The sequence below is a fragment of the Parabacteroides sp. AM17-47 genome (assembly GCF_003434625.1).
Lineage (GTDB): Bacteria > Bacteroidota > Bacteroidia > Bacteroidales > Tannerellaceae > Parabacteroides > Parabacteroides distasonis.
In genome coordinates, this window is sequence record NZ_QTLI01000014.1 from 1 (window position 1) to 57,671 (window position 57,671).

Genomic DNA, 57,671 nt, shown 5'->3' on the forward strand with positions numbered 1-57,671 from the left:
TTTGCAAGTTTTTTACGGCAACGGATATCGGGTACATTATAATATAGGATACGCAAAAATACCGACTGCTCACGGAAACGATATAGCCGGTACCCTTGCCATCATAGCGGCAATACTGTGCCACTACGATGGCACGGCCCTGCCACACGGATGGCACAGCGTTGCCACTGTGATGGCACGACCGTGCCAAAGGCGATAAATAAACTGGCACTGCAAACAATTGATAAACAAACATATGCTAGCATGAAAATTTCCCCAGAGGAGACATCTAAAAGACAGGGGACTTTATCTTTTATCTAGATATCTAAAAACAGAATAAAAATCTGCCGTTTTTTTTCATATATTTGAGGTCTCATCTAAATATAAACAAATAATGAAGCACTTGAGTTCCTCTATTTTATTGGGGCTTGGGTTGTTTTCCTTCTTCTCCTGTAAAGAAGCGACAGCGCCCGCCCCTATCCTGCCCGTTCCCACGCCGGCACAAGTTGAATGGCATAAGATGGAAACATACGCCTTTGTCCATTTCGGATTAAATACGTTCAATGATCTGGAATGGGGTTACGGAAATACTCCCGCCTCCACATTCAATCCAACGGATCTGGATTGCGATCAATGGGCGCAAACAATCAAAGCCGCCGGATTGAAAGGCGTAATCTTAACCACCAAGCATCACGACGGTTTCTGTCTATGGCCTACCGCCACAACCGAATATAGCGTAAAGAATTCTCCTTGGAAAGATGGCAAAGGGGATATGGTAAAAGAACTATCCGACGCTTGTAAGAAACACGGGCTGAAATTCGGTGTCTATCTCTCCCCTTGGGACAGAAACAGTGAGAATTACGGACAACCGGGATATGTAGAGAAATTCCATGCCCAATTACATGAATTAGTCTCCAACTATGGCCCGTTGTTCGAATACTGGTTTGATGGGGCAAACGGTGGCAATGGCTGGTATGGCGGCACGAATGAAACCCGTGCTATAGACGCCAAGACCTATTATCAATATGAGCGGGCACGAGACACGATCAAGGCGCACCACCCGGACATCATGGTTTTCGGAGGGACAGTACCCGATATCCGCTGGATCGGTAACGAGGAAGGTTGGGCCGGTGATACCCAATGGAGCATCTTCGCCCCGGAACCCTCCATGCCTACTTTCCAACAGAGTGTATGGGGAGATGAGAACGGACCGATGTGGCTAGGTGGAGAATGCGATGTATCTATCCGTCCGGGATGGTTCTATCACTCCCGGGAAGATCACCAAGTCAAATCTCTGGCAAAATTAGTCGATCTTTATTACCGAAGCGTCGGGCATAACGCCAATTTTCTATTGAACTTCCCCGTAGCGTTGAACGGAAAAATAAGTCCGGTAGACTCCGCCCGTGCCGTACAATGGTATCAAACCATCCAAAATGACTTTAAGGAGAATCTTTTGAAAGGATGTTACGTACAAGCGAGCAATAAAAGAGGACGTAATTTTAGTCCCAATAAGGCAGTAGATGGGGATTGGGATACCTATTGGGCTACGGACGATGGAGTAACCAGTGGTTCATTGACTTTCACGTTAACCCATCCTACCGATGTAAACCGCTTGGTAATACAAGAATATATCCCATTAGGACAACGAGTACGCTCGTTCAATATCGAACTCGAGCAAGGGGGTAAATGGATTCCGGCACAGACTGTGGATTCTACGACAACTGTCGGCTATAAACGAATTGTCCGTTTCCAGACCGAGAAAGCGGAGAAGATACGCATCAACTTCACGGACGCCCGCGGGCCGCTTTGTATCAATAACGTGGAGGCATACCTTGCCCCCGCCTTGGTGACCGAGCCAACGATTGCCCGTAATATCAATGACGAGGTAACCATACAGGCCGGGGATAAAGGCTCCGAGGTTCATTATACCACCGACGGTTCAGATCCAACCAAGGACTCACCGCTTTATCAGGCGCCATTCGCTTTCGCTCAAAAAGGAACTGTCAAGGCGATTGCCTATGATCCGACTTTCGATACAGTCAGTCCGGTTTCCGCGCAAACGTTCGATATTCCTGCTTGTGATTACACGATCGTATCACCGAAAGATGAGAAAACCAGCCTGATCCTAGACGGAAACGGCTACACAACCTACTATTTGCCACAAGGGAAACAAGAGTTAGTCGTACAATTAGCGAAAGAAATGCCTATATCCGGATTCCGCTACACCCCGAACCAAGGACGTGACGCAAGCGGTCATATCTCCAACTATCAATTATATATTAATGGAAAGAAGGTGGCCGAAGGCGAATTCTCCAATATCAAGGCTAACCCGATCGAGCAAGTCGTACATTTCCCGATAACGAAAGGTAACCAAATCCGTTTGGTCGCAACCCGTATCGTAGATAATAAAAAGCAAGCGGGTATCGGTGAATTCTCGGTAATTACGGAAAAATAAAGAATATCTAATAAAAGCAGAAGGGACCGCCTCGAAAGTTTAATTTCCAGAGGCGGCCCCTTTTAATTATTTATCAATCTTTTATTTATCCTTGAAGGTACCGGTTCATTTGCTTATACACGGCACGTATATTTAATGGTTTAGATATATGAGCGTTCATACCGGCCTCCCTACTTTTCTGCACATCCTCAGCGAAGGCGTTGGCTGTCATAGCGAAGATAGGAACCTTTTGAGCATCAGAACGCCCTAATGCCCGGATACATCGGGTAGCCTCATAGCCATCCATATGAGGCATCTGCACATCCATCAATATCAAATCATAATATCCTTCGGCAGATTCCTTAAACATCTCTACGGCCTGTACCCCGTCCTCAGCACTCTCCACCGACGCACCGGTAACTCCGATCAATTCCTCCGCTATCTCCCGGTTAAGCTCATTGTCCTCAACCAATAAGATCCGTTTACCTTTGAAGTCATAATCAACAGCATAACAATCCTTCGCAAGGTCATTCCTCCCATTAATATCGGAAAAACGAGTGGGCTTACCCGATTCCTTTATTTTGCCGAAAGGCAGATCAACGGTGAATGTACTGCCACTCCCCTGCACGCTCGTCACATGTATGCCACCACCCATCAACCCTGTGAAACGCTTAACGATAGAAAGCCCTAATCCTGTACCTCCATATTTATAAGTAACATCCACATTTTCCTGTTCGAACGATTCGAAGATTTTATCATAGTTCTCCTCGGCTATACCACATCCCGTATCGATTACCTCGAAACGAAGGTAAACATTCTCTTGATCCTCACCTGTTTTAGATACCCGAAGTTTAATCATTCCCTTGGCCGGCGTAAATTTCAGCGCATTCGATAACAGGTTGGAGAGAACTTGATTCAAGCGCAAGGAGTCTCCTATAATCTGTACTTCCAGATCACTAGCCAATATCGTCTCATAGCTGATCCCTTTACTCTTGGCCTGCTCGCCATACAGATTTTCAAAGTCCTGCAAGAATGCCCGGAAATTAAAGCTCTCATGTCGAAGTTCCACTTTTCCGCTTTCTATCTTCGACATATCCAGCACGTCGTTAATGAGAGCGAGAAGATGCTTGGAAGACATGATTACTTTCTCAAGACAATCCTTTATCTTATCGGTATTATCTATGTTTTGCATAGCGATAGTACTCATACCTACAATTCCGTTCATCGGCGTACGGATCTCATGACTCATCCGGGAAAGAAACTCGCTCTTCGCCAAGTTAGCCGCCTCAGCCCGTTTCAGGTTGCCCTGTATCACGGTCGCTTTCATCCGGGCCCCTATAGCCAGCAGTAATGCCGTAAATAGCACCGACAGGACAAACATCACGATAAACATAAATTGTAAGGGATTCGCATATATAAAGTCCGTAAGAGAGAATTCATTCACGCCGATAGATTCCAGATTCCGATTGCGTATAACAGTCCTCTCGGACTCAGAAAGATTATTGATCGCCTTGTTGAGTACGGTTAATAAATCCGGGTCAACCGGGGTAGGTAACGCAAAACTTATCGCACTCTGATCATTGACCAATGTCACAGGAGCAAGATTGGTGAAATGATAACGCAAAATATCCTGTTCCATTTTAGAGGACAATCCATAGATAAAATCAACCTCTCCGCTATTGACAGCGGCTAATGCCTCCTTAATGCCCGGATAGGACCGAATCTTCTCCGCAGATATGCCACTTGGAAATCGCTGACTTTCCACCAAAGCACCAACCAAACCCGGAGCGGGATAACTACAGGCTTTATTGCGTACTATGATATTGTTCGCACTCACATAAGAGGCTGAAAGCGCAAGCCCTAGCTGGGCCGCATCGTTCTCATCTCCCAAGAAAAAGCCTAAGATATCAGCTTTCCCTCGTTGTACCAGATGGACCGCATCACTATAATTCTTCGCATACACATACGAAAAATCCAAACCGGTAAAGTCCTTGATCTTATCCAATACATCCACCATGATACCGACATGGTTCTTCTGGGAGGTTTCTTTACAATAAAAGGGATACCAATTCTCCGGAACGGCTACCGTGATCGTTTTCCTTTTCTTGACATATTCCAAGTCCCGGTCACTAAATTGGACATTTACAAGTCGGGCAGGGAAGTTAGCGGCATAACGCTCTGCCGCGAAATTTGGATTGGCATCCAAGATCCGTTCCAAAGCCATATTCAAACCATCCAATACTTCCTTATTACTCGGATTGGTTACGATATAATAGGGTTGAGAATTATATGTAGCGATCACCCGTACAGAATCGTGATTGTAAATAATGCCACTCAACAGCAAGTCTATCTCTCCATTCATTAAATAAAAATATAATCCCTCGTCGTTCTTCTGCATATCTTTCAAGCTGTAATATTGGAACTTACAGTCTAATCCGTTGATAGCCAAAAACTCCTTGAGGCGGCGAATATTTTCTTTCGCATTCTCATATACACCGATGGTTTTCCCGTTCATACTCTCCAAATTATAGCTATGGATAGTACGATCGTCAGAACGAGCAAGCAACAAAGAACGGCTATATCCCATATTGTAATCCGGATAAGCATAATATTCCTCTAAACCGGGTATATAATAGTTTCCACCCATCAATTCATACTGACCTGCGATAAATTCATTCAACACGGTTTGCCTATTCGTATCAATGTACTCGTATTCCCAACCGGTATATTTGGCAATCTCATTGAGATAGTCCACGAGCATACCATGATGACTACCGTCCTCCGCCGTCCAACTCATGCCTACCACCTGCGGAAAGGCAACCCGGAGCACACGTTTTTCACTTGTCCGTGCTAACGCAGACAAATGAAACGCCAGCATTATAAATACTAACAAACTTATAGTTATACCATGACCCACATATCTCAGAAGTAAGTTCATTATAATGTATATCTTTTATTATCGGCTTTCCCGATGATAACAACCCCTAGACCTCTCCGCAAAACAACGGTTTATTTAGGATAATGCCTATTCATTCTGGTGAACAAAGCTTTTGCGTACCCCAAAACAGAGTACGCAAATATACTACATTTTATATCACAGCGGATTATAAAATAATTGATTTTTAAGAGAAGATACTATAAAAACAGAAGGGACCGCCTCGAAGGTAAAACACCTCGAGGCAGTCCCTTTCCTAAATCCCAACAAACTTTTATCCCATCGAACTATTGATTACCTGTGTGGTTTTCTCAAAACTCTTCCTTAAGACCTCCTTTACATCCATGGTTTCCCAATATCCCTTATTAAAAAGCTCTACGGATAACCCACCCCGGAAACCGGAGTCGTATAGCAAAGGAAGTACCTTATTAAACGGGCAAATACCATCTCCCGGAAACACCCGATCCGAATCTCTCAACTCCGTACGAGGAGGCAACTCCGGATAATCGTTGATATGAAAAACCGGAAGGATCTTCCCATTTATCAAGCGTAAACTATCAAAACTATTTCCTCCTCTGTACAAATGGTAGAAATCCAATAAGACGGAAGCCAGCGAATGCCCGGAGGCGATCGCTATCGCCATGGTATCCGATAATTGATTCAGAACCCCGGCCCCCCATAGTTCCAATATCGGAGTGACACCCATCTCATCCCCTAAATCCAGTATCGCCCGATAGCGTTCGGAATACTCCGGCAACCGTGTACGATCCAATTGAGTAACTCCTTGAGCAGGAGCGGCGATAAATTTACCGCCCAATCCCGCTACCATCTCCATATCATGCCGCATTTGGTTTAGCCCTTCCTTCCGTTTCGAAGGATCATCGGCAAACCACGAGGCAAAACCGATCATATTCTCCAATAAAAGTCCGGAGCCTTCCAGCTGACGCCTGAGTGTCTCATAAGTTCCCCCTTGCTTTACGAACGCATCCACATCACGGGTCCATAACTCAATTCCCTCAAAACCAGCCTCGGCACATAAATCAATCTGTTTTTGAACAGGAAGTTTATAACCCGCTATCGTAGAGACATTGAGACAGACACGGAAAGGACGTTTCGAAGAGGATGCTTCGGGTGATGGCTCCTCCTTTTTCTTCGGAGCACAAGAAGCCAAGCCTGCGAACGTACTGCCCAAAACCGCCAGACCGGTGGCCCGAAGCATATTACGTCTTGAAATCTTTTTCTCAAGCATAACACTCTCGTTTTAAATTAAACCTCCAAAGATTTACGGGCCTCCCGGTCCGGATCATTCCGAGCCCCACACGTATTATTCAAGATCATCACCTCTCCATTTTCTTCCGTGTATTTCGGCCAAACGGGTAACTCTCCTCCGTTCGGATCTCCTGTCCGCATGAAATTCAACAAAGCGCCAGACATCTTATCTGACAACGCACGAGGTACCTTACCTCCACCCGTATGAGTAAACATCCGATCCGTATTTTTAAACCAGAAACAGATATCCGAGCAATGGAACGCACGCATACGGTTATTAAACAAGGGCGGACACCAGCCAAACCAAGCTACATACACAGGCTGGCCTTGCTTTAATTTTGCGTTAGCCGCCTCAACCACTCGTTGACGGGAAGACAAAATCATCGCCCAAAGCTCCATCGGAGTCTTATCCGGGAAATTCTTGGCGAAAGCCTTCACGATCGATTCCGCTTTATCACCATATTGACTTCTCAGTTTCTCGATCACACCGTCTTGAGTGATTTTTTCCAAGGCCGCATCCGCCCTGTTCGGGTTCCATTCATGGAAAGTCGTACAGAATATCATCGGGACGACAGGAGACTCCAAATGGCTCTCACCGGAGTAGAATACACCGGCCGGAATATTCCGGTCATCAGCAACAGGGCCAAAAGTCCGTCTCATGCTAATCCCTTGATCTTCCCAGCACTTTTTACAAGCCCTATCCGCTATATCCAAATATTCCCGCCAAGGTATTCTTTGCAATTTATCCAGTTGGGAAGCGGTCAGCCCCGCTTCTCTCAAAATATATTCTCCCACCTTCCGGGTCATCACCTGATCGGAAGCTCCTACCGTAGATCCACTTAAAGCCACGGCTCTATGGATCAAACCTTTTGCCGCCGGCATAGCGGCTACCGTACAGACCTTAGAACCTCCTCCGGATTGTCCCATAACCGTTACGTTCCCGGGATCTCCACCGAAATTGGCGATATTATCATGTACCCATCGCAAGGCGGCAATAATATCTAACATCCCCACGTTTCCGGAATCCTTATACGCTTCTCCACCAACACCAGATAAGTCAGAGAAGCCAATCGGCCCCAACCGATGATTAATGGAACAGAATACGATATCTCCTTCCCGGCTTATATTCTCTCCATGATATCCATCCTGCTCGATCCCACTACCATTTGTAAAACCGCCGCCATGCAGCCACACCAATACGGGACGTCTCTTTCCATCTGCGATACCCGGTGTCCATACATTTAAATATAAGCAATCCTCACTCACATCCCAGTAGTTCCAATGATCAGCAAAAGTTCCGTAATTATTGGGCCACCGGTTCTCCATACGTTGCGGCGCCGTATTCCCATAAAAAACCGCCGGTCTCACATCTGTCCACGGCTCTGGTTTTTGGGGAGGCATAAAACGATTTTTTCCCGACGTATCAGCCCCATAAGGAACTCCCAAGAACGTATATACATGATTCAGCAGATATCCCTGCACCTTCCCATACTCTGTCTGGGCGATGGCGATATCGTCACCGATAAATAGGAATTGATCGTCATCACTCACTTTCCCTCTTTTATCACGGGAATCCCCAGAAGGGGCACAAGAAGAAGTCGATATCAAACTTCCCATACTCAACGAGGCTGTGCCCAATCCTAAGTTTCTTACGAATTGTCGTCTGTTTATTTTCATAATCTCTTAATTCATCTCAACGACCAATACCTCTTTAGATGCCAGCTTCAAGCTGTCCTTAAATAAGATCGTTCGTTTCGTTATTATATCCTTTCCTTCTATTCCCTCTTTTAAAGATTCCTTATAACGGGCAAGTGGAAGATCAACTTCATGATTAGCTCCATTAATAATGACCATGACACTTTTACCCTCTAGATAACGCTCATATACATACACTCCTAATTGTGGCATATAATGTTTCATATTACCTTCGGAAATGATCTTATTGCCCTTCCTCCACTTCAATAAAGTCTGTAAATAATCCCAAGCCTTATTCTGTAGGTCGGAACGTCCTTCCCTCGTAAACCAATTCTGAGAATCTCCAGGCCACCCTCCTGGAACATCTAAACGTATATTCCCATCCCCACCCGGGCGACTTTTCGTCCCAGACATTAACAATTCATGTCCATAATATAATTGAGGAGTGCCAGGGATTGTTAATAAAAAGGCAACCCCTTGTTTATAACCATCTAAGTCTTTAGGCTCCGAACGTAAAAACCTATCAGTATCGTGATTATCTAAAAAACGCAAAACATTTTTAATATCTGGATACACGAAATCATAACACAAATGATCATAGATTTTATCTAATCGCCCTTCCGGTGAAGACTTGTCATTAAAGATATCACTTGCAATACTCATCAGAGTAAAATCCATCACAGACTTCAGTTCCGTATCTTTTCCAAAATTAAGTTTACACCCTTTTTGCCACCAAGCCGTACCAATCGTATAATTAGTCCAAATCTCACCAACTATATTAAACTGAGGATATTCATTCATGATTTGGATATTCCACTCACGCATCATATCAAAATCGGAATATGGATATGTATCTTGCCTAATCGCATCAATCCGAGCATACTCAATCCACCATATAGAATTCTGAATAAGATATTTACCAACATGAGGATTTGCTTGATTCAAATCTATTCCAAATCCTGCATATTTCATTACTTCAGAATCATAAGTTGATGCATAATTGTCATAGAAAATAGCCTTAGCATGATTCCCCCTTTTAGAAGGACTTACATTAAACCAATCCTTAGATGGCACATCTAGCACCCAAGGATGATTTGCTCCAATATGATTAAAAATCATATCCATAACAACCCGTAATCCCTTTTGATGCGCTTTATTTATCAATCGAAGGTAATCTTCATTTGATCCTAGACGCCTATCCACATGAAACATATCCGTTGAGAAATAGCCATGATAAGAACCTCCTTTCCCATCATTCTCCAACACGGGATTTAACCATATAGCTGTTACCCCAAGGTCCACAAAATAATCCAAATGATCTTCGATCCCCTTCAAATCACCTCCATGTCGAGCCCCAGGCTTACTACGATCCATCACATATTCCGTTGACATAGAAATCTGATCATTCGATTGGTCACCATTAGCAAAACGGTCCGGCATAATTAAATACAACACATCCGAAGAATCATATCCTTGTATATCATCTGTACTCTCCTTGCGCTCTTTCAGCTCGTAAGCATATACGAACTTCTTTTCCCCATTCACAAAAGTTATATCAAATGTTCCAGAATGAGCTTGTGATAAATCTAAATATAATATTAAATAATTGGGACTATCTACCGTTACACAACTTTTTAAATAAACACCAGGTTCATTTATAACAGGATGATATTCAGAAATATGATCCCCATATACCATCAACTGTAATTCTGGATTTCTCATTCCTGCCCACCAAAACAACGGCTCTACCTTATTTATCGTTTGAGCAGCCACTGTCCCAAGTACAAATAACAGAAATGAAGTAAATATTATTATTTTTCTAATCATAGCTATAATTATTTAGATGTAAAAGCAAATAAAGGGTGAGCCAAACTCACCCTTTTTAAACAGCCAAGTTAATTCATATTAACATCAGGATTACCATTCTGCTCAACATCCGGAATCTGAAACATCACTTTATGAGAATCCCAAGCTTCACCACGAACCGACTGTTTGATACGCTTCAATTCAAATAATCTCTCACCTTGTAAAGCTATTTCCAAACGACGTTCCTTCTGTACTGCTTTAATAAAAGAAGCCCTATCCGTAGTTGTAGTATTAGCTTTGCCATAAGCCCTTTTTTCTATTTTTTGCAAAGCATTCAAAGCTTGATTCATATTTCCATTCGATTTAGCTAAAGACTCGGCATAAAGTAGTAACAACTCATTATATCCAATAATAATACCATCCATATACTCATAATCAAACTTCAGAGTATACCATGAACCGTCTATATTTTTAAAAAACGTTTTAAAACGATTATCATTTTGTTGGTCATAAGCAGCAATCAACTCATTAGACGGCCTGCTTGTGGGTAAAGCCAATCCATTCGTACGATAATCTCTTAAACCACCCCAAGAATCCTCAATCAATGACGCAGAAGGTATCATCGCTACAATTTCTTGCGTAACAGTCTTTTTTTCCGCTCTACCGAATTTAGCAGTCAAATCCTCATCAAGATCATACTTCTGAGTATTAATAACTTGTTCCGCATATTTAGCCGCATTCCCAAAATCATGTTTATAAAAATAGACTTTTGCCAATAACGCTTTTGCGCCATCAACGGTCGCTCTACCAGACTCTACTTTATTCTCTCCAGGTAAGTTTTCGATCGCATATTCCAAATCTGAGATTATTTGAGAATAAACCTCAGAGACCGTTGAACGTTGTACGACCTCAAATGCAGTAGCACGATCCATCACCCCCCTTAAACGAAGGGGAACTCCCATCTCTGCGATATCCTTAGTCTCCTCTGCATAAGGAAGGCCAAAGGCTCTTACTAAATGAAAATATCCTAATGCACGAATAAAAGATGCCTCAGCCTTAAATTGAGCTTCTTTCTGAGGATCACTCGCCAAGATACTTTCCCCTAAATCGCTAAACGCAACTTGATTCGCCATATTTATGGCATTATATGTTGCGGTCCAGGTATCACGTCCAACCGCATTTACCAAATTCATTGTATGAGCACTCATCTGAACCCATTCAAAAGTAGCCACATCTGCCACACCATCATCTGCGATCACATCAAAACCACGCAACGTCCGGCCTCCCCAAAAGCCCGAAGAACGTATTCCATTATAAGCACCCAACAATAAATTCTCCAAATCATCTACCGTCTTAATACGATCATCTGTCAGTTCTAAACTATCTGGTTTTATTTGTAGAAATCCCATGTCATCACATGCCGTATAGACTAATTGGGTACTGAGTAATATTACTGCTATATATTTTACTTTCATAATCTTATTCATTTAAAAGTTAACACTTAATCCGATAGTATATGTACGAGCTTGAGGAGGTGTTAAATAAGTCACATTCAAACTCAAATTCCTCTTCTGAGCTGAATCGACATCACGCATAATCTCAGGCTCACCACTATATTTATTATAGTATTCACTAAATAAAGTCAATAAATTAGTTGCTTGAGCATATAATCGAATATCCCTTATATTAAACTTCTTGATTCTAATACCTTTGAAAGTATAACCCACATTTACATTTTTTAAACGTAAGAATCCCGCATCATGTAGATATTCAGTTGTATTTCTCGCCAGTTCAATGCCACTTTTTCCTAAACTTACCCGAGGTACATCTGTCACATCACCAGGTTTCTGCCATCTATCAAGAACATTACTTTTCAGATTCCAAGTGCCAACATTATTCATCTGAAATTTCTCACCATCGTCATAAATATTGCCGCCTATTTGGAATGTAAACATAAAACCGAAATCCCAGTTCTTATATGTAAACGTATTATTCAAACCTCCTACAAAATCGGAATAAGGATGGCCTACAGGCTGACGATCTCTATCCGCATTATATTCTTTAGTTTCACCAACCGGTTTCTTATTCTCATCAAGCATTTCATAAACAGGCATACCATCCTGAGGATCAACACGTAGAACCTTAACCAAATAGTTTACGCCAATAGGCTGTCCTACTAACACACGTGTATCACCTTCTCCACTTAATGCGTCTGGTCCTGCATTACCAACATCCAAAACCTTATTCTTATTATAGCTGATATTAAAATCAGTAGTCCATGTAAAATCTCTATTTGTAATATTCACGGATTTAATATTAAACTCCACACCCGTATTTCTGACTTTTCCGATATTTGCCAAGAATGCCGTATATCCCACAGATGCTGGAACACTTACATTCAAAAATAGATCTTTGGAATTCTTATTATAAAATCCGATTTCACCTGAAATCCGATTTTTTAAGAAACCATACTCCAAACCTACATCAAAAGTAGAGGTTGTTTCCCACTTCAAATCTGGGTTTTTCAAAGAATTGATATACCAATAATTATCCCCTACATACAATTGATTCGTATTCACGCTAACTGCCCCCCATTGCGCATAGTTAGGGATTTCCGCATTACCAGTAATACCAAAACCTGTTTTCAATTTCAACAAGCTTACAACCTCGTTATCTTTTAAAAAGTCCTCTTCCGTGATCATCCAACCAATAGAAGCCGCAGGGAAATTACCAAATTTATTATTCTCCCCAAATCGTGACGAACCATCTCTACGGAAAGTACCAGTGAACATATAACGGTCTTTAAATGTATAATTTATACGTCCGAAAAAGGATATAAATGAGAAATCTTGATTAGGATAGCTCGTAAAAGTCTTATTCGTTTCATCATAAGCCGGATTATTAAATAACCAATCTTCTTTTCCTTGCTCAAATACGACATTCGTATAATTCGATACTCGTGTAGATTTCAATGCTTCTGTTCCCAACAAGAAATGAAAACGATGTTTTTCATTAATCGACAAGCTATAATTCAAGAGTGCTTTCGCATTCCAATTTGTCTCATAACGATTTGTCACATTACTATTCGGTTTTGTTGATAATTCTTTCGTTCGTAAATAATTAGACTCATTATCTCGATAATCTATATTACCTTCTAGCCGCAATGACAATCCTTTGATTATCTGTAAGTCAGCATATAAACTTGCCATTGTACGTTGGGTAAATATTCTACGTCTTTTCTCATTTGCCTCCGTCACCGGATTTGTTGATTTAGGAAAAACATAATAACTACCATCCGAATTATAGGCTGGGAAATAAGGCAAAGCCGTACTTATGGCACGTCCCCAACCACCATCCCAACTTGAAGGAGTGGGTCGATGATCCGTGTGAGAGAAACTAAAATTTCCACCTATTTTTAAAATGTTTATAGGCTTATAATCAATATTAAGGCGTACGCTCGTCCTTCCGAAATGATCATTCACCAAATATGAATTCTCTTCTACATTAGAAACCCCTAAATAAGTCTGTATTTTCTTATTACCCCACGATACCGATAAATCATTGTAGGTAGAAATTCCTGTTCTCGTAATAAGATCTTGCCAATCCGTATTATTTAATAAAGCTTGTTCTTCTGAATAACCACCGGGATATGATGATACAGTAGAAGGATCTGTCGCACCAGAGGGATTAAACTTATAATCATTTTCCAATGCTTCTTTATAAATATCCAGATAATCTTTAGTTTCCAACATATCAACTTTCCTATTAGTTGTTGAAAATGCAACTTTAGAACTAAAATTTATTTGAGGTTTTCCTGATTTACCACGTTTAGTTGTTATTAAGACAACACCGTTCGCACCTCTGGATCCATAAATAGCCGTTGCCGAGGCATCTTTCAATATATCAATACTTTCAATATCATTCGCATTTATAGATGACATTGGATTATCTTGTGCTGCACCCACTCGATCTCCGGCATTTTGCATGATGGGTATTCCATCAACAACAATCAATGGATCACCTCCAGCGGTAATAGAAGCGATACCTCTCACTCGAATGGCTGCACCAGAGCCAGCCAAACCCGATGTTTGGGTTACTTGTACACCAGCGGCACGCCCTTGTAAAGCGGCATCGAAAGAGCTTGTTGGAACAGACATTAGTTCCTCACTTCCAACTTTAGCGATCGATCCTGTCACATCTCTCTTATTCTGAACTCCATAGCCAACAACGACCACTTCATCTAATGTCTCCACATCTTCCGATAGACGAACATTAATATGAGTCTGATTTCCGACCTTTATCTCTTGGGAACGATAACCAATATAAGAATACACTAAAATGGCATCTCTATTAGGTACCTCAATTGAATAATTTCCATCCATATCGGAAGTAGTACCCGCAGTGGTACCTTTAATCTGTATGGTGATAAAAGATAAAGGCTCTCCTGTCTCCGCATCAGAAGCAGTTCCTGTGATCTTGATTTGCGCAAACGCTGTCAATGAAAACAAAGAAAGCATAAAGCACATAATAAATTCACTAATACTTTTACATCTCATGACATATTAAATTTAAAGTTAGACAAGTTCTAAAATATAAACACCACGAGCCGGAATATGAACCGCCGTGTCTATCGCAACGATCGTATCTGTTATAATATCTTTCCCAGATCTATAATCTTTTACGACTTCATGAAAACGATTCATATCTAATGTCTGGTTTTGATCTGTTCCATTCATTAAAACAAGTACCGTTTTATTATCCTTTACCCTAGCATATACGTAACAACCCGATTTATCAGGAGTATAATGAATCAACTTACCTTCTTTAACAGCATCACATCGCTGTCTCCAATTCAATAATTTTCTCATATAATCCCAAGCTTGATTCTGCAAATCCGTACGTCCCTCAGGAGTGAAAGCATCTTTTGGATCTCCTGCCCAACCTCCGGGAAAATCAGTGCGGATAATACCATCTCCTTCTGCTTTTGTCCCAGACATTAAAATCTCTGTCCCATAATAAATCTGAGGAATCCCTCGAGTTGTTAATAAAAAAGCAATAGCCTGTTTATACCTTCTTAAATCAGATTCTCCTTTCTGCATAAAGCGTCCTAAATCATGATTATCCAAAAAGACTAGTACATTATTAGGATCCGGGAATAAAAAATCCTGTGCGATAACTTCATAAATTTTAAATAACCCTGCTTCGAATCCTTCACGGCTAGAACATGCATCTCCAAACGCTTTTTGGCAAGTAAAGGTCAAATCAAAATCCATCACTGTCTTTAAGTTACTATTAGATTCATTCATTTTAGAATCTCTTTGCCACCAAGCCGAAGCAGTCCCTCTTGGATACCAAGCTTCTCCCACAATATTGAAATCCGGATATTCATTTTCCACCTCCTTACACCAAGTTGCCATAAAATCATAATCTGCATATGGATGTGTATCTTGACGGATACCATCAATCCGTGAGTATTCAATCCACCAAATGCTATTTTGAATCAAATATCGGGCTAAGTGCCTATTTTTCTGATTTAAATCTGGCATACCTCTACCAAACCAACCATTTACCAAGATCTCTCTCTCCGACTGAGGAGCGTGAACATCCATAAGAGTCCATTTAAAATGATTTGTTTGAACAAAGTTGTCTTGATTATTCAGCCAATCCGAGGAAGGAAAATCTTTTAACCACCAATGAGAGCTTCCGCAATGATTAAAAATCATATCCATCACGACTTTCATTCCTTTTTCGTGGGCCTTATCTATCAATTCACAATATTCTTCATTCGTTCCAAAACGAGGATCTACCTGATAAAAATCAGTAATAGCGTATCCGTGATAAGAACCTCCCGGCATCCTATTTTCCAATACAGGATTTAACCAAATTGTCGTAAAGCCTAAATCACGGATATAATCCAATTTATTAATAATACCACGTAAATCACCTCCATGGCGAGCTCCCCCTCTCGAACGATCTATTTTCACATCATCTAGATTGTCATTAGATGGATCCGCATTTGCAAAACGATCTGGAGTAATCAAGTACATCACATCCGCAGGTGAAAATCCAGCAGCTCCAACCTTTTTATTTCTTTCCTTTAACTCAAAGGCCCGGATTTCTTTCTCTTTCCCTTTTTGAAATATCAAATTCATTGTACCGGGAGAGGCATCTCTGGAGATATCCAAATAAAGGAACAAGTAATTAGGGTTCTCGACTCCAACAATTTCCTTGACTCTTACCCCCGGATAATCAATATAAACTTGAGAGCTTGCGATATTCTTGCCATATACCATAATCTGTAATTCCGGATTTTTCATCCCTACCCACCAGCAAGCAGGTTCTAACCGTGAAATATCAATAGCATATACAGAACTGGCGCACAACAAGCAAATGGTAAACAATAATAGTCTTTTCATAATTTCATTCATTTTATATTCGGAAATTGCCAAGGGCTTCTATATGTTTTGTTCAAGTATGCATCCGCTTTAGGATTGTCCACAAATTTCCTTGTTTGAGGATCGTATACCACACGAGTTCCTGTCCGATACGAGATATTGGCCATATGAGCCAATATTGTAGCAAAAGCCCCCTTTTCTATCGGACTATTTGTCTCAATCGATTTATTCAAAATACATTTACACCAATTAGTCGCATGAGCCTCTACTCCCCCATCTTCAAATTTACCAACCAATTGAGCTTTATCGGCCAAAAGGATACCATCACGGGTTTTCTCCGGTATCAACTCATAGCCTTCACGATTACATACCAGAGTGGCTTTACTTCCGACCCAAGCGACCCCTTGATTCCGATTATAAAGGTAAGCAACTTGTTGAGCCCATTCAATATGGAAATTCTTATATTGGAAAATACTTGTTTGGCAACTTGGAGTTTCATTAAACGATGCCGGATCTTTATATGCAATAGAAAAGACCGCATCTGGGTATTCTCTATCACATAAACCAAGTGCTTTTAACCCGTCAAAAGCAGAATCAATCCAATGCACCCCCCAATCAGTCTGTTGGCCACCACCATAATCCCAAAAACCACGCCAACCACGAAAACGGGAATTATTAAAAGGACGTTCCGGAGCCGGTCCTAACCACATATCATAGTCCAAAGTGGATGGTGCCTCTGAATCCTCAACAGAAGGACGAGGATTTGTAGATTGGCAAAGCCATAATTGTACCTTATAAACATCCCCTAGCACACCAGATTTTAATATCTCATTCGCAGCCCTGAAATAGCGTTGGCTTGTTTGCCATAATCCCGTTGTCACAACACCTTTATACTTTTTCTGAAAGTCCATCATCGCATTGCACTCAGAAATTGAATTACCAACAGGTTTCTCTACATAAATAGCTTTTCCCGCCTTCAAGGCTTCTGCAAAAATATAAGGATGCCAATGGTCGGGCGTGGCAATAATAACCCCATCAATTTCTTTATTGGCCAGTACCTCCCGAAAATCAGTATAAGCTTTTATAGAAACCGTCTGTTCTGGAAAATCTTTCTTAAAACGTGCAAGCTGCTCTTCAAGTCTGACTTTATTCACATCACACATACCGACACAATGTACCCATGGATTATCAGTCAACGCTCCTTGCAAATCTCGACATCCCATTCCAACTCCAATCACGGCAATTCTTACTTTTCCATTTATGACCTCTTCTTTCTGATAAGATCGTAAGGGTGACGAAGACAAAAGAGGAGATACTCCTAAACCTGCCGCCAGCATTGTTGTATTTTTCAAGAAATTTCTACGTGTAGTCATAAGTTATCATTCTTTAAGGTTAAACTTCTTTCTACAAATCTCTAATCCAAATATTTCGGAAAGCAACTTCTACCCCATGGTCTTGTAAACTTAAAGGCATACGGCCATGAGCTACATATTTAGGTAACCCTGTATATGGGGTATTCCCTTTCAGCACATAATTATTCTGAACAACAATCCCATTCAAGACGACTGTTATCATCGCAGGAGATTCCAACTCATCATTTGTTCCAAAACGAGGAGCTTTCCAATATATATCATAAACTTGCCATTCATTCGTCTTTGTAAAAGCATTTGCTAAAGGAGCACTTTGCTTATAAACACTACCAACCCAGCCATTTACGTAAGTAGGATTATCCTCACAATCTAGGACCTGTACCTCATAACGACTTTGTAACATAATGCCACTATTTCCTTTCATTTGTAAAGTATTATCTTTACCTGGTATCGGGGTCTTAAACTCTATGTGTAATTGGCAATCACCAAAATACTCTTTTGTACGGATAGAGCCAGAACCGGGAACTACAACCATCGTTCCATCCTTTATAGCCCATTTTGCAGATCCACCATCCTTCCCAGCAGCTTCCCATTTTGTAAGATCTTTTCCATCAAACAGGATGATTGCATCAGAAGGAGCACTTGTTCCAACTCCAGGGGTTACTTTTGGAGGTACAGGATGATACCATTCTGTACTTTCCGGTTTCCACCGCTCTTGTTGCCTTTGTTGTTGATTACCTTGTTGAGCACTTACAAAGAACGCTCCACATAAAAAACTGATTAAAACAATTACTTTCTTCATATTAACATAGTATTAATTTAACGTTACTAGTCTTATCTCATTAAAGAACTTGTCGCAAATGTATCATTGATATTGAAAAACAAACCATTCAATCATATCAAAATTGTTACTTTTCGTATCAACACACCTATAAACCAACTAGAATTAGAAGAAATTGGAATCTGAAAATCAATATTGAGACTATATGAAAAAGAATGAAACTAATTTACAAAAGCAAAAATCAAAAAAGTTGATATCTTGCAAACGAAACATGGAAAACATCAACAGCTCATGAAGTTTCAAATTGTGCTATTATGCTTATTCTTCTTAGTAGAACTGAATGCAACCCCATTCTACTTTAAGTCCTATGACATGGAAGACGGATTAAGTAATAATCATGTCACATGTTGCGTACAAGACGACTATGGCTTTATGTGGTTTGGTACCAGAGATGGGCTCAATAGATTTGACAGCAAAAAATTCTATACATTCAAGAGCTACTCTTCAGAAAAAGGCTCTTTAATGAGCAGTTATATTCTTGACTTAGCGAAAAGTCCCACCGGACAAATTTGGGTAAGTACCAACCTTGGGCTACAAAAATATGACTATCAAACAGATTCCTTCACACTCATTGATTTCACCAAAGGAATCAACTGTTATTCACTACAATTTGACCAGCAAGGAAATCTCTGGATGATTCTTAATGGGTACTCACTCGTAAAATACAATGAAAGTCAAGGTATGCATCTTAATTATATGTATAAAGGAAGTGATCCTATTACCTCCTTTTATATAACTCCTCAAGACCAAATTTGGGCAACAACAGCGAATGGTAATGTCGTTTTTCTAGATGATGACAAAAATGAATTCATAGCCTTAGATATCAAGAATCTAGATAAAAATCATCCTATCGATGATATGACAGCAATATGGGCCTCTCCTTTAGATAATATATTATTAATTGGAACTAAAGATAATGGTATAAAACGAATCGATATACAGACAAAAACATATAAAGATATTTTACCTCAACAAAAAAAATCTCCACTTTATACTAGAAATATCATTCGTATGACAAAGGAGAAAGTATGGATTGGCACTTTTAATGGCATATATTTATATGATATTCAAAATGATACGATAATGTCTATCCAGCAAAATAAAAGTGACCTCTATTCATTATCCAGCAATGCTATCAAAGAACTCTACAAAGATCAAGAAGGAGGTATCTGGGTTTGTACTGATAATGGCGGTATCAGCTACTCTCCTCCTTATTCAAAATTCAAAAGGCACTATAATATTCCTGGACAAAGAACGCTCAATGGAGATATTATACACGATATTTGCATAGACAAAAATAATAATCTATGGATTGGCACAGAAGACGCTGGATTGAATAAGCTAAACATGAAGGACCATTCATATACATCTTTTAATGACATGAAAGGCCTTTCACAAAATTGTATACATGGATTAGCGTCTATAGATAATCACCTATGGATAGGGACACACGCTAATGGTATTGATTTAATGGATATCCGTACTGAGAAAATAATCAAACATTACACGATTTCCGTAAATCCTTATGCAAACAAAAACGACATCATCGTATACCTTTATAAACTCCAAAACAATGATTTGCTGGTAGCTACCGCTCTTGGTGTCTATCAATATAATTCTCAAAAAGACATTTTTGAGCAATTAAGCCAATTTCCTAATAATTGTAGGATACAAACTCTTTTTGAAGATCATGATGGAGTAATATGGGCTGGAACATCGAGTAAAGGACTATATTATTATAATCCTGCTACTTCCCAACACGGAGAATTTAAATTAGATACAGTAAATACAAGCCGAACAATAAACAATATTTATGAAGATCGTAAGAACAACTTATGGTTCGCAACTGGTGACGGAATCAAAATTTATGACCGTAGTACTCAACAAACGACCAAATACGATATGCAAGATGGCTTACCTAGCAATGTAATTTACCGTATTGAAGAAGATAAAAAAGGAAACATGTGGATCAGTACGGCTAACGGCCTCGCAAGACTCAACCCTAAAAACCATAAAATAAAAGTCTTCAAAAAAGAACATGGATTAACTTCAAATCAATTCAATTATAACTCTTCTTTAAAAACAGATAATGACAAATTATATTTTGGGACACTAAAGGGGATGATTAGCTTCCAACCTAATAGTATCCAAGAATTTTCCATTCAACCGAAAGTATATATATCACAGATTAATTATAATGATCCAGATCATAACTTCTTACACCAAGAGGCTATCACTTTTAAAAAAGGAATCACCTTAGAACATAATCAGTCCACATTCTACATCGACTACACATCATTAAGCTACCAAGCTCCCAACCTCACCCAATACGCCTATTGCATGGAAGGGTTAAGTTCCAAATGGTATCATGTGGTGGGCGAGAACCGGGTTTATTTCACAAAACTACCGCCCGGTAATTATACGTTCAAGGTGAAGGCGGCGAACCTGTCCGGTATTTGGAATGATGAGCCGGCGATGTTCCAGATTACGATCCTTCCCCCATGGTGGCTCTCTACCAAGGCGTTAATCCTATATGGGATTATCGCTATCGGATGCGTAGTGTTGCTGATCTTTATCATTTCCCGGCATAATAAGGCCAATATACAGCAGAAAATACAGGAGTTCGAGAATGAAAAGGAGAAGGAGCTTTATCAAGCTAAGATTGATTTCTTCATCAATATCGCTCATGAGATACGTACGCCCCTAACTTTAATTAAAAGTCCTCTGGAGAAAGTAACACGGGACATCAAGCTATCTCCCAGCGCAAAGAATTATCTGACAATTGTGGATAAAAACGCAAACCGGCTACTGGATCTGGTGAATCAACTACTGGATTTCAGGAAGACGGAAATCGAGGGATATAAACTAAACTTCATACATACGGACATCATTGCATTGATGCAAGAGACCTTTGAGCGTTTCCACGACACGGCGGAGCAGGAGGCATTGCAAATGATTATCGAGTGTAACGTGAAATCTTTCTACGCCTTTATCGATAAGGAAGCTTGCACGAAGATACTCAGCAACCTCCTATCGAACGCTATTAAATACGCAAGAAGCAAGATCATCGTTCGGTTCGAGGCGCAAGATGGCGAGCGATTCACGATCGATATCATGAACGATGGAAAGCCCATCTCGGAGGAGATAAAAGAAAAGATCTTCGAGCCTTTCTACCGGGATGACTCCTCTATCCATAAATCCGGGACCGGGCTCGGACTACCCTTGGCCCGTTCTTTAGCGGAGATGCACGAGGGATCGTTGACGTTGGAGGAATCTCCGGCCGGGCTTATCATCTTTAGATTACGTTTGCCGGTGAACCAACCGAACTCATTAAAACTAGAGGAAGAGAAAGCAGAGGTCCTGACCAACCCTGCCAGCGAGCGGAAATATGTCACCCAAGAATCCCGCCCGACGGTTCTCGTGGTGGAAGATAACACCGAAATGCTCCATTTCATCGGTCAAGAGATCAATGTCCATTACAATGTTGTCACCGCCGGTAATGGCGAGGAGGCGATTGCCCGTCTTCAGGAATATGGCATCCAATTAATCATCAGCGATATCATGATGCCTGTCATGGATGGTTTCACCTTATTGAAAAAGATAAAGACTAATCTGGAGTTCAGCCATATCCCGATCATCCTCTTGACGGCTAAGAACACCTTACAATCTCGCATGGAAGGGCTTGAGCTGGGGGCGGACGCTTACATCGACAAACCTTTCTCCATGGATCTATTGCTTACCCAAGTGACGAACCTGCTGAACAACCGGAGCAATATGCGTGCCTATTATTTCAACTCGCCGATTGCCAATATCAAATCCATGGCTTACACGAAGGCGGACGAGAAGTTCTTGAAGAAACTGAACGATATCATCGACAGCCATATAAACGACGTGAACCTAGACGTGGACATGATAGCGGACTTGATGAATCTAAGCCGTCCGACCCTTTACCGTAAAATCAACGGCCTATCGAACGTAACGCCCAACGAGTTGATCAAGATCAGCCGGCTAAAGAAAGCCGCCGAGTTGATCCTTCAAGGCGATATGAGAATTTACGAGATCGCCGAGGCGGTTGGTTTCAACTCGCAATCCTATTTCAGCCGGGCCTTCTCCAAGCAATTCAACATGAGCCCCTCGCAATACGCGAAAGAAAATAATATCGAATTGAAATAGCCCGCTAGGAAGAATAGGTCTGGAACCAGCGGGTTACCTTCTCGCTATACGTCTTGGAGATCGGGATATCGGGTACTTTCTCGATCCCCAGCTCCAAATAAACGCCCTCCTTCTCCCTGCGGATCACCTTCACTTGGTCGAAATTTACCATGAAAGAACGATGGCAACGGAGCACATTCGTATCAGCGAGGCTTTCCTCGATCGCCTTCAAGGAGTTGCGAAGCATAAACTTCGTGAGCTGCCCCTTATTCAGATACCAGATACAAACGTAATTATCCGCCGATTCAAGGTACAGCAGGTTACTTCGCTTCACGGAAAGGCGCAACTCGTTCTTCTCGTCATAGAAAGAGAAAACGCTTTGCCGAACCGCCGCTTCCGTCTGGTTCTCCTCCAACAATCGCAATTGTCGCTCTTTCTCTTTATAAGAGAAATACAGGTGCAGCACGGAATAAGGGAGCAATAAAACCAGACTGGTATTCACCGCCGAATCGTTAAAAACTTCCATATATTCTCGTTCCGGATTCAGTACCAACGTATAAATCGTATAGAAAAGCGACATGAAGAATATCTCCAGCACGATCCAGATCGCATAGGTCCGGACCGTGATAGCATGCCGCTTCCCCCAATGGAACAGAATAATACGGCTCAAGACAACCACCAATACTCCCGTCAAGATAATCAAGCTGGAGAATACGAAGAACTTAAACTCCGAGACCTTGTACCAAGAGGTGGAGCTAAACGGCTTGTAGATGTTGATAAACACCAACGCAAACAAGGCCGTCCACAAAATCAGCCTCACGATATTCTGTTTACCGTATATGTAACTTGGTATTTTTTGATCCCACATTCCCATCTTTTTGCCTCTATTTTGGAACAAATGTAATCATTTTCCCAGACGAAATTCACCCCTCTATAAAAGATTTCACCCCTAAATAACACTTTATGTCCCCAACAAAGCCCGTTTAAACCATTTATTTTGAAGAGATGTTTTTCTATTGTTTGTTTGCAGTAAAAAATCAGAGGATTATGGATATTTCACTTCGTACTAAGCAACTGAACAGTCTTTTCTCTTATGACAAAAAGACTGAATTGGAAGAGAGCCATCTGGAGATCATCCCGTTTCGCTTCACCCAGACCCGTGGCGCCAGCGAGATCGACGAGTTCCAGAAGGGACTTACCCCCACCGGATTCTGTCCGATGACCGACGATCGTATCCAAGAGAACAAATCTTTCTCGTATGCCATATTCACGCCCTCGGGACGTAAAAAGAATAATGAGGCGATTATCCTGTTGCATGGCCTGAACGAGCGGACTTGGGAAAAATACCTCACATGGGCGGAATACCTCACCCATACGACCGGTAAGCCGGTCATCCTGTTCCCGATCGCTTTCCATATGAACCGTACCCCGGGATTATGGGCCAATCCCCGTGCGATCCTCCCTTGGGTAAGCAAACGCAAGGAGGAGGTAGCGAACGTGACGAACTCCACCTTCGCCAACGTAGCCCTCAGCAGCCGGCTATCCCAAAACCCGTTACGCTTTTACGCCTCGGGCAGAGAGTCCGTTTATAATATGTGGCAATTGGTTCATGAGATCAAGAACGGCGAGCATCCTTTGTTCAAGGAAGATACGTCCATCAACTTATTCGCTTATTCCATCGGGGCGTTACTCTCGCAGGTCTTGTTATTAGCGAATCCGGACAAGATGTTTACGGACACCCGTTTATTCATGTTTTGCGGTGGCTCCATCTTCAGTGAGATGGATGGCAACGCCCGTGATATCATGGACAAGGAGGCGTTCGCCAAGGTACGCCATTACTTCCGGCATGATTTCTTGGAGAACCGTACGCTTCCCACCTCGTTCAAGAATGATTTTCTGGAGCAAGCCTTTAAGGCCATGGTACGTGAGGATGTGTTACGAGATTACCGGGAGTCGTTCTTCCAACGGGCTTGCGATCGTATTCGGGCGATCTCATTGAAAAAAGATATCGTTATGCCTACTGGCGGGGTGATCAAGGCTTTAGGAAAAGCGTCCGGCAAGATATTGGAAGAGCTGGATTTCCCGTTCGCTTACTCCCATCAAATCCCCTTCCCGACACACTCCCGTATCGATCCGGGCCTGATCAACCAAGCCTTTCATTCCATATTCACGAGGGCGGCGGCGTTTCTCTAAAGGGACATCACCGCATTTAAGGCAAGCTCAACAGACAACGTTGCCAGCCTCTCAGCTGGCAAGCATATTGTCTGTCTTCGGCTATCCCCCTTCACCTCTGTACGTGCCCCATATTTATTTTATGAATACGATGCAAAAGAACAGAGAAATAAGAAGGTCCGCAAATCCGTAACGTTAGTATCCACTAGTCCCCGAATAGTATTTACTTCTTTCATCGATAGAAATTTAATTCCGGCTACCCGACATGAACATATCCTTCGTATATTTGTTGAAAATTAAAATCAAGAAGATATGGGAACAGAGAATACAGGAACAAGCCAACGAGTGCATCACGGGCATAACATCGCCTCCGCCCGTAGGATGAAAGGTTTAGTGCAAAAAACTTTAGCGGATCTATTGGGTATGTCCCAACAACGATTATCCCAAATCGAAAGCACCAAAATCGTAAGCGATGAGATCCTGCAAAAAGTAGCGGAGATCACAGGCGTATCGCTCGAAGATCTGAAAACGATGGAGGAGCCGATGAGTATCTATATTGAGAATAATAGCACCAACACGATTGAAAAAGGGGCGAATGTTGGTAGTGTCAATTCTTCCTATGATGAAAACGATAACGACTTTGAGACAACCTATCACGTTAACCCAATCGACAAAATCACCGAACTCTATGAGCGTCTACTTAAAGCCGATCAAGAAAAGATCAAGGAACTGGAGCAACGCATCGCCGAGTTAGAGGGAAACGCCTCCAAGTCCTAACCTACCAACAACAATATATAAAACATTCTTAGCTTTTAGCCGTCCGTATCCATCGCATGATAAGCGTTTCAGCTAAGGGCTTTCATTATACATCTTATTACCATGGAAGAAAAACTCGATTTCGCGAATGTGCCTTCTCGATACTCATTATGCTTGAACCGCCAGTGCCCGAACGCCGCCACCTGCCTTAGGCAAATAGCGGAGGTAAGCGCTCCAGACGACGTTGAGTGCTGGACTATCATCAGCCCCAAACGCTTGGCAAGCCTCACGGGGGATTGCCCTTACTACCGTTCCAATAAAAAGACCCGTTATGCGATGGGGTTCATAAACATCCTAGATAGTCTTCCCTACAAGCAGATGCAAGAGGTCAGCAAGTATCTGATCTCTCATTTCGGCCAAAGCACTTATTACCGTGCCCGCAAGGGAACCCGTCCGCTCTTACCTACCGAGCAACAATTCGTTCTCGAAACACTTAAAAGATGCAAAGCAGACAGTTGTCAAGAATTCGATGCCTACTATGAGGACTACGACTGGGAGTAATTCATTTTTTCACCGTGATGAAAATGTATTTCCACCGTGATGAAAAAGGTTTTTCACCGTGATGAAAACGTTTTTTCTCCACGGTGAAAAAAGATCTTCATGCAACATCACGTCAAGCCCGATCACCGACACTTTTTTAAGGTTTGACGAACCCGATCGGATTACGAGGTTTATCCGACAGTTTCTTTTGTGTTTGCAATTCCGCCAGAGTCTGGTTGATTAGCTCTAGCTGCATACCAACACAGAAGAAAGTTGGGCAACGCCATGCTCCGTAAAAGCGAAAGGCATGTAGCGAGTTCCTCCCCGACTCTTTGAGGTCGCAAATTGCGTCCTCAAAGAAGCATATTCTTCTTTCGTCAGTTCAAACATAAAATCGCTAAACAACCTTTATCCAGTTATTTAGCGATCATCCATCGTGGTCCCACTTGGGCTTGAATCAAGGACTCCCTGATTATGAGACCGAGAAATTAACCTTTTTACTGTATGTTATCTCATACAATATATTTAGCTTTGCATTGTAAATCAATCGATTACAATTTATATTTCATTTGATTTAGTTGCATTTATTCCGTCACGGATACGTCACGGGGTATACAAAATCACCAAAAACGTCACGGAAACGTCACGCTTTTTTTAAGTGTCAGGAAGATATACAATGAGAAGAAATACAGCGACAAAAGGTTTTAAGTTCAAACTCTATCAGAAGCGGGCAAACGGTCGATATGCCGTGTCGCTCGTCTTGCGGTATAACGGTCAACGTCTGCTTATCAGCTTACCCTTCAGTGCAACAGAAATGCAATGGGATGCAAATAAAGAAAGATTTGTAGATGACGAAACTGCCCGGAATATCATTAAGGAGCAAAAGCTAACCGGAGAAGATAAGAAAAAGTTTCTTTCCGAACTTCACCCAAACCGGGAAGTAAACAACATGTACTTGGATAAGAAAACGGCAGAACTCCTATCCATCGTGGATGACTATGAGCGTAGGCGCATACCCTTCACAAATATGATGATACAGGAGCGGTTGTTTGTAGTTCTGAAATCCAGTACCGTTGAAAAGTACCTATTATCCCATATCGATAAGTTGAAAGTAAGTAATCGTCATGGAACAGCCTCTACTTTTGAAGACCTTCACGTATGTCTGAAAAAGTTCGACAAGGGCTTTAGTAAAAGATTATTCCCAGACATCGATTATGAGTATGTTTCTCGCTTCTTCGAAAATGAAAGAAACTCCGGTCGTGAAGTTGGTGGCATCGGGGTTAACCTACGTGCCTTGCGTACATTATTAAATAGTGCCATCAAAGAAAATGTTGGTAGCCCTGAAACTTACCCTTTCAGCAACCAATACGGAACACGTACCGGAAAAGACACATTCGGTTTAGCGAAAGAGGTAAAGACTAATACAAGAAAACGTTACATACCTTTTGAGTACCTAAAAGCATTCTATGAATTCGAATTCGAGACAGTGCCACACCAACGCAGCAAAGGATTTTTCTTTTTCTCTTTCTTTTGTGGTGGTATCAACTTCACAGATATGGCTAATATCAAATTGACAGATATAAAGTCTGGCTTCGACAGACAAGGGAAGCCTATTCGTTATTTCACTTATACTCGCTCCAAAACAAAAGAGCCGATTGAGATACAAATCAATGAGGACATTCAATCTCAAATTGACTATTTGCTTAATGAGGAATTTGGCACTCCGGCTACCGGGTATCTATTGCCTATTATCACTAAAGAAGATATGTCTCCTGCAGAACTGAATGATTTCAAGAAAAACAAACGCAAGAAACTTAACAAGTACCTGAAAGAAATGGCTACCATCATGGGATTTCCAGAAGGTATTCAAGACCTCAGTACATATTTTGCCCGACATAGCTTTGCCATGCGCTTATTTTCAAAGACAAAGTCTATTGATATTGTAAGCGCAGGGCTTCATCATTCGAATACGGAGATTACGAAGGTATATCTGGAGTCGTTTGGGGCGGATGAAGTGGCAAAAGCAACAAATAACTTATTAGGTTGAAGAATTATTCGCTTCTTTTTTGGTAAGTTGTTGAGAAATTAGCAATTTCGCCCCCAGAGTTAGAGACTGTCAGAAGAAGTCTAAACATGTTTCTAAGTATCCGTAGAGTTTGTGATACTAGGCATACCATGACAAAGTTATTCCAAGTAAGAGTTACTTAGTCCAAATGCCTTGCATTCTCAAAAAAATAGAACCATATTTTACTAGGTTGTTATTAACTTAATAAAAATCAGTCAGCAAAATGTTACAAATTGGTGATTCTGTATTAATTTCTCCCTATCTTACAATGTGTGAGACATGGATAAATGGAGTGGTTATTGATGTAGAAAATAATCCTTTTCGTGGAATTGTTATTTCTGCGCAAACCACGGATGGAAATGTCTTTTTTAGTGTGGAAGATGATTTCAAGTTGCCAGTTGAAAAGGACTCAAAACAATCGGAAACCTAGATATATTACAAAAATTAGCTTGGATGTAGCCCTTGATATAATTGAGACATCTTAGATAATGAAAATAAACGCAAAAAACTCAACCAGTATTTGAAAGAAATAGCTGCCATTATGGGATTTCCAGAAGGTATTCAAGACTTTTCCCGACATAGCTCTACCTTCGCCTATTTTCAAAGACAAAGTCTATTGATATTGTAAGCACAGGGCTTCATCATTCTAATACGGAGATAACGAAGGTGCATCTAGAGTCGTTTGGGGCGGATGAAGTGGCGAAAGCCAAAAAACAGGCTACCAAGCTAACATACAAGTATTTACAAATTCATATTTAAGAATATTATCTTTCAAGCCAATATAGACTCTATCATTGCAGCCAGTATTTAGCAATCAAATTATCAATCATTTAACTATCCATTTTCAATAGAGAAGAAACAATGATCAACTCTCATATGTTATACATAAGAAGTAACATATGGTAGATTTATGTCATATAGCATATCTATTTTAGCACATGTCACCAATAAAATTATTACTTTTGCGCAATCAATCATATAAACAATTAGAAATTATGTATTTCGCACAGTCCATAGAAGAACATCGCATAGAGGTTTTTAAGATACTCTTATTCAGAACCTTAGATGGATATGATGGCTATAGAGATGAAATTTCTAAAGTCGTTGTTGATGCTATTGATTTACTTAGGGGTAAAAAGTCTCTATATACAATTGATAAAGAAAGATATCCTCTGATCGTTTTTTTGAATGAAAAAGGTTTTGTTTTCTTAGAAGACATTGAAGATCCAAAGAATCTATCAAACAAAGATTATTATAATTTACTATCAGTTTTTGAATCTAATTTAGATTTTTGTATGGCATGATAAATTCTCAGTTTTTAAAACTACACTTCTCTCAATTAGTAAAAGCTTGGAAAATATCAAAATACAATAGCTATTCCGATGCTCAAAAGCAGAATTATCATAATAATTTGTCCGAATTATTTTCATGCTTAAAGAAAGTTAATTTCGATCTGCAGTCTCCAACAGAACAACAAGAATTAAAAGAAGTTATTGATTTTTTCATTTTAAGCCTTCAATTTTTAAACAATAGTACAGTCAATTGTGTGCCCTACGAAATTGTAGAATGTCTAAAAGTTGCAATGAATGAATGGATAGACAAGTGTAATAATTATATTATTGTCACATCATATAACCAATATAGCTTCAATCCATATTTGGTTGTATCCGGTCCATACACTATCATCAAAACACGATTTAATATAATATTTGACAAAAAGCTTGTACAAATAAATCTGCCTCAACATTTGTCAAACGATTATTTATGCAATGCCGTTTTATATCATGAATTAGGACATTTTATTGATCAGGTTCAAAACATTTATCCTCCAATAAAGAGTATTTTATGGGCAAATAAAGATAAAGTTGATTGTCAAAAATATTTCCCATATATTTCAGATTCACGTTACCCGGAGCCATACAGACAAGCAATTTTGCAAAATCATATAAAAGAGTATTTTGCTGACATATTTGCTGCTCAGTATATCAGAGAATCGTCATTCTACTATTTGGAATATATTGCAGGAAAAAATGGGATATCTGAAACTCACCCTGCGACATCTAACAGAGTTTTGTTTATTAAAGAATTCTTATCTGATCACCATAAGTTTGGATTTGTACTCAATACATTCATTCGAGAAATAAAGAAGCAAACTAACAAAGATCTTTTACTACGATATATTGACATCTCTCCTGACGACCTATTAAATCTTATACCTAATGAGATTATACATAAAGAACAACTACACAGCTTATTTTATCAAGGATGGAATATATGGTTAAACAGACAGGATGATTTTAAGATTAAAAATAACATGCGGGAGTCATTAAACCCCTCAATAATTTATCAGATCATTAATAATCTAATAGAAAAATCAATAAACAATTATTTAATTGTGAAAAAATGGAAAACACATCAACCGTTAGCTCATATTTAGGTGAAAAAGAAATACAAGAGTTATTAACCAGTAAAAGTCTAATAATCCGACCACTTTTGGACAATTCTCAAATCAATGGCATCTCTATTGATTTCAGGTTAGGAACTGATTTTTTAGTCTCTATACAAGGACGTGAAGCTTTTATTAACGCTTCGTTGAATTATGAAAAATCAGGTTCTGTTGATACTTTTTTTCAGGAAACAAGAAGAAAAGTAGGAGAAACGTTTTTGCTGCATCCAAATCAAACGGTTCTTGCTTCAAGCCTAGAATACATAAAACTACCACAAGACATATTTGCAGTATTAAGTATGCGTAGTTCTTATTCAAGATTAGGGTTAAGTATATCTTCATCCTTACAACCAGGCTATTGTGGATGCATATCTTTAGAACTTATCAACACAAACAAAAGTGCTATAAAATTAACCGTTGGAGCTTGTTTGTTCCAAGCATCTTTTGGCAGAATCAATGATAAATTAAATTATTTCTCTAAAAATAGAAAATATTTATGTCAAGTTCGACCTCAAATAACTCTATTCAATGAAGATAAAGATTTAAAAACCCTCAAAAGTATATGGGAAGAAGATAATAGCATACACCTTTCACCTTTATATTAACAATACCCATAAACAAGTCTCATAATTAAAGCAGCTTCTTCATCAGGTATCACTAATATAAAACCCACTATGCCATATTAAAACATGTCTAATTCACACATTACAAGTATATTACAGGAAAGTTAATTCAAGATAATAATTCAAATTCTAGAATATTAAGCATTACAAACGATACCCTGTCAATGATTACAAAAGTGGTATTATGGAAATGTCCATAATACCACTTTTGTAAAATATGTCCATTTCCTATCAATTCATCATAAAGAGAAGTCATACTCAATCTCTCCAACGCAATATCATTCAAAAGAGATGGGTCAAGCTTCACCCATTCTGTTAAGCCCGACTTTGACCGCTTCTCACAAAAATCAGGAGCCGTATGAGTTACCACTGTATCAATCTTTATTCCTGATTGAGTTAGTTCTTTAATCTCATCAGGAAGAAAAACTGGAGCCTCATCTTTCCAGTACAATGGCTGCTTGTCTTTTCCCAAGATACGATTAAGCTCCATCTCCCGAAGACGTGGCTCACGGTCTATAGAGATTGCACCACCGACACATAAGATGTTACGTCCTGCAACGGAAACGACTGTATAATCAGCTACACACCTCATATACTTTTTGACAAAGGTCTTTCCATCAAAATAATCAGGGTCATCATGATTACCTCTGACAAAGAATATTATATTCCCTTGCGTTCTTAGTTTGGGAGCTAATCGTTTATATAACATATCATAATAGCTCGCCTTATGAAAGCCAAAACCACAATCTCCGGCAACAATAATCAAAGAGTCTGTTATATTGTTAATTTTCAGATTGTAAACTAACGTTTCAAACTCTCCGTGTATATCGCCACAGACTACTACTTTTTTCTTATCAGACTCTACAATATTCATCACAAGCTATTCTATACCAGCCCACAAGATACAAACTAAATTCTGAACACACTACCTTCTGCTCAAAAATATACACGCCTTGGATTTAGAATTGAGCGACTTTTCATATATTTGCATTGGAATAAAATTCGGAGAAATCCGAAAAGACATATTAATTTTGCGTTCGCGTAAAATCTTGTACTGTAAAACTGGTAATTTTAAAGTCAAACAAGATGATATGTGCAACGCCCGTGCTGTTATATGGTACGGGCTTGCTTATCATGTTTGACGGGTATACCAGTGCCTACAGTACGGATAAGCTAAGTCCCGTACCATTTCTTTTGGGATTACGTGAACAAGAAATGTTTACAAACAATTAAGCCCAAAGAAGAATGAGAGACTTAGTAAAACTTTACGAGGAAAGCTTTAAACTGATTATCGACAATCCCAATCTAACAACCGACAAAATCCCAAATCACCTTTTGGAAGCTTGGCTCTCAGATGATGTTATTGTCATTACAAATACCGAGCAGTCCTATTTCGCTGTGTCAATATTCCATCTTGTACATGATGTATATCTATGCCTTAAAGGGATTGAAACTGACCCTGACAGCAAAACAATAGAACGCCGCTTCAATACTTTTCAGTATATTTTGGCTTTGGAGTCCGTACACCGTCAGTATCCTATCAATTTACATCCGGTTCAGATTGGAGACTTTGACAATTATGGCACTCCACCTATATTTGACTCAATGCCAAAGAATTTCAGAGAATTCATGGCTCTAACAGAGGCTCTTTATCCACTCAAAAACAAATTCAAACTCAACTAAATATGAGACGATTATTATCAATAGCAGCTTTGCTTGCCTGTCTTATTTCATGTTATGCACAAAATGGCGAGAGTAATTATAAGAAAATGATTACAGACTACGTAGAGATTAAAAACGGTGTCCGGACTAACCTTGATGTGCGTATTTCAGAACTCACTGAAAAAGATTATACAGTAGGCGATAGTATCGAGGTTTTGAACAGTCGCTTTGCCAGTGAAAAAACCGCGAAAATTGAAACTGCCAATAATGACATCAAACATTATGAAGCTCAAATAGCTAAACAACAGGCAAAAGGGGGGCTGGTAGCTGAAACGCTACTAAAAAAATATAAGCCCGAACTGGAAAAAGCTCAAAACAGATTAAAAGAAGCCCAAAATTGGACTGCAAACTATGCAAGCTGCTATGATAGCAGAAATCCCAATGATGTTATTGCCAAAATCGTAGATTGTAAACTATCACTCATGAACCCAAGGCTCAGAACCCGTCAGGAAGGCAAAGCCTCCTTTCTCTTCTCCAGCGATGGCAACAAACTTTTGAAAGCATTGAAATAAGTGTATTTCTACATATATACCTTAGTCGTATGCTTAACCAGATTTCTCTATATTTAGCCCCTCCCCCACAAATGCCCCATAGATAAAATTCTGTGGGGCATTTGTATATTTATGCTAACCATTGATAGAAATTCAGGGAAACTGAACATGACAGTAAAAATCCGACAAGAACCAGCCACCAGAAATATTTAGGTTGCTGCACTTTGACCGTAATTGACTGTTTTAGCGCATTGGGTAGTTCTTGCTGTGCTTCATATAACTTCGTCTGCATGTCAAAAATCAGCTTCAATATCTTTTTTAAGGATATAATATCTTCAGATAGAGTCTCAGCAGTTGGTTGCGAAGAGGGCTTTTGCTTAGATAACTTTTCAAGACTCTTTTTAATCTCCTCAAACATAGATGCCACAATATCAATATCTTTCATTGTTGTTGTCCTTTCTTTTTACATCGTTTTTGTGAATTATCATCAGCCACAAAACCACCAAACTTAGGCAATCCTACCACAGGTTCATGTTTTGCAAACTCTTGTTTTATATTATCTTGGCTTTGTCTGGGAGAACAGAATGATTGAGCTTCCTCAATAGAAACAATTTGTTGACTAAAACAAGCATTGATTTTAGAATAACTATACATACGGTCTATCTTGGAACCACTAAAAGTTATGCCATTTTTAGTGAAACGTATCCCTTCAACCTGCGAAGTCGAACCTTTGGTCTTAAAAGTAACATCTACGCCTTTTGCCTGTAGTCTCAAAGCTAGCTCATCCCAATTCTGGCATAAAGGCAGGATAGTACGAAGAGCATCATAAATTTCATATTTACTTTTATCCGGTTCTTTAAGTCGATGCCGTTTAACATTCTCCTTACCACTTGCCATATATAAACCGTGTTTCAGTGTCAACTCTTTACAGATTTGGGTACTTCGTTTACGGTCATTACTGGTAGATATTAGTTTCCCATCATTATCAATCCGGTTTATACAGATATGTACATGCGGATGCTCCCGGTCAAAATGCCGGGCAACAAAATATTGAGTATTGTTTATTCCCATGCGCTCCATGTATTCCCGTGCCACAGTATCTATAAACCCATTATTAATAAGGTCTTTATCTTGTACGGAAAAATCAAGAGAGATATGGTATACCGGTTTTGATATATCAGGTCTTAGCTCTTGCTGCATAGTAAAACTACTAATAATACTTTCCTTATCTCTCAGCCTCAAGCCATCACTGCCAATTATTTCAGCTCGCTTCCTGTCGTCTAGAATATAATTAACCGCACCCCTAAAGTCACCCCCACATGTTATTTTTGCCATCATCCTTTATACGTTGTATTATATCGTCAATCATTTCCATAAAAACAGAGCATTCTAAGCTCACGGTTGTAAATCCTGCCTGATTAGCTTTCTTGGCTAATTGGTTTATATTATTTGCCATACCACATAGCTCCCGGATATGCAGATTTAACTCAGGTATCAGCCGTTGCCTCACCTCCTTACTTCGGATAGCACTACGAACATAGTCATTTATCGGCATAGCCGCTTTAGAGGCTTGCGATTTGAGGTAATAATACTCTTCGGTCATAAGTTTCACATTGACCTGATAACTTCGTTTCTTATGTTGTTCCTTTGGCGGTCTGCCATTTAATTTTTCTTGTCTCATAACAATGATTTTTAGTTTGACCATCGGGATTTCGAACGTTTTCAGTACTGAAAACATAAACTTGCTTCATTCACAAAAGCCATATTCTGATTTCTTTACACCAAACTCAACATTAGGGAAAAAAGAGTGAGCCTACAGGAAGAGGTGTAGTTTGTGATGATTGGATGAAATGATGATTATATCGCATATAAGACTATCAATCAACCTAATAAAACATCATCATATTGGTCATCAAATTATTCCATATTCAAACGATTGTTTTAGCATCACTCAAAATCACAGATGACCAGTTGATGACAGGATTGATGACCTTCAATATCTTAATACAAAGGCAATTATATCATTACTGTCATCGTATCATCATAAAGCAAGTAAAAAATCCTTCGTCACTGAATAATATCTTCCCTTACGTTTTACCAAAGAATAACCACTTTCGGAATTATAGTTATACTCATACGTTTCATACGAAAAGGAATTAGATGTCTTGTTTAGGTTCCATACCGTTTGAAGTATCTTCTTTACTTGCTGATGTTCCAAATGCTTCGAGAAATAAGGGAACAGTCTTTGTAAATCAATAAGTGCAAACTCAAAATGGTCAATATTCAGCGTTTCCATTATTTCCAGCATCATTTCTCGCAAATCGCACTCAGTTTTATTTCGATTGTAAGAAATCATTCGTTTCAAGGCTTCTGTCTGGAATAAATCCAACCGAAACCACATCCTTGACTCCTGTTTTGTGTATAAAGCCCTGTTTTTAAGGAAGTATAAGAATGCAGGTATCTCACTTTTGAGCTTACGTAAGAATAAAGGATCGCCATTTGTTAAAGGGTGAATTTTACGTACCCAAAAACGGGTTTCCCCCGGAGAAATATACAATGCATTCTCCTCATTGTTGGAACAGAAAACAAATTTTCCGAAAAACTCTATCTCAGCCCGGTCTTTCCCTTTACCTTCTATCTTATAGGTAAAGGCTGTACTTAAATTCTTGATACGCTCGGTGTCTTCCATCCGGTTCAAGAGCGTTTCATCAACACCAATAATCAGTTTGTTTGCCCAATCAGAATTGAATTGACTTCTGAAATCCTCATTCGTATTGAATGTCATGTTCTTACCAAAAATCATTTTCAATAAATTTAGAAAAGTAGACTTTCCTGTGTTATTCTCCTTAGAAACAAGTACTAGTATTGGCAGCTTTGTAATTGGCTTCATGTAAAGAAGCTGCATATAATCCAGCCCTAACTCATAATGCTCCCCAAAGATGTGCCTGATAAAACCAAGTGTAACTTGACAGTTTCCCTCTATTGGCAAACATTCTAACGGTTCGTACAAATTTAAGAACTCACCTATCACTGGTTTATAATCAAGATGAGACGGAATTATACAGAACCCATCATACTTGGGGATTTGGGCTATATAATCTTTCCCATAATCCTGACGTATAGTCTCATAAGTCCAAACTTTTCTTTCAGTTTTCGTATCACCACTAGGCAAAGGCAACTCCACTACTTTGTAATAGACTGTTCCTATGCGCAAAAATTTATTCTTTTCCATATCCCTTCAATCAATCCTCACCGTCTTTTCTGTAGAAAACTTTCATCCAAACGAACTAAAGCCTCTTCTGTAGTCTCTTTCCTATTTGCCAAGAGCCAATTTTCTAACTCTTCACGCAGGAATAGGATTTTCCCATTTCTTTTGAAGTGAGGTATTGCTCCCGTAGATGTTTTACGGTAAAGGGTAGCTCGCTTATAGCCAGTTAGTTTAACAGCCTCCTCTATACCAATTATTTTGGGTGGCATATCATCAGCTTTAGTACTACTATCTTTCACCGGAACTGATTGCTGCAATTCCAAGAACTGCTCGACCGTTAAAGTAAATAACGGTTTGTCTTTCAAATCGGATAATGTTTGTGCATTCATATTATGTTCTATATTAAGTTTGATTTGCTGGCACAAACTTACCGGACTATCAATAGGAATGCAATGGATTCACAGGAAGACTGATTTGAATAATATTTTATTCAATATTTCAACCTAGCATTTGCTTCTTTGAGATAAATAGCAATCTCATTAATTTTTTGTTCTAAACCCAACAATCCATCTAATATTTTTTTCCCTTGAGGGAATGATTTCAATCTCTGCCTTATCAACTTTTCAGGAGTAGTTGTATTAGCTGTTTTCTTATAAGCCAACAGGTCAAAATAATCTATATAGCGATAAATGAATAAATAGTCTTCTTTTGTAAGTGGCACATCGATTATCCGTGAATATGATACATCAGTAAACAAACAGTCTAATCTTACTAAATAAGACAAAACCCTTATTGTTGTTTGGCTTGCTAATAACTCCAAAGGTGTTGAAAATCCTCTTTTTGTACCATTTAGTTCATAATCTATTTCACGAGCTGCCGCAAGCTGTAGCTGTATTCTTTCCAAATTAACATCTTCTGGACGAGTCTTCTGACCATCTTGCCGGGCATTCTCAAAAGCACATATCTCTTCTATCAGGAATTTTATCACCGTGTCCTGAAAACGTTCTTCATTGCCAAGAAACAGCTTTTCGTTTTTCGACTGTTTTGAAGATTGTATCTTATATACATAAGGCTTTGAAGTTAAAAAGAACTTTTCTAACTGCTCCAACATTCTTCTCCAGCATAGAGCATCTCTATCTTGTTGTCGGAATTCTTCTTGCATCTCTGATGTTTTACACTTATGTGATTGATGTCTTATAAAAGCACCATATATATAAAGGTACTTCCTATATTCCATAAGAGACTCTGGAAGGTCGAATGTTCGCAGAAACAGATTGTAATCCTCTTCGTCAAAAATATAGTCAAACGGTTCTCTGACATACAATCCACAAAGCTTCACTTTCGTTTCTACAGTACACACTTTTGCCATAAATCTAATTCAATCTAATAAAATATAAAGTCCAAAAGTAGGAGAAGTACAACCAAAAACAAATGCAGAAGACGAAAATTTAACATTTGTTGCGTCACGAAAACGTCACAGGGCATAAAAAAAGCAGCTACAACCTTCATTGTAACTGCTTAATTATCAAGTAGTGGTCCCACTTGGGCTTGAACCAAGGACTCCCTGATTATGAGTCAGGTGCTCTAACCAACTGAGCTATAGGACCTGTTCAGAGCTAGGCTCTGAAATCGGGTGCAATATTACGATTTATTATCGAGATATGCAAATGTTAAAGGGAAAAACTTATTTTTCCGCACTTTCTTCTCCGGCGAACTCCATCAAGTATGCTTTGATGAAATCGTCGATCTTTCCATCCATCACACCGTTCACGTCGGAAGTCTGGTAGTTCGTACGATGGTCTTTTACGCGACGGTCATCGAATACGTAACTACGGATCTGCGAACCCCACTCGATCTTTTTCTTTCCGGCCTCCACCTTGGCCTGCTCGGCCATACGATGCTGCAACTCCTTATCGTAAAGGATGGAACGCAATTGACGCATAGCGTTCTCACGGTTCTTGGGTTGGTCGCGAGTCTCGGTATTCTCGATCAAGATCTCTTCTTCCTCGCCTGTATACGGGTCCTTGAACTGATAACGCAAGCGAACTCCGGATTCCACCTTGTTCACGTTCTGTCCTCCGGCGCCGCCCGAACGGAACGTATCCCAAGAGATAGCCGCCGCCTCTACCTTTACCTCGATCGTATCATCCACCAACGGGGTGACGAATACGGAGGCGAAAGAGGTCATTCGTTTACCTTGGGCGTTGTAAGGAGATACACGTACCAAACGATGCACGCCATTCTCGCTCTTTAGATAGCCATAGGCGTAATCGCCCTCGATATCGATCGTAACCGTCTTGATACCGGCCTCATCCCCTTCCTGATAGTTGGCGATAGAGATCTTATAACCGTTATTCTCAGCCCAACGCTGATACATACGCATCAACATGGAAGCCCAATCTTGGCTCTCGGTACCACCGGCACCCGAGTTGATCTTGAGCACGCAGCTCATTTGATCGGCCTCGTCACGAAGCATATTGCGGAACTCCAAGTCTTCCAGTAAATGAAGGGCCTTCTTATAAGCCGCGTCCACCTCTTCCTCGGTGATAATCTCTTCCTTTACATATTCGTAAGCCAACTCTAGCTCCTCAGCCGCCGCATGTACCTCACCGTAAAGCTCGATCCATTTCTTTAGCTCCTTTACTTTCTTCATCTGGACTTCCGCGCGTTTGGCGTCTTCCCAGAAACCGGGGTCTTGCGTACGTAGCTCCTCCTCTTCTAACTGAATGGTCTTGCTATCGATGTCAAAGATACCCCCTCAGCGCCTTATCGCGCTCCAACACGTCATGTAGTTGGTCTGATGTGATCATATGTTCTTTTCTTTTTTAAATTTACCGCGAAGATAAGAAATAGTTGATAGCCGACAAACTCGTTATTCCTCGTACATCGCCTCTATCTCGGTAGCGTACTTCTGCAATACGACCGGACGGCGCAACTTTAGCGTATCCGTCAGCTCGCATCCCATCATGAAGGGTTCCGGCAACAAGGTAAAGCGCTTGATCTTCTCGTAAGAAGCCAAGTTCTTCTGGTGCTCCTCTACCCTAGCCTCGATGAAACGAATGATATCCTTGTTCTTCACCAACTCCTCCCGGCTCTCGAACGAGATGCCTTTTTCCCCGGCATACTTCTCCAACAATGGATAAGCCGGCACGATCAAGGCGCTCACGAACTTACGTTGATCGCCGATAACAGCGATTTGCTCGATATAATTATCACCGCTCATCACCATCTCGATCGCTTGCGGGGCGATATATTTTCCGTTTGAAGTCTTATACAAATCCTTGATTCGTTCCGTAAAGAATAACGTATTACCCTCCAAACGACCAGCGTCGCCGGTACGGAAGAAACCATCCTCGGTGAAAGCCTTCCTCGTTTCCTCCGGTTTATTATAATACCCGGACATCACGGTCTTGCCTTTCACCAAGATCTCGTTATTCCCCGGATCTATTTTCACTTGAACTCCCGGCATTACCTCACCAATAGAACCAAACTGGAATCCGATCTCCGGGTAGAAACAAACCGTAGCCGTCGTCTCGCTCAGTCCATAGCCATAAGCGATCGGGATATTCACAGACTGCAAGAACTCATTAATCGTATCCGATAACGGAGCGCCCGCCACCGGGAAAAACCGTCCACGCTCAATACCCAATACCTTCTTCAATAAGGTAAAAACCGTTTTATTGTAAAATTGGAACTTCAACTTCAGACTACACGGGGCCGGAATACCTTTATTCTTATACTCCAGATTATACCTTCGCCCAGTCTCGATCGCATCCAAGAAAATCTTCTTCATGGCCGGAGAGGCGGAGTTGATCTTCTCATGCACGCCCGCATACACCTTCTCCCAGAAACGAGGCACATTGCACATCAAGGTAGGATGAACCTCCGGCAATGTCTTCTGGATCATTTTCGGGTCTTGGTTGATAGCGATCGTAACCCCTTTATGGAGACAATAATAGCACCAAGCTTTCTCGAAGATATGAGTCATTGGCAAGAAACTCATGGATAGATCCTTGTCGGTTACCAGAGGCAGACGTACATCATGTATCCGCATCGCCTCCAGATAGCAAGAATGAGGAAGCATTACGCCTTTCGACTCACCTGTCGTACCGGACGTATATATAATGGTAGCCAGATCCTCCGGAACGGCTTCCGTCATACGTATTTTCACCGTGCTCTCCGCATGCGCGTTATCCCCCAAGCGCAAGAAATCATCAAAATAAATGGACGTCTTATCTTCCGGATTCATCTTGACCGCCGGATCAAAGACAACCAGACGCTCCAAATACTTAGAGTCCTTCTGTACCTTGAAAGCGTTATTATACTGCAATTGCTCACCCACGAACAACGTGCGGATCTTAGCGTCATTGATGATGTACTCGATTTGTCCCGGAGAATTCGTCGCATACATCGGGATGGAAACCACCCGGTTACCATACGCACCGAAGTCCGTATATAAACACTGAGGCATATTCTGGGAATAAACTCCGATATTCTCTTGTACCTTTATCCCGAACTCAGCCATCGCCTTGGCCGTAAGCATAACCTTATCGGAAAACTCCCTCCAAGAAATCTTCAACCATTTCCCCGTAGCGTTATCTCTATGTTTCAACGCTGTACGGTTCCCATATTTCTCTGCCTGACGGTGTATTAACTCGGCGAAATGATAATAAATCATAATTCCTTATTTTGAATTGATACCGCAAAAGTACGCTTTTCTCTTCTAAAAGACACGACATCAGTCCTTTTTTTACACATAATTGCTCTTTTTGTGCAAGTATTCGGTTAAATAATAATAATTCATAGTAGCATGTATTGCATAGTACATATGTAATACATACATTTGTAGCATAAAATTAAAAGAGATGAATGCAGAGAACGTAAAATCACAAATGAGGAAAGGGACGCTGGAATATTGCATCCTCCTGCTTCTCAAAAAGGAACCCGCTTACACCTCTGATATCATTCAGAAGTTACAAGAAGCGAAGTTGATCGTTGTGGAAGGCACTTTATATCCTCTTTTAACCCGACTAAAAAATAGCGAGCTATTAAGTTATCAGTGGATAGAATCTACGCAAGGACCGCCACGCAAGTATTACCAACTGACCGAGAAAGGAGAACTATTCCTCGGCGAGCTGGAGGCTTCATGGCAGGAACTAAATGATACAATAAACCACATCAGAAACAATTAAAACGAAAGAGTGATGAAGAAGACACTTACTGTTAATCTGGGAGGCACAGTTTTCCACATTGACGAAGACGCATACCAATTATTAGACAAATATCTGTCTAACCTGCGCATCCACTTCCGCAAAGAAGAGGGTTCGGATGAGATCATGGATGATTTCGAGATGCGTATCTCGGAACTTCTTAACGAGCGTGTCCGCTTAGGCTACGAGGTCATCACGATCGAGCAGGTAGAGGAAGTGATCAAACGGATGGGTAAGCCGGAAGAGATTTTCGAGGAGGAAGAGAAAAGCACCGACCACGAGGATAATTACCGGGCACAACAACAGGAGACTCATACCCAGACGACCAAGAAACGCTTGATGCGTGACCCGGATAACCGTATTCTGGGAGGTGTCGCCGGAGGTTTCGCCGCCTACATGGATTGGGACCCGACTGCCGTACGTATCGTGCTTTTCCTTCTGATGTTCTTCTATGGAATCACGGTTCCGCTTTACTTTTTGTTGTGGATCATCGTACCGATGGCACGTACGGCGACCGAGAAACTCGAGATGCGCGGACAAAGCGTGACGGTGGAGAATATCGGAAAGACCGTGACAGATGGATTCGAGAAAGTCAGCAATAACGTGAACGACTTTATCAGCTCGGATAAGCCGAGGAACTTCTTCCAAAAGCTGGCGGATGTTTTCGTTCTGGTCATCGGGTTCATCCTGAAGTTTTTCATCATATTGGCCGGAATCTTCCTGTTGCCACCGCTAGTACTAGTCGTATTCATTCTGGTAGTCGTAACATTCGCGTTGCTCATGGGTGGGGCCGGACTCATCTATAACCTCTCTCCGTTCGGAGCGGACTTGATAAACGGAGCACCGTTGTCAATGGCAATCATGGGATGCATAGGGACAATCTTATTCATCGGTATCCCCATATTCTCCTTGATATACGCTATTTGCAGCCAATTATTCAAGGTACGCCCCTTACCGACGCAAGCAAGATGGATATTATTAGCCTTATGGCTTATCTCCTTTATATTATGTGGTGTATATATCCATCAATCCGGTATGCTATATGACTGGCATAATTATTGGAACGGTGTACACGATTGGAACAGGAATGCCGTTTGGCTCCCTTAACCTTATCCGAAGGCGTAAAATGAAGATATAGATTTAGTAGTTTATAATGTTTATTGTGTGTTTAAAAAAAGAAGGCCGCTCTGTCACAGAGGGGCCTTTCTTCTAAGGTTAACAAATTTATGAGTAAAAACCACTAATGAATCATATTAATGATTTGCTGTCCCCTTTGCATGATATTGTCACGCATAAAACAGCGGGTACAAATATAACCAATTTTTTATAATTAAAAAATTATATTCAATTATTTGAATTCTTTTCTAATCTTAGCGGCGATCTCGGCCAATTCTTCTTGGCTTACAGCCAATTTCTTCCCGCCGAAATACATATCGGACTCCTTCGTGATAGGAATCAAATGGATATGCGCATGGGGCACTTCCAAGCCCATGACAGCCAACCCTACACGCTTACACTCGATAGCGGTCTCTTGGGCACGAGCTACCCGTTTAGCGAAAGCTACCATCCGTCCCAGCATCGGATCATCGATATCAAAGATATAATCGACCTCCTTCTTGGGAATTACCAAGGTATGCCCCAAGGCTACCGGATTGATATCGAGGAAAGCAAAAAACTCATCGTCTTCCGCAACCTTGTGGCTAGGGATCTCACCCGCCACGATTCTACTGAAAATAGTTGCCATACGTCTTTCTGTTTTTAAATTGAAATATCCATAATCTCAAACGTCATCAAGCCGGAAGGTACACGGATCTCAACGACATCCCCTACCTTCTTTCCCATCAAACCTTGGGCGATCGGCGTGCTTACGGAGATCTTTCCTTCTTTTAGGTTAGCCTCCGAATCCGATACCAACGTGTAGGTCATGACAGCGTTATTCTTCGTATTCTTAATTTTCACCTTGTTCAAAATCTGAACCTCATCTGTTTTCACACGACTCTCATCGATCAGACGGGCGTTTGAGATCAAACCTTTTAACTGCGCAAGCTTAGCCTCCATGATACCTTGAGCCTCTTTGGCGGCATCGTACTCAGCGTTCTCAGATAAGTCACCCTTATCCCTCGCCTCAGCGATCTGGGCTGATATTTCAGGGCGCTTCACGGTCTCCAAATAGTTGATTTCAGCTAAAATCTTATCGTAGCCGTCCTTTGTCATATAACTAACAGCCATATTAAATCCTCCTTATTCTTTATATTAATATTGATTGATTATCGCATAATAAAAAAGAATCCCGACCAAGTCATATGGCCGGAACTCCCCTTTTTTATCATTTCAAGACTCCGCAAAGTTAGGTTATCTTTCTAAGATGAACAAGTTTACGAAAGTGCTTTATAACATATAAATCTGATGATTAAATCATGAACATTTTACAATACGGACTTGATGTCAGCCTCAAGTTTCTTCACGTCGTCCACCCGTTTAACCAAGTTTCCCTTGCGATCCAAGATAAAGATCGCCGGAAGCTGTTTCACGTTATACAACGCCGCGGTCTGAGAGTAAACAGACTGTGGATCACGCACGCAAGTCCAAGGTAAATTAGAAGCGGCGTTCTTCCAGAAGTGGACATCATTATCCAAAGAGATCTGGTAAATCTCCAAGCCCTTATCGTGGTACCTCGTATATAAATCGCCAAATTCCATATTCAAGGCAGGAGACCATTCGGACATATAGGCCGTGAAGTTGATCAACACCACCTTACCTGTAGCGACAGAAGACAATTTCGTGTTTTCCCCATGTACATCCGGCAACTCGATATCCAAGAAACTAACCTCTTTCTTCTCCACCTTATCCAAGTCCATCGGGCGCTGGCTACGAATCACCTTTATCGATTGAAGAGCCAAGTTATACAGATGCTTAGCACGAGGGCTTTCCGGATAATAGTGATCGAAGCTGGTGGCTACGGCACCATAAGCCTTCGAGTCGTTCTTGTCATACAAATCGAAGAACAGCAAGCCGTCGATTTGCTGGAACAAGGCAAAGTAAGCGGCAGCGGACATCGGGGCGGAATAAATATACTTACGAGCCACGTCCTTATAAGCCTCGGCGGCCTCGAGCACCTGACGGGAATATACGGAATCCGCCAACAGACCGGACTCAGACTCTTTCCGTAAACGATGGATCGCTTGGTTCGCGTCTAATTGAGCCAAGGTAATATTCTTGATCGCCTTGCAATTCTCTGAGCCCTCCACGCTATAAGAAGTAGCGAAAGTCCCGGCATCGGCCACGAACGAGATCGTCTCCGTAGAATCTACCGAGAAGTTGATCAATTGGTTATTCAGACGCAAGCGATAAAAATCCGGGAATGCCGGACGAGGCTTCGTAAAGCTGAATTTACCGGCCGCCGTCAGTTTTACGGAGTCCATCAACTCTACCGTCGACACACCTACATTCTCCAGATACATCATCTGGCCATCAGCGCCGGACACTACACCTTCCACCGTAAAATCAGAATTCTTCTTACAAGCCGTGAACAAAAGCAACATAACACACAGCACAGCTAGTAAATTCGTAGATATTTGTTTCATTATTCCAGTTTGTCTATATTACTAATCCGGTGCAAATATACATTATTTTACAATTGTGGCACTATTATTCCGTATTTCTTCAAGGCTTTTTTCAAAAAAAGTATTTCAAGACTGTTATTTCTTTTCATTTTCATGCAATTACAGGTAAACTTTCATTACATTTGCACCAATTTTTGACAGATAGAAAAATAAGAAAAAAGATTATGCTTAATCCAATTAACAAGACGATCGAGTTAGGTGATGGAAGAACCATTACCATCGAAACCGGGAAATTGGCCAAACAGGCGGACGGAGCGGTTACCGTTCGTATGAACAACACCGTGTTGCTCGCCACTGTTTGTGCCGCTAAAGATGCGAACCCGGGTGTTGACTTCATGCCGTTGCAAGTAGAATACAAAGAGAAATACTCCGCTTTTGGACGTTTCCCCGGAGGTTTTACAAAAAGAGAAGGAAAAGCTTCTGATTATGAAATCCTCACATCTCGTTTAGTAGACCGTGCGTTGCGTCCTCTTTTCCCGGACAACTACCACGCTGAGGTATATGTAAATATTATATTGTTCTCCGCGGATGGCGAAGATTTGCCGGACGCATTAGCAGGTTTGGCCGCTTCCGCCGCTTTGGCAGTTTCTGATATTCCTTTTAACGGACCGATCTCTGAGGTTCGCGTAGCTCGTACGGATGGAAAATACATCGTCAACCCAACTTCCGCGGAATTGGAGAAAGCTGATATCGACATCATGGTTGCCGCTACCATAGACAACATCATGATGGTTGAGGGTGAGATGAACGAGGTTCAGGAATCTGAGATGCTTGAGGCTATCAAGGTCGCTCACGAGGCTATCAAGGTACAATGCAAGGCTCAATTGGAATTATCCGAGGCTTGCGGCAAATTGGTAAAACGCGAATATTGCCACGAGGTAAACGATGACGAGTTGCGCAAGGACGTACACGACAAATGTTACGCCAAGGCTTACGCCGTAGCCACATCCGGTAGCGGCAAGCACGAACGCAGCGAGGCATTCGAGAAAATCGTAGAGGAATACAAGGCTCAATTCTCCGAGGAGGAGTTGACGGACGAGAAACTGGAAATGATCGGTCGCTACTATCACGATGTAGAGAAAGAGGCTATGCGCCGTGCCATCCTTGATGAGGGCAAGCGTTTGGACGGTCGTAAGACTACCGAGATCCGTCCGATCTGGATCGAGACAGATTGCCTGCCGGGTCCTCACGGTTCCGCTATCTTTACACGTGGAGAGACTCAGTCTTTATCTACGGTAACTTTAGGTACGAAGTCTGATGAGAAAATGATAGACGACGTATTGAACCATGGATACGAGCGTTTCCTTTTACATTATAACTTCCCCCCGTTCTCCACAGGCGAGGCCAAAGCAACACGTGGTGTAGGCCGTCGTGAGATCGGACACGGTAACTTGGCTCACCGTGCGCTGAAACGTATGATCCCGGACAACTATCCGTATGTAGTACGTGTAATCTCCGATATCTTGGAGTCTAACGGTTCTTCTTCTATGGCTACGGTTTGCGCCGGTACCTTGGCGTTGAGAGACGCAGGTGTTCCGATGAAGAAACCGGTATCCGGTATCGCTATGGGATTGATCTCCGAGAACAAGGGTACGAACTACGCCATCTTGTCTGATATCTTAGGCGACGAGGATCACTTGGGTGATATGGACTTCAAGGTAACGGGTACGAAAGACGGTATCACGGCTACCCAGATGGATATCAAGGTAGACGGTTTGTCTTACGAGATCCTTGAGAATGCTTTGGCTCAAGCGAAAGAGGGTCGTATGCATATCTTGGGCAAGATATTGGAGGCTCAACCGGAAGCTCGCGAGGATTTGAAACCTCATGCACCTCGTATCGAGACGATGATTATCGGTAAAGAATTCATCGGTGCGGTAATCGGCCCGGGCGGTAAGATCATCCAAGGTATCCAAGAGAAGACGGGAGCTACGGTATCTATCGATGAGGTAGACGGCGTAGGAAAGATCGAGATCTCCGGCACGAATAAGGCTACGATCGACGCGGCTGTCAAGGCGATCAAAGGTATCGTGGCTGTTCCTGAGATCGGAGAGGTTTATGAAGGAAAGATTTCCTCTATCATGCCTTATGGTGCGTTCGTTGAGTTCATGCCGGGCAAGGATGGTTTGCTTCACATTTCCGAGATCGACTGGAAACGTCTGGAGACCGTTGAGCAAGCCGGCTTGAAGGAAGGCGATACGGTTTCTGTCAAGTTGGTTGATATCGATCCGAAGACAGGCAAGTTCAAACTTTCCCGCAAGGTATTGCTTCCGAAACCGGAAGGTTACGAGGAACGTCCACCAAGACCAGAAAGAGGTGAGCGTGGACCTCGTCCAGACCGTGGAGACCGTGGTCCTCGTCAAGATCGTGGTGATCGCGGACCTCGCAGGGAGTACAGAGACTAAGATAAGGTCTTATACATTATATATAATCCCGGGTAGATTAAACGCTATCCGGGATTTTTTTATCAAATCATCTACCACACCTACAACTATAGCTATAAGCAATTGGTCATAAGTTATTTATCGAGTGGTGGTAGATAAATAGCATCTACCACTATTGGCTCGTATCTACCACCATTTACTACTTTTCAATCACAAAACACCATCGTCCCCTACTCGCCAACCGCATTATTAGTCCTATCTTTTTCAAGAAGCGGCAGAAGACGGAGACATTGCTTAGCCGGCAAGCTATCTATTTGATCATGCTTCATATATCATCTAAAAAACTGATTAATTGATATTTATAGTTTTTCTTAGTATAAAACAAAAGTTTTCCGCTATGGAAACATTTGTTTCCTCATGAGGAAACCTTAGTTTTGTGCTTACGAAACTTTAGTTTTCCCTAGGAGAAACTGTTTGCTCTTGTATGTTAATCTATTATCATGTATCTCTAATCTGAACGCACAAGTATTTAAATTAGAAAACGGCTTAGCTTTTTCGAAATTACAAACAAAAGGAGTCAAAGGTGCAAATATAGATTTATACCCCCATAAGTTAACGACTTATCAAATATCATTAGATATCGAGTATTTACAAACAAAACATTTCTATTTATCAAGTTCCATTGGTTACCTTGAAAAAGGAGGCAAATATACAGACATTGTAAATCAATCCATGAGTGAGAGACATATCAATCAGTATATAACAATACAAAACAAAGAAATTCTCAACATCCTCATCACTAATTTTTATGTTATTACTAAAATTACCGGATAGCAAACCTAGTACAGACTAAACAAACGACCATAAACCTTATATCCAGGCCATGATCATCGTTTAGCCTGCACAAACAGTAACGTTTAATAAATATAAGCGTAATTCCAAACCAAAGCATTCAAACTGGGATCCCATCGATTCCACTGACGCCCCAGCATATCATATTTAACTTGATATGCAGCCGTTTTCATATAGAATCTATTACCTGTTTGACCATCTACCGCACAACCTCGCAGTCCCCCACCAATTGAGTTCGGATCAAATCCACATTTTGGAGACTCTTTAGTTACTCCCAGGGTTCCGTCCGGAAGGGTCACCATTTTTCTAACAATATAGATATCACAAAAGTAATAACCAGTAGGAATATTTGTAGGTGATTTGTTGATAAGAACTTTTTTATTTTCTTCCACTAAGAATGTGTTATCATATCCTGTCACACTAAAAGTCTCACTCGTAGCCTTAGTCTCAATTAATGGGGATTGTTCTGATTCCATAAATTCACCCATAAGTTCAATAAACTGATTCCACGTAATTGCACCATTAGCTTCCGCACATTTCCTCAAATCTTCTTCACTCATGTTATCATAGTCAAGACCATCTCCTACGATAACCTCTTCTTGGTTAGAACAAGAAGACACAAAAAACAAAAACAAACATGATAAAATTAGAATCTTTTTCATACAAAAAACTATTTATAAATTAAACATTGAATAATCAAAGAAATTAAATATTACAAATCATCCTCACATTCAATTTTAGAAAAGAATAAAAAACTCTTCATAGATGTTGTCTCCTTCTACTCTTATTAAATAAGGTTTAAATAAAAGACCTTGCATGGAAATACAATAGCTCTGAGAAGTAGAAAGAGGTACAGACTCTTCATATACGAGCATCCCACTATCATCAACAATTTGTATAAACACATTGTCTAATGGCTTCATAAAATAGAACATGATTCCATCATTTACAATCTTCACTTCTACCGGATTAGGAGAAATAGAGCGCTCCTCTTCCTCATCACGCTCATTCTTATGCTCTCTTCCAGCCACCGTATGTGTCCATAAGCATACACAACTCAATAAAGTCAAAAATAAAAATCTTTTCATCCCATTCATTTTTTGACTGCAAAAGTATCCGATAAGGTTGGATTCGGGGCTAAAACACTGTTCGCTTTTTGTTCGCTTTTTGTTCGCAGAGTTGTATAAGGCTAAAGACCAGCGATTAATTCATCCAGTTCATTCGGGGTTCCATCCTCTCCCTTTATTTTTTTATAAAGCCGTTTACGGGATGAGGATACGGAGGGTTTGGAGCGACCCAAGATTTTTGCCATATCAGTTACCTTGACTGATATCTTTATCAAGTAACAAATCCGGAGTTCTATCAATGACATTCCCGAATATAACTGATATAGACGATTCGTAAAATTATTGTATGTCTTATCTAACTCCTTCCGTAAAGCATTCCAATCTTCTTCCCTGATTATCTGATCTGCCTCATTCGTGGAATGGAATTTCATATAGATATCCGAATGCCTTAAATCCGACTCTAACAAATCACGCTCGGTACGCCGCAACTGTATTTGTTCATTGGTCACTTGCAAAAGTTCTTTTCGCACATGAAGCAATGAATTTGTATCTTCATGGTCTTTAGATAGTAAGGTTCCCAATTCATTCAATTTCACGTTATTCGCTTCTACATATTGAAAACTTCTCTCATATTGTTCTTGCTTTTCCCGCTGAAGCGCCTCAAACTGCCTAGCCAACCGCTCTTTCTGCCGTTTCAGTCTATATATAAACAATAAGGTTATCGAAAGCCCCAATCCGAACAAGGATAATATCCGGTAAATACGAATCTGCATCCGGTCATTCTCGCCCTTTAGCCGTAAATTCTCAGTTTCCCGCTTTTGATAATTATATAAAGAGGTCATTTTACGGATTTCCTCCGAATCGGTTATCTTGCGGATGGAATCTTGCACTTGCTGGCCAAGACGGACATAGCGAATAGCCTCCCGATAATTCAACCGACGCTCATACAAAAACGACAAGTACTCATAAATAGCGTCTCTAACATATAAATCAGGACTATCCAAGCATCTCCTTAAATAGTAGTCGGCAGAGTCCAATCTTCCCACCTCTAAATAAATATGTCCCAATGTAGAATAAGTGGGGTACATATTCCGGCCTACGGAATCTTTTAATGATTCAAACAAACATTCCAATGCCTTATCATACATTCCCAATTCCCGGTAAAGATCACCCTGCTCAGTCAATATACCGGAATATCGATGTCTATTTCCTGTTTCATTCGCTATAATTGCCGCTTTTTGAAAATAGAGAAGCGCACTGTCATTCTTATCGACCATATCATATACCCGGGCAATATCTCTCAGCACAAGAGACAAACTAGTACTATCTCCTTTCAGTAATTTATACTCAGCCGCTTTCTCATACATACGGATCGCCTCTTCATATACATTCTGATAATCATAAAGCATCCCCATCTGCGAATAGACATTGGACAATAATCGGTACTTTCTCGTATCTCCCGCCACATCCAATGCCTTTTGGAAATACTTCAACGCTTCCGGAGCATCGTTCAGATCCCGGTAGACACGTCCCATATAGTAATAAGACTCCAGTAATTTATCCCGATCGCCATATACCTCATAAAAAGCGGTGATTCGCTTGATCAGGGAATCGGAAGTATGCCGGACATACATCTTATCATTGACCTTCAAGTCGAGCAAGTCATAATACATACGCTGTTCCTCATCAAAGGACGAAAGGCTATCCCGCAATCGATCCAACAAAGGGGGGGCTTCCTCCGGATTTGTATCCGCAAGGGATTCGATCTGCAACAGGGTAGCGGGATAAGGCTTCCCCCGATGATCGCAAGCATAAAAAGCCGAGATCAAGACCGACATCAAGAGGATGTATATACGAGGCATTGGAAATCTGTTTTATCACTTAAACGCAACAAAGGTAAAAAATTAAAGTGTAATAGTTTCATTGATATTTATACAAACTTTTGAAAACCAATACGCAAAGTACGCTACGACCGGATACTTACAGGTTTTGCTTTCTACTCTTAACAGATCTGGGTACTTTTTGCTATCTATCTTAAACAAATCGTATATTTCTCATTCAATCAATCAGCGTATGGATAGCCTATTTATTAAACAAGAACGATTACTGGCACAAACGAGCACCCGTATCATAAGAATAGCGGATCTCCCCGATTCCTTCATCTTGGCTGACAATATGGAGTTCGCCTCTGGCAAGAAACTACCGTTGTGGATCGTGGGATTAACCTATTAAAAAAACACGTACGACTTTTTTTTTAAAAAAAAAGCGGTATCCAGCTTGCCGCCGGATACCGCTTTTCATTTATCTTTACCGATCAAAGAATCAGCAACGAGGCTTGATCTGCTTGAAGAAGTCATTACCCTTGTTATCTACCAAGATAAACGCGGGGAAGTTCTCTACCTCGATCTTCCAGATCGCTTCCATACCCAATTCCGGATATTCCACGCACTCGATGCTCTTGATATTGTTCTGAGCCAAGATAGCCGCAGGGCCACCGATAGATCCTAGGTAGAAACCGCCGTGATTCTTACAAGCGTCCGTAACTTGCTGGCTACGGTTACCCTTCGCCAACATGATCATGCTACCGCCATGGCTCTGGAACAAGTCAACGTATGAGTCCATACGACCCGCCGTCGTCGGGCCCATCGAGCCACAAGCCATACCTGCCGGAGTCTTAGCCGGGCCCGCGTAATAAATAGGATGATCCTTGATGTATTGGGGAAGATCCTCGCCACGATCCAGACGCTCCTTCAACTTAGCGTGAGCGATATCACGGCCCACGATGATCGTTCCGTTCAATGACAAACGAGTAGATACCGGATATTTATCCAATTCCTTCAAGATATCTGCCATCGGTTGGTTCAAGTTGATCTTGACAGCGTCGCCCTCACCCGCTTGACGAAGTTCCTCCGGAATCAATTCGCCGGGATGGCTATCCAACTTCTCGATCCAGATACCTTCCTTATTGATCTTACATTTAATATTACGGTCCGCGGAGCAGCTTACACCCAAACCTACCGGGCAAGAAGCGCCGTGGCGAGGCAAACGGATGATACGGACATCGTGAGCCAAATATTTACCGCCGAATTGAGCGCCCAAGCCAATATTCTGAGCGGCGGCCAATACCTCTTTCTCCAACTCCACGTCGCGGAAAGCACGGCCACCCTCGCTACCGGTCGTAGGCAAGCTATCGTAGAAACGAGTAGAAGCCAACTTCACCGTCAATAAATTCTTCTCAGCGGAAGTACCGCCAATCACGATCGCGATATGATACGGAGGACAAGCGGCCGTACCCAACGTCTTGATCTTCTCTACGAGGAAGGGAACCAATGTACCCGGATTCAAGATCGCTTTTGTCTCTTGGTATAAATAAGTCTTATTGGCGGAACCACCTCCCTTTGTCACGCAAAGGAACTCATACTCCATGCCTTCCGTAGCCTCGATATCGATCTGGGCCGGCAAGTTACATTTCGTATTTACCTCGTCGTACATATTCAGCGGAGCGTTCTGGGAGTAACGAAGGTTCTCTTCCGTGTAGGTCTTGTAAACACCTAAGGAAAGCGCTTCCTCATCGCAGTAACCGGTCCAGACCTGCTGGCCCTTCTCGCCGTGGATAATAGCCGTACCGGTATCTTGGCAGAAAGGAAGTACGCCTTTAGCCGCTACCTCGGCGTTGCGAAGGAATGTCAAGGCCACGTACTTATCGTTGTCCGTAGCTTCCGGATCGCTTAGGATCTTAGCGACCTGCTCGTTGTGAGAACGGCGAAGCATGAATGATACGTCGCGGAAAGCGGCGTTAGCCATAGCGGTCAAACCTTCTTTAGCGACTTTCAAGATCGGTTTTCCTTCAAACTCAGAAACGGAAACATAATCTTTTGTAAGCAAATAATACTCTGTTGTGTCCGGTCCCTTTTGGAACATCGGCTCGTAGTGAAACGGAGGTGTTGCCATATCTTTAGAATTTAATTATATATTGGTTTTATTTAAGTTTGTCCGTACTTTTCGATTGGCAAACTTAGCGAAAAAACTTGATATATAGATCATGGGGTAAAGAAATATAGCTATATTTGCCCGATATGAAAAAGTTGACCTCTTTATACATTGTATTCCTGCTAACGATGCTAGGTTTTCAAGGAAATCTGAAAGCGCAGGTTAGCCACGGAGGCCGCCCGCTTCCGCTATCGCTCATGCGAAGTACAAACGGACAGATGTTTAAAGAAATGCCTCCGTTCGACGTCCAAGAGGAATTGCGTATCGACTCGCTGAATGAGAGCGACCTAAGAAGCGGTTTCCGTTTTGCCTATAAATTCATAACGGATTACAATCGGTACAACTCGGGCGTAACTTTCACCGGGCCGGATGGGACACGTGTATGGAGACTCGGGATCTACTCGCCCGGGGCCCTTTCCATCAACGTGCTCTTCTCGGAATATGAACTGCCCGAAGGCGCCCAGCTCTTCCTATATAATGAGGACCAGACACAGATATTAGGCTCGTTCAATCACCTAAACAACTCGGAGTTAAACCTATTGCCGGTCTCTCCTATCCAAGGGGATCGCCTGATCATAGAATATCAAGAACCGGCCAACGCCTCTTTTCAAGGAAGACTGACCGTCGGGGAAGTCAACCATGGCTACCGGAGCTTGCGGGGGTTAGAACCGGGAGACAACACCTCACTGATCGGTAAAATTCCACCGTTAGCTTGCTATCAAGATGGGACAAACGATTACGCCCAATGGGGGCAAAGCGTCGTTCTCCTGATCATAGACGGAAGTGTAGGGTGCACGGGCACCCTGATAAATAATACGGACAATGACGGAAAGCCTTATCTACTCACCGCCTCCCATTGCCTGAACAAGCAATTCACGATGAAAAACCCCGATTATGAGAAAATAGCCGGAAGTATCGTCTGCTTTTTCAACTTCAACAGCCCTTTCTGCGACCCGATCCTAAGGGGAACGGAAGAGATGTCTACCGCATCCACTTACTTCAAGGCGGTTAATGAAATGGCAGACATGGCCTTGTTGGAACTTACCGCCACACCTCCGGTTTATTACAGGCCTTATTACGCGGGCTGGAACGCACAAGAGGTAGGACCTGCCCCCTATACGTGCATCCAACATCCCCAATACTCGGTAAAGCGAATCAGTATATCCGATGAGGATCTGGCTCCCTTTACCTTGACAGATCCAAACATGATTTTTTACGAGAACGCTCATTGGCATGTCAAGACTTGGGAAGTAGGTTATACGGCCAGCGGTTCCTCCGGATCTCCTTTATTCAATGCCGACGGAGAGATTATCGGAGCGTTATCCGGCGGGCAGTCCAGTGAGAATAGTCCGAAGAATGATTACTTCTTCTCTTTGAAGAAACCCTGGGACGCGATCGATACCCCCGAGAGACAGCTCAAATATTGGCTAAACCCGTCCGATGACGAGACCAAGGTTTGCGAGGGACTTGATCCGTATAAATCAGCCCCTTGTTTCCGGTTGAGCAACATCTATGACTCCGGTAATCAAGAAAACGCCGAATGTACGCTCTATCCCGGGTCTGAAAAAGCGTATTTGTTCGGGAACAACCCCGCCAATATCACTGAATACGCGGAAGCTTACCAAGTAGCCGAAGCGGGTACCATATACGGAGCTTATTTCGTAACACCGCCTGCCGGAGCGAATTACAAACAAATGGAAGTGGAAGTTACCGTTTACAGCGGCGACTCTAAGCCCTCTACATTATTATATACGGAGACATTCCAACCCACCTACAGCAATAAATCGATATTGGACGATACGTTTATTGAGACCGCAAAATCCCTAAATCGGTCACAGGAAAGTTATATCCATTTCTCCAAGCCCGTGAACGTTAGCGGAAAGTTCTACATCGGCTATAAGCTCAAGAGCGTCCCGGATAACACGTATTTCTCCGCTTACAATTTGCCCAAAGGCAAAACGACCCGGAATACGGCTTGGGTTCATGATAAAAACGGCTGGAGACAAGCTACCGAATATACGCAAGCAGGTTTTAGCACCTCCTTGTTTATCGATCCCGTCATTCAATACGGTAACCCCGTCAGCAACGAAAAGCTCGAGGCGAACGAGCAGGTACTCATTCATCTCGGTCCGGAGAAAGGCATGGTACACCTTGTTTTGCCGGATGGAATAGAGAAAGCGACTTATACATTGCACTCGGCACAAGGAAAAGTGTCGGAAAACGGAGAGATCACGGACAGGCAAGCTACACTCCATTTCCTAAAATTAACATCTGGAGTCTACTTTCTAACCGTGCACTATGGCGAGGAGCATTATACACAAAAGATTATATTTTAATCAAAAAATATACAATAAGACTTCTGGGAAACCATCCATTGAAAAGAATGGCAAGAGGTACAGAGCCATATTTTTTCAATAATTCTACCCATATTTTATGTATAAAACAAGCCTAGGATTCATTAATAAGTATTAATTAAAAAGATTTTATCGCTTCTTTGCTATCCATAACAAAAAAATACTTTAGTTTTGCACGATAATGGCTAAGGGATAATTTGGAAGTGAATATATTAACATAGTAACATTTTAAACTTACATCAAGATTATGAACAAAAAGTTTTTATTGCCATTCTTCGTATTGGCAGCCATTTTAACTCTTTCTTCTTGTTCAAACAAGTTGAAACCGTTGGCAGAACAGTACATTAAAGCAGAGCCGCAGCCGCTAGAGGCTATCGGAGGCAAAGTTCCTGTAACGATCAACGCGACTTTCCCCGCTAAATGGTTCAACAAGAAAGCTGTTGTAACTGTAACTCCGGTATTGCGTTACCAGGGTGGCGAAGCTTGGGGCACTTCTTACACTTACCAAGGTGAGAAAGTAAAAGGTAACAACCAAGTAATCCCTCAAAAAGAAGGCGCTAACGTAACTATGAAGTCTTCTTTCACTTACAAACCCGAGATGAAAAAATCAGAATTGTATTTGACTTTCGACGCGAAGATCAAAAACAAGACTGTTAAATTGCCAGACGTAAAGATCGGTGAAGGCGTTATCGCTACTTCCGAATTGGCAGACGCAGCTACCGCTACAGCAGCTATCGCAGCTGATAAATTCCAACGTATTATCAAAGAGGCTCATGACGCTAACATCATGTTCTTGATCCAACAAGCTAACCTTCGCGCTAAAGAATTGAATTCTGACGCTATCAAAGAATGGAAAGATCTTGTTAAGAACGCTGACGAGGCTCCGAACCAGAATGTAGCTATCGAGATCAGCGCTTACGCTTCTCCTGATGGTGGTTTCAAATTGAACAACACGTTGGCTGAGAATCGTGAAGGAAACACTACGAAATATTTGAACAAGGAATTGAAGAAGATGAAGGTTGACGCTCCGGTTGACGCTCGTTACACAGCTCAAGACTGGGAAGGCTTCAAGGAATTAGTTTCTGCTTCTAACTTGCAAGATAAAGACTTAGTATTGCGTGTGATCTCTATGTACCAAGATCCTGAGACAAGAGAGAAAGAAATCAAGAATATCTCCGCTGTTTACTCTGACTTGGCTGAGACTATCCTTCCGCAATTACGTCGTTCTCGTTTGACTGCTAACATCGAGATCATCGGTAAGTCTGACGACGAGATCAGCGCTTTGGCGAAGA

General features: G+C 41.4%; 45 protein-coding genes, 1 tRNA gene and 1 pseudogene (1 of these 47 running past the window's edge). 19 read left to right on the forward strand and 28 right to left on the reverse strand.

All coding sequences use genetic code 11. From position 1 onward, the window contains the following. Positions 1 to 199: hypothetical protein (locus DW205_RS22535; protein WP_233523152.1), on the forward strand; the 199-nt coding region annotated here is incomplete at its 5' end. A 174-nt stretch (positions 200 to 373) separates the two neighbouring features. Beyond that, positions 374 to 2,434 (forward strand): alpha-L-fucosidase, encoded by a 2,061-nt coding sequence (locus DW205_RS12335; RefSeq protein ID WP_005864201.1) that lies wholly within the window; start codon positions 374 to 376, stop codon positions 2,432 to 2,434. 85 nt (positions 2,435 to 2,519) lie between these two features. Here DW205_RS12335 and DW205_RS12340 read toward each other — a convergent pair whose 3' ends face one another. The 9 genes from DW205_RS12340 to DW205_RS12380 all read right to left on the reverse strand — a co-directional run bounded on the left by DW205_RS12340 (position 2,520) and on the right by DW205_RS12380 (position 18,685). Continuing rightward, a complete protein-coding gene (locus DW205_RS12340) occupies positions 2,520 to 5,351 on the reverse strand; it encodes an ATP-binding protein (RefSeq protein ID WP_005864200.1) in 2,832 nt (943 codons plus the stop codon). Between the two features lie 271 nt (positions 5,352 to 5,622). Next, the gene (locus DW205_RS12345; protein WP_005864198.1) at positions 5,623 to 6,597 is read right to left on the reverse strand and encodes a sugar phosphate isomerase/epimerase; all 975 of its coding nucleotides are present in this window, start codon (positions 6,595 to 6,597) and stop codon (positions 5,623 to 5,625) included. 17 nt (positions 6,598 to 6,614) lie between these two features. Next, entirely contained in the window at positions 6,615 to 8,294 is a 1,680-nt protein-coding gene (locus DW205_RS12350) for a carboxylesterase/lipase family protein (RefSeq protein WP_005864196.1), read from the reverse strand. A gap of 6 nt (positions 8,295 to 8,300) precedes the next feature. Beyond that, positions 8,301 to 10,139, reverse strand: coding sequence for a glycoside hydrolase family 13 protein (locus DW205_RS12355; protein ID WP_005864194.1), 1,839 nt, complete (start codon positions 10,137 to 10,139; stop codon positions 8,301 to 8,303). Between the two features lie 68 nt (positions 10,140 to 10,207). Further along, complete coding sequence (locus DW205_RS12360) at positions 10,208 to 11,593, reverse strand: RagB/SusD family nutrient uptake outer membrane protein (RefSeq protein WP_005864192.1); 1,386 nt, start codon at positions 11,591 to 11,593, stop codon at positions 10,208 to 10,210. Between the two features lie 12 nt (positions 11,594 to 11,605). Next, positions 11,606 to 14,674 carry a TonB-dependent receptor gene (locus DW205_RS12365; protein ID WP_005864190.1) on the reverse strand — a complete coding sequence of 1,023 codons (3,069 nt, stop codon included), beginning with the start codon at positions 14,672 to 14,674 and terminating at the stop codon, positions 11,606 to 11,608. Between the two features lie 18 nt (positions 14,675 to 14,692). Then, positions 14,693 to 16,534, reverse strand: coding sequence for a glycoside hydrolase family 13 protein (locus DW205_RS12370; protein WP_005864189.1), 1,842 nt, complete (start codon positions 16,532 to 16,534; stop codon positions 14,693 to 14,695). A gap of 8 nt (positions 16,535 to 16,542) precedes the next feature. Beyond that, positions 16,543 to 17,886, reverse strand: a complete 1,344-nt coding sequence (locus DW205_RS12375) for a Gfo/Idh/MocA family oxidoreductase (RefSeq protein WP_005864188.1) — start codon at positions 17,884 to 17,886, stop codon at positions 16,543 to 16,545. A gap of 31 nt (positions 17,887 to 17,917) precedes the next feature. Next, on the reverse strand, positions 17,918 to 18,685 hold the full coding sequence (locus DW205_RS12380) for a DUF1080 domain-containing protein (protein ID WP_005864187.1): 768 nt from the start codon (positions 18,683 to 18,685) through the stop codon (positions 17,918 to 17,920). Between the two features lie 270 nt (positions 18,686 to 18,955). Here DW205_RS12380 and DW205_RS22850 point away from each other — a divergent pair, with 270 nt between their 5' ends. Continuing rightward, positions 18,956 to 22,897, forward strand: coding sequence for a two-component regulator propeller domain-containing protein (locus DW205_RS22850; RefSeq protein ID WP_036614610.1), 3,942 nt, complete (start codon positions 18,956 to 18,958; stop codon positions 22,895 to 22,897). A 4-nt stretch (positions 22,898 to 22,901) separates the two neighbouring features. Here the strand turns inward: DW205_RS22850 and DW205_RS12390 are convergent, their stop codons facing one another. Beyond that, the gene (locus tag DW205_RS12390) at positions 22,902 to 23,744 is read right to left on the reverse strand and encodes a LytTR family DNA-binding domain-containing protein (protein WP_005860837.1); all 843 of its coding nucleotides are present in this window, start codon (positions 23,742 to 23,744) and stop codon (positions 22,902 to 22,904) included. A 179-nt stretch (positions 23,745 to 23,923) separates the two neighbouring features. Here DW205_RS12390 and DW205_RS12395 point away from each other — a divergent pair, with 179 nt between their 5' ends. From DW205_RS12395 to DW205_RS12405, 3 genes are all read left to right on the forward strand, one after another. Then, entirely contained in the window at positions 23,924 to 25,069 is a 1,146-nt protein-coding gene (locus DW205_RS12395; protein WP_005860835.1) for a DUF6051 family protein, read from the forward strand. Positions 25,070 to 25,360: 291 nt separating this feature from the next. Next, positions 25,361 to 25,825 (forward strand): helix-turn-helix domain-containing protein, encoded by a 465-nt coding sequence (locus DW205_RS12400; RefSeq protein WP_005864185.1) that lies wholly within the window; start codon positions 25,361 to 25,363, stop codon positions 25,823 to 25,825. 102 nt (positions 25,826 to 25,927) lie between these two features. Then, positions 25,928 to 26,365, forward strand: a complete 438-nt coding sequence (locus DW205_RS12405; RefSeq protein ID WP_005864183.1) for a DUF6078 family protein — start codon at positions 25,928 to 25,930, stop codon at positions 26,363 to 26,365. A 136-nt stretch (positions 26,366 to 26,501) separates the two neighbouring features. Here the strand turns inward: DW205_RS12405 and DW205_RS12410 are convergent. After that, positions 26,502 to 26,752, reverse strand: a pseudogene (locus DW205_RS12410) (ORF6N domain-containing protein); the annotation flags it as partial. 268 nt (positions 26,753 to 27,020) lie between these two features. Between DW205_RS12410 and DW205_RS12415 the strand changes: the two are divergent. The 5 genes from DW205_RS12415 to dcd all read left to right on the forward strand — a co-directional run bounded on the left by DW205_RS12415 (position 27,021) and on the right by dcd (position 31,460). Next, a complete protein-coding gene (locus DW205_RS12415; RefSeq protein ID WP_005864181.1) occupies positions 27,021 to 28,391 on the forward strand; it encodes a phage integrase SAM-like domain-containing protein in 1,371 nt (456 codons plus the stop codon). Between the two features lie 241 nt (positions 28,392 to 28,632). Further along, complete coding sequence (locus DW205_RS12420; RefSeq protein ID WP_005864179.1) at positions 28,633 to 28,839, forward strand: hypothetical protein; 207 nt, start codon at positions 28,633 to 28,635, stop codon at positions 28,837 to 28,839. Positions 28,840 to 29,347: 508 nt separating this feature from the next. Further along, entirely contained in the window at positions 29,348 to 29,713 is a 366-nt protein-coding gene (locus tag DW205_RS12430; RefSeq protein ID WP_008778781.1) for a hypothetical protein, read from the forward strand. After that, on the forward strand, positions 29,710 to 30,846 hold the full coding sequence (locus tag DW205_RS12435) for a hypothetical protein (RefSeq protein ID WP_005864175.1): 1,137 nt from the start codon (positions 29,710 to 29,712) through the stop codon (positions 30,844 to 30,846). Before DW205_RS12430 ends, DW205_RS12435 begins: the two co-directional genes overlap by 4 nt. Next, positions 30,813 to 31,460 carry a dCTP deaminase gene (gene dcd / locus DW205_RS12440; RefSeq protein ID WP_005864173.1) on the forward strand — a complete coding sequence of 216 codons (648 nt, stop codon included), beginning with the start codon at positions 30,813 to 30,815 and terminating at the stop codon, positions 31,458 to 31,460. The genes DW205_RS12435 and dcd overlap by 34 nt, the downstream gene beginning before the upstream one ends. A gap of 127 nt (positions 31,461 to 31,587) precedes the next feature. On the opposite strand, the gene DW205_RS12445 is transcribed toward dcd, so the two are convergent. After that, complete coding sequence (locus tag DW205_RS12445) at positions 31,588 to 32,352, reverse strand: metallophosphoesterase (protein ID WP_005864171.1); 765 nt, start codon at positions 32,350 to 32,352, stop codon at positions 31,588 to 31,590. A gap of 371 nt (positions 32,353 to 32,723) precedes the next feature. Here DW205_RS12445 and DW205_RS12450 point away from each other — a divergent pair, with 371 nt between their 5' ends. Both DW205_RS12450 and DW205_RS12455 read left to right on the forward strand, forming a co-directional pair. Continuing rightward, the gene (locus DW205_RS12450) at positions 32,724 to 33,161 is read left to right on the forward strand and encodes a hypothetical protein (protein WP_005864167.1); all 438 of its coding nucleotides are present in this window, start codon (positions 32,724 to 32,726) and stop codon (positions 33,159 to 33,161) included. A gap of 2 nt (positions 33,162 to 33,163) precedes the next feature. Beyond that, complete coding sequence (locus DW205_RS12455) at positions 33,164 to 33,712, forward strand: hypothetical protein (RefSeq protein ID WP_005864165.1); 549 nt, start codon at positions 33,164 to 33,166, stop codon at positions 33,710 to 33,712. Between the two features lie 109 nt (positions 33,713 to 33,821). Here DW205_RS12455 and DW205_RS12460 read toward each other — a convergent pair whose 3' ends face one another. The 9 genes from DW205_RS12460 to DW205_RS12500 form a co-directional block, all read right to left on the reverse strand. After that, on the reverse strand, positions 33,822 to 34,136 hold the full coding sequence (locus DW205_RS12460) for a hypothetical protein (RefSeq protein WP_005864163.1): 315 nt from the start codon (positions 34,134 to 34,136) through the stop codon (positions 33,822 to 33,824). After that, positions 34,133 to 35,029 (reverse strand): relaxase/mobilization nuclease domain-containing protein, encoded by an 897-nt coding sequence (locus DW205_RS12465; RefSeq protein ID WP_008778783.1) that lies wholly within the window; start codon positions 35,027 to 35,029, stop codon positions 34,133 to 34,135. The genes DW205_RS12460 and DW205_RS12465 overlap by 4 nt, the downstream gene beginning before the upstream one ends. Further along, positions 35,001 to 35,372 carry a MobC family plasmid mobilization relaxosome protein gene (locus tag DW205_RS12470; RefSeq protein ID WP_005864159.1) on the reverse strand — a complete coding sequence of 124 codons (372 nt, stop codon included), beginning with the start codon at positions 35,370 to 35,372 and terminating at the stop codon, positions 35,001 to 35,003. The genes DW205_RS12465 and DW205_RS12470 overlap by 29 nt, the downstream gene beginning before the upstream one ends. A 360-nt stretch (positions 35,373 to 35,732) precedes the next feature. Then, positions 35,733 to 36,923 carry a primase-helicase family protein gene (locus DW205_RS12475; RefSeq protein WP_005864157.1) on the reverse strand — a complete coding sequence of 397 codons (1,191 nt, stop codon included), beginning with the start codon at positions 36,921 to 36,923 and terminating at the stop codon, positions 35,733 to 35,735. Positions 36,924 to 36,940: 17 nt separating this feature from the next. Beyond that, positions 36,941 to 37,288, reverse strand: coding sequence for an AlpA family transcriptional regulator (locus DW205_RS12480; RefSeq protein ID WP_005864155.1), 348 nt, complete (start codon positions 37,286 to 37,288; stop codon positions 36,941 to 36,943). Between the two features lie 101 nt (positions 37,289 to 37,389). Next, a complete protein-coding gene (locus DW205_RS12485) occupies positions 37,390 to 38,268 on the reverse strand; it encodes a hypothetical protein (RefSeq protein WP_005864153.1) in 879 nt (292 codons plus the stop codon). 164 nt (positions 38,269 to 38,432) lie between these two features. Then, positions 38,433 to 38,506 (reverse strand) — tRNA-Ile (locus DW205_RS12490). 77 nt (positions 38,507 to 38,583) lie between these two features. After that, a protein-coding gene (prfB, locus tag DW205_RS12495; RefSeq protein WP_121963098.1) for a peptide chain release factor 2 occupies positions 38,584 to 39,709 on the reverse strand; the annotation gives its coding sequence in 2 pieces (ribosomal slippage) (positions 38,584 to 39,645 and positions 39,647 to 39,709; 1,125 coding nt in all). Positions 39,710 to 39,771: 62 nt separating this feature from the next. Then, the gene (locus DW205_RS12500) at positions 39,772 to 41,577 is read right to left on the reverse strand and encodes a long-chain fatty acid--CoA ligase (protein WP_005864149.1); all 1,806 of its coding nucleotides are present in this window, start codon (positions 41,575 to 41,577) and stop codon (positions 39,772 to 39,774) included. Positions 41,578 to 41,764: 187 nt separating this feature from the next. On the opposite strand from DW205_RS12500, the gene DW205_RS12505 reads away from it, so the two are divergent. After that, positions 41,765 to 42,091, forward strand: coding sequence for a PadR family transcriptional regulator (locus tag DW205_RS12505; protein ID WP_005860828.1), 327 nt, complete (start codon positions 41,765 to 41,767; stop codon positions 42,089 to 42,091). Positions 42,092 to 42,103: 12 nt separating this feature from the next. Further along, positions 42,104 to 43,216 (forward strand): PspC domain-containing protein, encoded by a 1,113-nt coding sequence (locus tag DW205_RS12510; protein WP_005864147.1) that lies wholly within the window; start codon positions 42,104 to 42,106, stop codon positions 43,214 to 43,216. A gap of 241 nt (positions 43,217 to 43,457) precedes the next feature. On the opposite strand, the gene DW205_RS12515 is transcribed toward DW205_RS12510, so the two are convergent. The 3 genes from DW205_RS12515 to DW205_RS12525 form a co-directional block, all read right to left on the reverse strand. Next, positions 43,458 to 43,853, reverse strand: coding sequence for an HIT family protein (locus tag DW205_RS12515; protein ID WP_005860824.1), 396 nt, complete (start codon positions 43,851 to 43,853; stop codon positions 43,458 to 43,460). A gap of 14 nt (positions 43,854 to 43,867) precedes the next feature. Continuing rightward, complete coding sequence (gene greA / locus DW205_RS12520) at positions 43,868 to 44,338, reverse strand: transcription elongation factor GreA (protein ID WP_005860822.1); 471 nt, start codon at positions 44,336 to 44,338, stop codon at positions 43,868 to 43,870. A 197-nt stretch (positions 44,339 to 44,535) separates the two neighbouring features. Next, positions 44,536 to 45,693 carry a TlpA disulfide reductase family protein gene (locus DW205_RS12525; protein ID WP_005864144.1) on the reverse strand — a complete coding sequence of 386 codons (1,158 nt, stop codon included), beginning with the start codon at positions 45,691 to 45,693 and terminating at the stop codon, positions 44,536 to 44,538. A gap of 203 nt (positions 45,694 to 45,896) precedes the next feature. On the opposite strand from DW205_RS12525, the gene pnp reads away from it, so the two are divergent. Further along, positions 45,897 to 48,137, forward strand: coding sequence for a polyribonucleotide nucleotidyltransferase (gene pnp, locus DW205_RS12530; RefSeq protein WP_005864142.1), 2,241 nt, complete (start codon positions 45,897 to 45,899; stop codon positions 48,135 to 48,137). A gap of 896 nt (positions 48,138 to 49,033) precedes the next feature. Here pnp and DW205_RS12540 read toward each other — a convergent pair. The 3 genes from DW205_RS12540 to DW205_RS12550 all read right to left on the reverse strand — a co-directional run bounded on the left by DW205_RS12540 (position 49,034) and on the right by DW205_RS12550 (position 51,897). Continuing rightward, positions 49,034 to 49,630 (reverse strand): hypothetical protein, encoded by a 597-nt coding sequence (locus DW205_RS12540; RefSeq protein ID WP_005864140.1) that lies wholly within the window; start codon positions 49,628 to 49,630, stop codon positions 49,034 to 49,036. A gap of 75 nt (positions 49,631 to 49,705) precedes the next feature. Then, positions 49,706 to 50,056, reverse strand: a complete 351-nt coding sequence (locus DW205_RS12545) for a DUF3244 domain-containing protein (RefSeq protein ID WP_005864139.1) — start codon at positions 50,054 to 50,056, stop codon at positions 49,706 to 49,708. Positions 50,057 to 50,157: 101 nt separating this feature from the next. After that, complete coding sequence (locus DW205_RS12550; RefSeq protein WP_005864137.1) at positions 50,158 to 51,897, reverse strand: tetratricopeptide repeat protein; 1,740 nt, start codon at positions 51,895 to 51,897, stop codon at positions 50,158 to 50,160. A gap of 211 nt (positions 51,898 to 52,108) precedes the next feature. Here DW205_RS12550 and DW205_RS22270 point away from each other — a divergent pair, with 211 nt between their 5' ends. Further along, the gene (locus tag DW205_RS22270) at positions 52,109 to 52,267 is read left to right on the forward strand and encodes a hypothetical protein (RefSeq protein ID WP_008778786.1); all 159 of its coding nucleotides are present in this window, start codon (positions 52,109 to 52,111) and stop codon (positions 52,265 to 52,267) included. A gap of 90 nt (positions 52,268 to 52,357) precedes the next feature. On the opposite strand, the gene DW205_RS12560 is transcribed toward DW205_RS22270, so the two are convergent. Continuing rightward, positions 52,358 to 53,986: a fumarate hydratase gene (locus DW205_RS12560; protein ID WP_005860810.1), complete on the reverse strand. Its 1,629-nt coding sequence runs from the start codon at positions 53,984 to 53,986 to the stop codon at positions 52,358 to 52,360. Between the two features lie 125 nt (positions 53,987 to 54,111). On the opposite strand from DW205_RS12560, the gene DW205_RS12565 reads away from it, so the two are divergent. Continuing rightward, positions 54,112 to 56,361 (forward strand): trypsin-like peptidase domain-containing protein, encoded by a 2,250-nt coding sequence (locus DW205_RS12565; protein WP_005864136.1) that lies wholly within the window; start codon positions 54,112 to 54,114, stop codon positions 56,359 to 56,361. Between the two features lie 265 nt (positions 56,362 to 56,626). Beyond that, on the forward strand, positions 56,627 to 57,671 hold the 5' portion of the coding sequence (locus DW205_RS12570) for a hypothetical protein (RefSeq protein WP_005864135.1). Its footprint extends 647 nt past the window's final position; 1,045 of the gene's 1,692 nt are visible here — the first part of the coding sequence; its start codon is at positions 56,627 to 56,629; its stop codon lies off the right edge, out of view.

Coding starts and splice junctions, on each gene's coding strand:
- DW205_RS12335 (WP_005864201.1), top strand. CDS start 374: ATGAAGCACTTGAGTTCCTCTATTTTATTGGGGCTTGGGTTGTTTTCC.
- DW205_RS12340 (WP_005864200.1), bottom strand. CDS start 5,351: ATGAACTTACTTCTGAGATATGTGGGTCATGGTATAACTATAAGTTTG.
- DW205_RS12345 (WP_005864198.1), bottom strand. CDS start 6,597: ATGCTTGAGAAAAAGATTTCAAGACGTAATATGCTTCGGGCCACCGGT.
- DW205_RS12350 (WP_005864196.1), bottom strand. CDS start 8,294: ATGAAAATAAACAGACGACAATTCGTAAGAAACTTAGGATTGGGCACA.
- DW205_RS12355 (WP_005864194.1), bottom strand. CDS start 10,139: ATGATTAGAAAAATAATAATATTTACTTCATTTCTGTTATTTGTACTT.
- DW205_RS12360 (WP_005864192.1), bottom strand. CDS start 11,593: ATGAAAGTAAAATATATAGCAGTAATATTACTCAGTACCCAATTAGTC.
- DW205_RS12365 (WP_005864190.1), bottom strand. CDS start 14,674: ATGAGATGTAAAAGTATTAGTGAATTTATTATGTGCTTTATGCTTTCT.
- DW205_RS12370 (WP_005864189.1), bottom strand. CDS start 16,534: ATGAAAAGACTATTATTGTTTACCATTTGCTTGTTGTGCGCCAGTTCT.
- DW205_RS12375 (WP_005864188.1), bottom strand. CDS start 17,886: ATGACTACACGTAGAAATTTCTTGAAAAATACAACAATGCTGGCGGCA.
- DW205_RS12380 (WP_005864187.1), bottom strand. CDS start 18,685: ATGAAGAAAGTAATTGTTTTAATCAGTTTTTTATGTGGAGCGTTCTTT.
- DW205_RS22850 (WP_036614610.1), top strand. CDS start 18,956: ATGAAGTTTCAAATTGTGCTATTATGCTTATTCTTCTTAGTAGAACTG.
- DW205_RS12390 (WP_005860837.1), bottom strand. CDS start 23,744: ATGTGGGATCAAAAAATACCAAGTTACATATACGGTAAACAGAATATC.
- DW205_RS12395 (WP_005860835.1), top strand. CDS start 23,924: ATGGATATTTCACTTCGTACTAAGCAACTGAACAGTCTTTTCTCTTAT.
- DW205_RS12400 (WP_005864185.1), top strand. CDS start 25,361: ATGGGAACAGAGAATACAGGAACAAGCCAACGAGTGCATCACGGGCAT.
- DW205_RS12405 (WP_005864183.1), top strand. CDS start 25,928: ATGGAAGAAAAACTCGATTTCGCGAATGTGCCTTCTCGATACTCATTA.
- DW205_RS12415 (WP_005864181.1), top strand. CDS start 27,021: ATGAGAAGAAATACAGCGACAAAAGGTTTTAAGTTCAAACTCTATCAG.
- DW205_RS12420 (WP_005864179.1), top strand. CDS start 28,633: ATGTTACAAATTGGTGATTCTGTATTAATTTCTCCCTATCTTACAATG.
- DW205_RS12430 (WP_008778781.1), top strand. CDS start 29,348: ATGTCACCAATAAAATTATTACTTTTGCGCAATCAATCATATAAACAA.
- DW205_RS12435 (WP_005864175.1), top strand. CDS start 29,710: ATGATAAATTCTCAGTTTTTAAAACTACACTTCTCTCAATTAGTAAAA.
- dcd (WP_005864173.1), top strand. CDS start 30,813: ATGGAAAACACATCAACCGTTAGCTCATATTTAGGTGAAAAAGAAATA.
- DW205_RS12445 (WP_005864171.1), bottom strand. CDS start 32,352: ATGAATATTGTAGAGTCTGATAAGAAAAAAGTAGTAGTCTGTGGCGAT.
- DW205_RS12450 (WP_005864167.1), top strand. CDS start 32,724: ATGAGAGACTTAGTAAAACTTTACGAGGAAAGCTTTAAACTGATTATC.
- DW205_RS12455 (WP_005864165.1), top strand. CDS start 33,164: ATGAGACGATTATTATCAATAGCAGCTTTGCTTGCCTGTCTTATTTCA.
- DW205_RS12460 (WP_005864163.1), bottom strand. CDS start 34,136: ATGAAAGATATTGATATTGTGGCATCTATGTTTGAGGAGATTAAAAAG.
- DW205_RS12465 (WP_008778783.1), bottom strand. CDS start 35,029: ATGATGGCAAAAATAACATGTGGGGGTGACTTTAGGGGTGCGGTTAAT.
- DW205_RS12470 (WP_005864159.1), bottom strand. CDS start 35,372: ATGAGACAAGAAAAATTAAATGGCAGACCGCCAAAGGAACAACATAAG.
- DW205_RS12475 (WP_005864157.1), bottom strand. CDS start 36,923: ATGGAAAAGAATAAATTTTTGCGCATAGGAACAGTCTATTACAAAGTA.
- DW205_RS12480 (WP_005864155.1), bottom strand. CDS start 37,288: ATGAATGCACAAACATTATCCGATTTGAAAGACAAACCGTTATTTACT.
- DW205_RS12485 (WP_005864153.1), bottom strand. CDS start 38,268: ATGGCAAAAGTGTGTACTGTAGAAACGAAAGTGAAGCTTTGTGGATTG.
- DW205_RS12500 (WP_005864149.1), bottom strand. CDS start 41,577: ATGATTTATTATCATTTCGCCGAGTTAATACACCGTCAGGCAGAGAAA.
- DW205_RS12505 (WP_005860828.1), top strand. CDS start 41,765: ATGAATGCAGAGAACGTAAAATCACAAATGAGGAAAGGGACGCTGGAA.
- DW205_RS12510 (WP_005864147.1), top strand. CDS start 42,104: ATGAAGAAGACACTTACTGTTAATCTGGGAGGCACAGTTTTCCACATT.
- DW205_RS12515 (WP_005860824.1), bottom strand. CDS start 43,853: ATGGCAACTATTTTCAGTAGAATCGTGGCGGGTGAGATCCCTAGCCAC.
- greA (WP_005860822.1), bottom strand. CDS start 44,338: ATGGCTGTTAGTTATATGACAAAGGACGGCTACGATAAGATTTTAGCT.
- DW205_RS12525 (WP_005864144.1), bottom strand. CDS start 45,693: ATGAAACAAATATCTACGAATTTACTAGCTGTGCTGTGTGTTATGTTG.
- pnp (WP_005864142.1), top strand. CDS start 45,897: ATGCTTAATCCAATTAACAAGACGATCGAGTTAGGTGATGGAAGAACC.
- DW205_RS12540 (WP_005864140.1), bottom strand. CDS start 49,630: ATGAAAAAGATTCTAATTTTATCATGTTTGTTTTTGTTTTTTGTGTCT.
- DW205_RS12545 (WP_005864139.1), bottom strand. CDS start 50,056: ATGAAAAGATTTTTATTTTTGACTTTATTGAGTTGTGTATGCTTATGG.
- DW205_RS12550 (WP_005864137.1), bottom strand. CDS start 51,897: ATGCCTCGTATATACATCCTCTTGATGTCGGTCTTGATCTCGGCTTTT.
- DW205_RS22270 (WP_008778786.1), top strand. CDS start 52,109: ATGGATAGCCTATTTATTAAACAAGAACGATTACTGGCACAAACGAGC.
- DW205_RS12560 (WP_005860810.1), bottom strand. CDS start 53,986: ATGGCAACACCTCCGTTTCACTACGAGCCGATGTTCCAAAAGGGACCG.
- DW205_RS12565 (WP_005864136.1), top strand. CDS start 54,112: ATGAAAAAGTTGACCTCTTTATACATTGTATTCCTGCTAACGATGCTA.